The organism is Clostridium sp. AF17-21AC (genome assembly GCF_003461365.1).
GTDB lineage: Bacteria > Bacillota > Clostridia > Lachnospirales > Lachnospiraceae > Coprococcus > Coprococcus ammoniilyticus.
The window spans coordinates 1-57,671 of sequence record NZ_QTWY01000002.1 but is presented as its reverse complement, the minus strand read 5'-3'; the positions used below and the strand labels follow the sequence as shown (position 1 = coordinate 57,671).

At 40.0% G+C, this 57,671-nt stretch carries 55 protein-coding genes, 1 tRNA gene and 2 pseudogenes; 7 read left to right on the top strand and 51 right to left on the bottom strand.

What is annotated here, in order from left to right; translation table 11 throughout:
• Window positions 1-24 precede the first annotated feature (24 nt).
• Window positions 25-894, bottom strand: coding sequence for a methionyl aminopeptidase (locus DWW85_RS03125; protein WP_008400640.1), 870 nt, complete (start codon window positions 892-894; stop codon window positions 25-27).
• 17 nt (window positions 895-911) lie between these two features.
• Window positions 912-1,586: an orotate phosphoribosyltransferase gene (gene pyrE / locus DWW85_RS03120; protein ID WP_044944879.1), complete on the bottom strand. Its 675-nt coding sequence runs from the start codon at window positions 1,584-1,586 to the stop codon at window positions 912-914.
• Between the two features lie 239 nt (window positions 1,587-1,825).
• On the opposite strand from pyrE, the gene DWW85_RS03115 reads away from it, so the two are divergent.
• The 3 genes from DWW85_RS03115 to DWW85_RS03105 are packed head-to-tail and all read left to right on the top strand — an operon-like array spanning window position 1,826 to window position 4,223.
• On the top strand, window positions 1,826-2,791 hold the full coding sequence (locus DWW85_RS03115) for a TAXI family TRAP transporter solute-binding subunit (RefSeq protein ID WP_117807488.1): 966 nt from the start codon (window positions 1,826-1,828) through the stop codon (window positions 2,789-2,791).
• A gap of 25 nt (window positions 2,792-2,816) precedes the next feature.
• The gene (gene gltS / locus DWW85_RS03110) at window positions 2,817-4,004 is read left to right on the top strand and encodes a sodium/glutamate symporter (RefSeq protein WP_008400636.1); all 1,188 of its coding nucleotides are present in this window, start codon (window positions 2,817-2,819) and stop codon (window positions 4,002-4,004) included.
• 15 nt (window positions 4,005-4,019) lie between these two features.
• Window positions 4,020-4,223, top strand: coding sequence for a hypothetical protein (locus DWW85_RS03105; protein ID WP_117807487.1), 204 nt, complete (start codon window positions 4,020-4,022; stop codon window positions 4,221-4,223).
• Between the two features lie 41 nt (window positions 4,224-4,264).
• Here the strand turns inward: DWW85_RS03105 and DWW85_RS03100 are convergent, their stop codons facing one another.
• From DWW85_RS03100 to DWW85_RS03075, 6 genes are all read right to left on the bottom strand, one after another.
• Window positions 4,265-8,086: an EAL domain-containing protein gene (locus DWW85_RS03100; RefSeq protein WP_118662769.1), complete on the bottom strand. Its 3,822-nt coding sequence runs from the start codon at window positions 8,084-8,086 to the stop codon at window positions 4,265-4,267.
• Window positions 8,087-8,140: 54 nt separating this feature from the next.
• A complete protein-coding gene (locus DWW85_RS03095) occupies window positions 8,141-9,052 on the bottom strand; it encodes a dihydroorotate dehydrogenase (protein WP_117807485.1) in 912 nt (303 codons plus the stop codon).
• Entirely contained in the window at window positions 9,052-9,816 is a 765-nt protein-coding gene (locus tag DWW85_RS03090) for a dihydroorotate dehydrogenase electron transfer subunit (protein WP_117807484.1), read from the bottom strand. Before DWW85_RS03090 ends, DWW85_RS03095 begins: the two co-directional genes overlap by 1 nt.
• 99 nt (window positions 9,817-9,915) lie before the next feature.
• Window positions 9,916-10,836 carry an orotidine-5'-phosphate decarboxylase gene (gene pyrF, locus DWW85_RS03085; protein ID WP_008400628.1) on the bottom strand — a complete coding sequence of 307 codons (921 nt, stop codon included), beginning with the start codon at window positions 10,834-10,836 and terminating at the stop codon, window positions 9,916-9,918.
• Between the two features lie 26 nt (window positions 10,837-10,862).
• Window positions 10,863-11,738: a chorismate mutase gene (locus DWW85_RS03080; protein ID WP_242996009.1), complete on the bottom strand. Its 876-nt coding sequence runs from the start codon at window positions 11,736-11,738 to the stop codon at window positions 10,863-10,865.
• Window positions 11,739-11,821: 83 nt separating this feature from the next.
• The gene (locus DWW85_RS03075; protein WP_117807482.1) at window positions 11,822-12,514 is read right to left on the bottom strand and encodes a VanZ family protein; all 693 of its coding nucleotides are present in this window, start codon (window positions 12,512-12,514) and stop codon (window positions 11,822-11,824) included.
• Window positions 12,515-12,816: 302 nt separating this feature from the next.
• Between DWW85_RS03075 and DWW85_RS03070 the strand changes: the two genes are divergently transcribed.
• Window positions 12,817-13,692, top strand: a complete 876-nt coding sequence (locus DWW85_RS03070) for a DUF6709 family protein (RefSeq protein WP_117807481.1) — start codon at window positions 12,817-12,819, stop codon at window positions 13,690-13,692.
• Between the two features lie 115 nt (window positions 13,693-13,807).
• Here the strand turns inward: DWW85_RS03070 and DWW85_RS03065 are convergent, their stop codons facing one another.
• From DWW85_RS03065 to DWW85_RS03005, 13 genes are all read right to left on the bottom strand, one after another.
• Window positions 13,808-14,350: an NADH peroxidase gene (locus DWW85_RS03065; RefSeq protein ID WP_117807480.1), complete on the bottom strand. Its 543-nt coding sequence runs from the start codon at window positions 14,348-14,350 to the stop codon at window positions 13,808-13,810.
• Between the two features lie 177 nt (window positions 14,351-14,527).
• Window positions 14,528-15,391, bottom strand: coding sequence for a DegV family protein (locus tag DWW85_RS03060; RefSeq protein WP_117807479.1), 864 nt, complete (start codon window positions 15,389-15,391; stop codon window positions 14,528-14,530).
• 178 nt (window positions 15,392-15,569) lie between these two features.
• Window positions 15,570-16,241: a hypothetical protein gene (locus tag DWW85_RS03055; protein ID WP_117807478.1), complete on the bottom strand. Its 672-nt coding sequence runs from the start codon at window positions 16,239-16,241 to the stop codon at window positions 15,570-15,572.
• A gap of 143 nt (window positions 16,242-16,384) precedes the next feature.
• A complete protein-coding gene (locus DWW85_RS03050) occupies window positions 16,385-18,256 on the bottom strand; it encodes a DUF4173 domain-containing protein (protein ID WP_181986489.1) in 1,872 nt (623 codons plus the stop codon).
• A 209-nt stretch (window positions 18,257-18,465) separates the two neighbouring features.
• Window positions 18,466-19,188: a hypothetical protein gene (locus tag DWW85_RS03045; protein WP_117807476.1), complete on the bottom strand. Its 723-nt coding sequence runs from the start codon at window positions 19,186-19,188 to the stop codon at window positions 18,466-18,468.
• Between the two features lie 3 nt (window positions 19,189-19,191).
• A complete protein-coding gene (locus DWW85_RS03040) occupies window positions 19,192-20,568 on the bottom strand; it encodes a Mur ligase family protein (RefSeq protein ID WP_021944162.1) in 1,377 nt (458 codons plus the stop codon).
• A 202-nt stretch (window positions 20,569-20,770) separates the two neighbouring features.
• Window positions 20,771-21,847, bottom strand: a complete 1,077-nt coding sequence (gene prfA / locus DWW85_RS03035) for a peptide chain release factor 1 (protein ID WP_008400612.1) — start codon at window positions 21,845-21,847, stop codon at window positions 20,771-20,773.
• Window positions 21,848-21,912: 65 nt separating this feature from the next.
• The gene (gene prmC / locus DWW85_RS03030) at window positions 21,913-22,791 is read right to left on the bottom strand and encodes a peptide chain release factor N(5)-glutamine methyltransferase (RefSeq protein ID WP_117807475.1); all 879 of its coding nucleotides are present in this window, start codon (window positions 22,789-22,791) and stop codon (window positions 21,913-21,915) included.
• 9 nt (window positions 22,792-22,800) lie between these two features.
• Window positions 22,801-23,805 carry a DUF1385 domain-containing protein gene (locus DWW85_RS03025; protein WP_021944160.1) on the bottom strand — a complete coding sequence of 335 codons (1,005 nt, stop codon included), beginning with the start codon at window positions 23,803-23,805 and terminating at the stop codon, window positions 22,801-22,803.
• An 82-nt stretch (window positions 23,806-23,887) separates the two neighbouring features.
• Entirely contained in the window at window positions 23,888-24,097 is a 210-nt protein-coding gene (gene rpmE, locus DWW85_RS03020; RefSeq protein WP_008400609.1) for a 50S ribosomal protein L31, read from the bottom strand.
• A 118-nt stretch (window positions 24,098-24,215) separates the two neighbouring features.
• Window positions 24,216-26,120 carry a transcription termination factor Rho gene (gene rho, locus DWW85_RS03015; protein ID WP_117807474.1) on the bottom strand — a complete coding sequence of 635 codons (1,905 nt, stop codon included), beginning with the start codon at window positions 26,118-26,120 and terminating at the stop codon, window positions 24,216-24,218.
• Window positions 26,121-26,594: 474 nt separating this feature from the next.
• A complete protein-coding gene (locus DWW85_RS03010) occupies window positions 26,595-27,293 on the bottom strand; it encodes a hypothetical protein (protein WP_117807473.1) in 699 nt (232 codons plus the stop codon).
• Window positions 27,294-27,309: 16 nt separating this feature from the next.
• Window positions 27,310-27,615, bottom strand: a complete 306-nt coding sequence (locus tag DWW85_RS03005; protein WP_117807472.1) for a hypothetical protein — start codon at window positions 27,613-27,615, stop codon at window positions 27,310-27,312.
• Between the two features lie 508 nt (window positions 27,616-28,123).
• Here DWW85_RS03005 and DWW85_RS03000 point away from each other — a divergent pair.
• Window positions 28,124-28,672 carry a DUF4364 family protein gene (locus tag DWW85_RS03000; RefSeq protein ID WP_021944158.1) on the top strand — a complete coding sequence of 183 codons (549 nt, stop codon included), beginning with the start codon at window positions 28,124-28,126 and terminating at the stop codon, window positions 28,670-28,672.
• 4 nt (window positions 28,673-28,676) lie between these two features.
• On the opposite strand, the gene yihA is transcribed toward DWW85_RS03000, so the two are convergent.
• The 25 genes and pseudogenes from yihA to DWW85_RS02875 all read right to left on the bottom strand — a co-directional run bounded on the left by yihA (window position 28,677) and on the right by DWW85_RS02875 (window position 52,931).
• Entirely contained in the window at window positions 28,677-29,270 is a 594-nt protein-coding gene (gene yihA, locus DWW85_RS02995) for a ribosome biogenesis GTP-binding protein YihA/YsxC (protein WP_021944157.1), read from the bottom strand.
• Window positions 29,267-31,597: an endopeptidase La gene (gene lon / locus DWW85_RS02990; protein ID WP_117807471.1), complete on the bottom strand. Its 2,331-nt coding sequence runs from the start codon at window positions 31,595-31,597 to the stop codon at window positions 29,267-29,269. Before lon ends, yihA begins: the two co-directional genes overlap by 4 nt.
• Before the next feature lie 55 nt (window positions 31,598-31,652).
• Window positions 31,653-32,945: an ATP-dependent Clp protease ATP-binding subunit ClpX gene (gene clpX, locus DWW85_RS02985; protein WP_117807470.1), complete on the bottom strand. Its 1,293-nt coding sequence runs from the start codon at window positions 32,943-32,945 to the stop codon at window positions 31,653-31,655.
• 17 nt (window positions 32,946-32,962) lie between these two features.
• Window positions 32,963-33,544, bottom strand: coding sequence for an ATP-dependent Clp endopeptidase proteolytic subunit ClpP (gene clpP / locus DWW85_RS02980; RefSeq protein ID WP_008400599.1), 582 nt, complete (start codon window positions 33,542-33,544; stop codon window positions 32,963-32,965).
• 38 nt (window positions 33,545-33,582) lie between these two features.
• The gene (gene tig / locus DWW85_RS02975; protein ID WP_117807469.1) at window positions 33,583-34,869 is read right to left on the bottom strand and encodes a trigger factor; all 1,287 of its coding nucleotides are present in this window, start codon (window positions 34,867-34,869) and stop codon (window positions 33,583-33,585) included.
• A gap of 263 nt (window positions 34,870-35,132) precedes the next feature.
• On the bottom strand, window positions 35,133-35,348 hold the full coding sequence (locus DWW85_RS02970) for an alpha/beta-type small acid-soluble spore protein (RefSeq protein WP_021944153.1): 216 nt from the start codon (window positions 35,346-35,348) through the stop codon (window positions 35,133-35,135).
• 127 nt (window positions 35,349-35,475) lie between these two features.
• Window positions 35,476-36,543 carry a butyrate kinase gene (gene buk, locus DWW85_RS02965; RefSeq protein ID WP_008400594.1) on the bottom strand — a complete coding sequence of 356 codons (1,068 nt, stop codon included), beginning with the start codon at window positions 36,541-36,543 and terminating at the stop codon, window positions 35,476-35,478.
• Window positions 36,544-36,594: 51 nt separating this feature from the next.
• Window positions 36,595-37,515 carry a phosphate butyryltransferase gene (ptb, locus tag DWW85_RS02960; RefSeq protein ID WP_117807468.1) on the bottom strand — a complete coding sequence of 307 codons (921 nt, stop codon included), beginning with the start codon at window positions 37,513-37,515 and terminating at the stop codon, window positions 36,595-36,597.
• 116 nt (window positions 37,516-37,631) lie between these two features.
• A complete protein-coding gene (locus tag DWW85_RS02955; protein WP_021944150.1) occupies window positions 37,632-38,114 on the bottom strand; it encodes an S-ribosylhomocysteine lyase in 483 nt (160 codons plus the stop codon).
• A gap of 87 nt (window positions 38,115-38,201) precedes the next feature.
• Window positions 38,202-38,900 (bottom strand): 5'-methylthioadenosine/adenosylhomocysteine nucleosidase, encoded by a 699-nt coding sequence (locus DWW85_RS02950; RefSeq protein ID WP_117807467.1) that lies wholly within the window; start codon window positions 38,898-38,900, stop codon window positions 38,202-38,204.
• 42 nt (window positions 38,901-38,942) lie between these two features.
• Window positions 38,943-39,464, bottom strand: a complete 522-nt coding sequence (locus DWW85_RS02945) for an isochorismatase family cysteine hydrolase (protein WP_242996007.1) — start codon at window positions 39,462-39,464, stop codon at window positions 38,943-38,945.
• A complete protein-coding gene (locus tag DWW85_RS02940; protein WP_117807465.1) occupies window positions 39,427-40,563 on the bottom strand; it encodes a hypothetical protein in 1,137 nt (378 codons plus the stop codon). The genes DWW85_RS02945 and DWW85_RS02940 overlap by 38 nt, the downstream gene beginning before the upstream one ends.
• Before the next feature lie 121 nt (window positions 40,564-40,684).
• Window positions 40,685-41,338: a fructose-6-phosphate aldolase gene (gene fsa / locus DWW85_RS02935; RefSeq protein ID WP_117807464.1), complete on the bottom strand. Its 654-nt coding sequence runs from the start codon at window positions 41,336-41,338 to the stop codon at window positions 40,685-40,687.
• 110 nt (window positions 41,339-41,448) lie between these two features.
• On the bottom strand, window positions 41,449-42,339 hold the full coding sequence (locus DWW85_RS02930; protein ID WP_117807463.1) for a ribokinase: 891 nt from the start codon (window positions 42,337-42,339) through the stop codon (window positions 41,449-41,451).
• 39 nt (window positions 42,340-42,378) lie between these two features.
• Window positions 42,379-42,637, bottom strand: a pseudogene (locus tag DWW85_RS02925) (RbsD/FucU domain-containing protein).
• A 136-nt stretch (window positions 42,638-42,773) separates the two neighbouring features.
• Window positions 42,774-43,016, bottom strand: a pseudogene (locus DWW85_RS02920) (ABC transporter permease); the annotation flags it as partial.
• Between the two features lie 229 nt (window positions 43,017-43,245).
• Window positions 43,246-44,337 (bottom strand): DUF2974 domain-containing protein, encoded by a 1,092-nt coding sequence (locus DWW85_RS02915; RefSeq protein WP_117807462.1) that lies wholly within the window; start codon window positions 44,335-44,337, stop codon window positions 43,246-43,248.
• 19 nt (window positions 44,338-44,356) lie between these two features.
• Window positions 44,357-44,833, bottom strand: coding sequence for an acyl-CoA thioesterase (locus tag DWW85_RS02910; protein WP_008400583.1), 477 nt, complete (start codon window positions 44,831-44,833; stop codon window positions 44,357-44,359).
• A gap of 173 nt (window positions 44,834-45,006) precedes the next feature.
• The gene (locus tag DWW85_RS02905) at window positions 45,007-47,451 is read right to left on the bottom strand and encodes a 6-pyruvoyl-tetrahydropterin synthase-related protein (protein ID WP_117807461.1); all 2,445 of its coding nucleotides are present in this window, start codon (window positions 47,449-47,451) and stop codon (window positions 45,007-45,009) included.
• A 5-nt stretch (window positions 47,452-47,456) separates the two neighbouring features.
• On the bottom strand, window positions 47,457-47,900 hold the full coding sequence (locus tag DWW85_RS02900) for a 6-carboxytetrahydropterin synthase (protein ID WP_117784756.1): 444 nt from the start codon (window positions 47,898-47,900) through the stop codon (window positions 47,457-47,459).
• A gap of 4 nt (window positions 47,901-47,904) precedes the next feature.
• Window positions 47,905-49,038, bottom strand: coding sequence for a hypothetical protein (locus DWW85_RS02895; RefSeq protein WP_117807460.1), 1,134 nt, complete (start codon window positions 49,036-49,038; stop codon window positions 47,905-47,907).
• Window positions 49,031-50,404, bottom strand: a complete 1,374-nt coding sequence (locus tag DWW85_RS02890) for a TIGR03111 family XrtG-associated glycosyltransferase (RefSeq protein ID WP_117807459.1) — start codon at window positions 50,402-50,404, stop codon at window positions 49,031-49,033. Before DWW85_RS02890 ends, DWW85_RS02895 begins: the two co-directional genes overlap by 8 nt.
• Entirely contained in the window at window positions 50,391-50,981 is a 591-nt protein-coding gene (gene xrtG / locus DWW85_RS02885) for an exosortase family protein XrtG (RefSeq protein ID WP_117807458.1), read from the bottom strand. The genes DWW85_RS02890 and xrtG overlap by 14 nt, the downstream gene beginning before the upstream one ends.
• Window positions 50,982-50,984: 3 nt before the next feature.
• Window positions 50,985-52,415 (bottom strand): Firmicu-CTERM sorting domain-containing protein, encoded by a 1,431-nt coding sequence (locus DWW85_RS02880; RefSeq protein ID WP_181986488.1) that lies wholly within the window; start codon window positions 52,413-52,415, stop codon window positions 50,985-50,987.
• Window positions 52,416-52,490: 75 nt separating this feature from the next.
• On the bottom strand, window positions 52,491-52,931 hold the full coding sequence (locus DWW85_RS02875) for a 6-carboxytetrahydropterin synthase (protein ID WP_117807456.1): 441 nt from the start codon (window positions 52,929-52,931) through the stop codon (window positions 52,491-52,493).
• Window positions 52,932-53,301: 370 nt separating this feature from the next.
• Here DWW85_RS02875 and DWW85_RS02870 point away from each other — a divergent pair, with 370 nt between their 5' ends.
• Complete coding sequence (locus DWW85_RS02870; protein ID WP_117807455.1) at window positions 53,302-54,618, top strand: aspartate kinase; 1,317 nt, start codon at window positions 53,302-53,304, stop codon at window positions 54,616-54,618.
• A 147-nt stretch (window positions 54,619-54,765) separates the two neighbouring features.
• Here DWW85_RS02870 and DWW85_RS02865 read toward each other — a convergent pair whose 3' ends face one another.
• From DWW85_RS02865 to DWW85_RS02850, 4 genes are all read right to left on the bottom strand, one after another.
• Complete coding sequence (locus DWW85_RS02865; RefSeq protein ID WP_181986487.1) at window positions 54,766-55,020, bottom strand: hypothetical protein; 255 nt, start codon at window positions 55,018-55,020, stop codon at window positions 54,766-54,768.
• Window positions 55,021-55,403: 383 nt separating this feature from the next.
• Window positions 55,404-55,625 (bottom strand): ferrous iron transport protein A, encoded by a 222-nt coding sequence (locus tag DWW85_RS02860; protein WP_226801016.1) that lies wholly within the window; start codon window positions 55,623-55,625, stop codon window positions 55,404-55,406.
• A 203-nt stretch (window positions 55,626-55,828) separates the two neighbouring features.
• Window positions 55,829-56,140 (bottom strand): type II toxin-antitoxin system RelE/ParE family toxin, encoded by a 312-nt coding sequence (locus DWW85_RS02855; RefSeq protein ID WP_117807452.1) that lies wholly within the window; start codon window positions 56,138-56,140, stop codon window positions 55,829-55,831.
• Window positions 56,130-56,390 carry a type II toxin-antitoxin system Phd/YefM family antitoxin gene (locus DWW85_RS02850; protein WP_117807451.1) on the bottom strand — a complete coding sequence of 87 codons (261 nt, stop codon included), beginning with the start codon at window positions 56,388-56,390 and terminating at the stop codon, window positions 56,130-56,132. The genes DWW85_RS02855 and DWW85_RS02850 overlap by 11 nt, the downstream gene beginning before the upstream one ends.
• A 124-nt stretch (window positions 56,391-56,514) precedes the next feature.
• On the opposite strand from DWW85_RS02850, the gene DWW85_RS02845 reads away from it, so the two are divergent.
• The gene (locus DWW85_RS02845) at window positions 56,515-57,441 is read left to right on the top strand and encodes an IS3 family transposase (protein WP_117807450.1); all 927 of its coding nucleotides are present in this window, start codon (window positions 56,515-56,517) and stop codon (window positions 57,439-57,441) included.
• Between the two features lie 45 nt (window positions 57,442-57,486).
• Here DWW85_RS02845 and DWW85_RS02840 read toward each other — a convergent pair.
• Window positions 57,487-57,557 (bottom strand) — tRNA-Trp (locus DWW85_RS02840).
• Window positions 57,558-57,671 lie beyond the last annotated feature (114 nt).

Below are 57,671 nucleotides of genomic sequence, written 5' to 3'. Positions count from 1 at the left end.
GTTTTGTATAATTATGTGAAAGTATTATTTTGCTAGAATCTCAATTCCGTGCTCGGTCATAAGAAGGGTGTATTCCCACTGGGCAGATGGCTTGCCATCATCTGTACGAATCGTCCAGCCATCGTCAGCATCCTGCCATACGTCAGGCACACCTAGATTGATCATTGGCTCGATCGTAAATGTCATGCTTGGAGCAATCACATAATCCTTGCCCGGCTGTCCGATATGGCTGACATACGGATCTTCATGGATATCAAGTCCCACACCATGTCCGCCGATCTCACGGACAACAGAATAGCCCTGCTCTTTGGCAAATGTATTGATCGCATATCCGATATCACCGATCGTTGAATATGGCTTACATACTTCTACTCCAAGATCCAGTGCTTTCTTTGTATCCTCTACCAGCTTCTTCCAGACCGGATCAACATCTCCGATCATGAACATACGGGACGAATCACCAAAATATCCATTATATTTCGTTGTACAGTCAATATTGACAATATCTCCATTTTTCAGGATTGTTTTCTCATCCGGTATACCATGACAGACAACATCATTAATCGATATACAGACACTCTTCGGATATCCTTCATATCCAAGGCAGGCAGGTATTGCATTGATTGATTTCGTGTATTCATAGATTCTTCGATCAAGCTCACCTGTAGATACTCCTTCTTTTACAAATGGAGTAATGAAATCAAGCACCTCTGTATTTACCTTGGATGCCACGCGGATTCCTTCGATCTGTTCCGGTGAACGCATCATTCTTCTTGTCGGGATCTTATATCCCTTCAGCTTCATTTCTTCCAGTTTGCTGTCGATGTTCAAATGGCAGGATTTGTATTTCTTTCCACTTCCGCACCAGCAGATATCATTTCTTCCTAGTTTCATTTTTCTACCAACCGTTTCTACTTTACGCCATAAATATCATAATAAGCATCAATCGCAGCCTTTAACTTATCATCAATTATGACTTTACCCTTATATTCTTTATTATATAAATGCTCTACAACCTCTGCCATTGTAACAATAGCAGTTGTCTGGATACCATATTCTTCCTGAATCTCTGTCAGTGCACTCTTCTTGCCCTGTCCACGCTCCATACGGTCAACAGAAACGACAAGTCCCATAACATCTACATCTCCCTGTGCCTTAATGATCGGCATAGTTTCCTGGATCGATGTTCCGGCTGTTGTTACATCTTCAATGATAACAACCTTATCACCATCTGAGATCGGGCTTCCGAGTAAGATTCCCTTATCTCCGTGATCCTTGATCTCTTTTCTATTTGAGCAATATTTGATGTCTTCATCATACATTTCTGCAATTGACATGGTAGTTGCTACTGAAAGCGGAATTCCCTTGTATGCAGGTCCAAACAATACATCAAAATCAAGACCAAACGCACTGTTGATTGCTTCCGCATAGAACTCACCCAGTCTCTTTAACTGTGCCCCTGTTCTGTAAAATCCGGTATTTACAAAGAAAGGTGTTTTTCTTCCACTCTTTGTTGTAAAATCTCCAAATTTTAATACATTACAATCGATCATAAATTCAATGAATTCCTGTTTGTACTGTTCCATTTTTCTTTCATTCCTCCTTGATTTCAGACCATTTATGTACCCTTTAGTTAGGCATTTCGAACTCATTCTAGCACAAATGGTTTCGAAACACAAATGGTTAATTTTTCTGTTCCATTTTGTATCTAATTGTTGTACAATAGCCAAAGGTCTATATTTTTCGACATACCTTTAGAACAATTCCGTCCTATATTACCATATTTACGAAAAAATATATACATTAGAAAGGAAATTTTATCAATATGAAGAAAAAAACAGCACTTTTTCTCTGTCTGATCCTGCTTATTTCCACTATCGGAACAGGATGCAGCAGCAAAAAAGACGCCATCCGATTCGGTGCAGCGGATATCGGCGGTATCTATTATACCTTTGCAAATGCTTATGCCGGTCTGGTCAACAACGATGCCCCTGATTACAGCATTGAAGCAAAGAAGACTGCTGGATCTGCGGCAAATCTACGACTGCTTGCCGACGGTTACATTGATCTCTGTATTGCACAAAATGATATGATTGATGACGCAGTAAATGGAACAGGCACATTTGTGGGGAAATCGATCAGTGGATATTCCGCTATCGCCTCTCTGTATCCGGAAGCCTGCCAGATCATTGTAAAAAAAGATTCAAACATCAAGTCTCTCGATGACCTGACCGGAAAAACCATAAGCATCGGAGCATCCGATTCCGGTACGGAACGAAATGCAAAACAGATCCTTGAGGTTGCCGGTCTGAATAACGATCTGGTCAAAACCACAAACCTTGACTATATCGATGCTGCCGAAAGCCTGGTTTCCGGTGAAATTGATGCTTTCTTTGTTACAGCAGGCATTCAGACCACGGTCATTGAAGAGCTGACAAGAACCTGTGATATCCGTTTGATCGGACTTAACGACAGTTGTAAAAATAAGCTATTGTCTGCTTATTCGTATTACTCCGATTTTATCATTCCCGCAAATACCTATTCCGGTCAGACCGAGGATGTATCAACGGTCTGTGTGCAGGCTGTCATGCTTGCAGATAACGACTTATCGAAGGATACTGTAGAAGATCTTACGAGGCTTCTGTTTGAACATGCAAATGATCTGCAATATTCACTTTCGATCGATATGCAGTTAAATGAACAGGCAGCAACAAAGGGCATCACGATCCCATTTCACAAAGGGGCTGCTGCTTACTACAAAGAAAAAGGGATTACCGTTGATGTACGATAATTTCTGAACATAAGAAAGGGTAATTATGAAAATTCAATTAGATATGTATCAGACACTTGCGATTGCCGTCCTTGTGTTGATGCTTGGAACATTTTTGAAAAAAAGGATCTTCTTTCTGGAAAAATTCTGTATACCTTCTCCTGTTATCGGCGGACTCTTATTTGCAATCTTCACCTGTATCTGTTACAGTACGGGATTGGCAGAATTTTCCTTTGATGATACCCTACGGGAAGTCTGTATGGTATTCTTCTTTACCTCTGTAGGTTTTCAGGCAAATCTGAAGGTCTTAAAGAGCGGTGGCAAATCACTGGCGGTCTTTCTGGGGCTTGTTATTGCTCTGATCGTACTTCAAAACCTGCTTGCTGTCGGTATGTCCAGGATCCTTGGACTTGACCCTCTGATCGGTATGTGTACCGGATCAATCCCAATGGTCGGCGGACACGGAACCGCAGGTGCCTTCGGTCCGGTTCTGGAAGACTTTGACATATCCGGTGCAACCACAATCTGTACCGCAGCTGCAACCTTTGGTTTGATCGCCGGAAGTCTGATCGGCGGTCCACTCGGAAAACGACTGATCGAGAAAAAGAATCTGTTAGAAACGGTTGTGCCTGAAGATGACAGCCTTTTGATCGAAGAAGAAAAGAAACATGAACGTCATACAAATATGTATGCAGCCGCTGTTTTTCAATTGATCCTTGCAATAGGACTCGGAACGATATTCTCATGGTTACTGACAAAAACCGGGTTAACTTTTCCAATCTACATCGGTGCTATGATCGCAGCCGCACTGATTCGAAATATCGGTGAATATTCCGGTAAATTCACGATTCATATGGGTGAGATCAACGATCTTGGCGGTATTGCTCTCTCCCTGTTCCTCGGTATTGCAATGATCACATTAAAACTATGGCAGCTTGCATCTCTCGCTCTTCCATTATTTATCCTGCTGACCAGTCAGGTTATTCTGATCTGTCTGTTCACATACTTTGTTGAATTCAACATCATGGGACGTGACTACGATGCTGCTGTTCTGGTTGCCGGAACCTGTGGTTTTGGAATGGGGGCAACACCAAATGCCATGGCAAATATGCAGGCAATCTGTGATAAATATTCGCCATCCGTAAAAGCCTATCTCCTGATTCCGCTTGTTGGCAGTTTATTTGCAGACTTTATCAACAGCCTTGTTATTACATTCTTCATCAACCTGTTATAAAAGGAGGATATTCTCATGTTCGGACATAGAAAAGATAAGAAAAAAGATTATAATCTGACTTACGACAATCTCGCAATCCCTGAAATTCATACGCAGTCAGACTCGGATTCGAATGACGCTGACACTTCGAATCCTGTACATACAGAATCTTCCAAGGAGGAAGCGAACATCTCCTATGATGTCGCCATCCCTGAAGTTCATATCCGGAAGAAAAAATAAAAAACTCCCTACAGTCGATATCACTGTAGGGAGTTTTTTATTTATTCATCACGCTTCATATAGACCTGCTCGAAGGATTCAATATTCACAGGCTTACTATACAGATAGCCCTGAATATGGTTGCATCCCATTTCCTTCAGGTATTCTGCCTGTTCCTTGGTCTCTACTCCTTCCGCTATACATTCCACTCCAAGATCTGTGCACATCTCAACCAGATGTCTTAGAATCGTTCTGCTGGCTATATTCTTGTCTATATTATAAACCATACTCCGATCCAGCTTGATCACATCAAACTTCATAGAAGAAAGAATCGATACATTGGAATATTTTGTTCCAAAGTCATCCATGGCAATCCTGAAACCTGCAGTATGCAGTTTATTTGCAATTCTGGTAACCATCTCATGTTCCATCTCACCAACAGACTCTGTAATCTCGATCTCGATCATATCCTTTGGAACTCCATAAGATTCAACAATCGCATTGATACGCTCCGGCATATCTTCTTCCAACAGAGATATTCTGGAAAAATTACAGGAGACCGGGATCAGATTATACCCTTCTTTTTTCCAACGTATAAGCATTTTACATACATTTTCAAGCACAAAGAGATCCATATACTTTATATTTCTGCTTTTTTCCAGACGATCGATCACATTTGCGAGGTTATCCGGTTTGGCATATCTCACCAGTGCTTCTGCACCATAACAACGACCATTCGAATAGTCCACCTTCGGCTGTAAATACACAAAGAACATTCCGTCTTTAATGTCTTTTTTTACAAGCTCTCTCGTTAATGTACTCCATTTATAAGAATGTTCATCCTTCTGATCGTACCACTTCTGTTTCTCCATATAGAGCATATCATACGCATGGTTTTCCATCCGCTTGATATCTTTCTCATAATCATCCCATACATATCCGATACATGCCGTAAAATCGCCAATCTTAAGCTGACCTTTCAATGCACGAACCTGATCCAGGAAATCACACTGTGAAATATTCTCACAAATTACAGCAAAATCGTCATCCCCAATCCGATAAATACAGGATTTCGGAAATACCTTATCTAACAGTCTGTAATAATCAATCATCAGATTATCAACAAAGGACTGTCCAAATTCATCAAATATATTACGCACTTCATTGATATCAATAATCACGATACCCACTGATTCCAGATTCTGTCTGCGGTTTATATAATCCATATAGCAGATACGATTATATGCTCCCGTTATACGATCATGCGTCACTTCATAATTTCGTTCTTCTGCAAGCGCCCGGCTGACAATATCATTTCCAATATACAAAGACAAAAGATTCATAAGCTTCAGGTCACCACTGTGAAGCTGCGGATTAAAGATAATGATCCTTCCAATAATCTCAGACTTATTGTCTTTGATCGGAACAGAATACATTGACCATATCCTGTTTTCCAAAAAAAACGAATACAGATCCGATGTTTTGTATGGGTAGTCCGAAATATGATTAATGATCAGTGCACCTTTTTTACTAGATATACTCTGCAGTTCTTTCCGGACAGTTTCTTTATAAAAGATCTCCAGTTTTTTCCCATACGAATTACTATTTGCTGATTTCCATTCATGACATTCATATAACTTATTGGAATCACATTCCACCAGACAAGCATGTTTTGCGCCATAATACTCTCCAAGTGTTTCTAACAGTTTGCTGTAATTTAAGGAATGCTCTACTCCTGTAGAAATCTGTGTAATACTGGATACCAACGCATCCTCAATATCATAACGGTTAGAAAGAACCTGTGTTACTTTATCGGCATCAGAAATATCAACAGCCATCTCCATACGACACTTTCTTCCATGCCAGTTTACAATCCTGTCTTTTAAAACATATTCTTTTCCGTTATTGAGATTCTTATGATGCGAGATAAAACTCTTCTCCGTTGATAACAGCTTATTCGTGCAGAAGCTGCACGGAAGATCCATACCCTGAAGCACCTTATAACAATGCTTGTCAATATAAGAAGTATCATCTTCATCCAGACCAACACCAAGCTTGGCTGCCTTATTCATATATTGCAGCTTATAAGAATTCATCTCCGTTACATATACAACATCTGAGATGTCATCCAACAGATAATCCTCTTCATCCGAATAACTGCTGAACTTGGAATTTAATACCGGTTTAGCCTCATCCATCTTCTCACAGAAAAGCATACAGCGGTCTTTGCCCTGCCGCTTGGAATAATATAACGCCTGATCTGCTTTATAATATAAAGAATCGAATTTTAATGACTTTGATATAGTATCAACTGCAATACCGATTGATGCCGAGTGCTCCGCCTTACATTTAATCGCACGAATTCCTTTATTAAGTGTCTTCGCAACCATGCATGCCGTATCTTCATCGACTATATCCGGAATAAACATAGAAAATTCATCTCCACCGAGACGACCACAAAATCCACCATATGTATTTGCAACACTCTCCAGAACAACTGCTGTGTCACACAACAAATCATCTCCGGCATAATGTCCCAATGCGTCATTTACTAATTTAAAATCATCCAGATCGATCATATAGAGTGCACACAGCGTCTCATCAAATTCCACAAGAAACCTGGATACTTTAGACACAAAGGTGCTATGATTATAAACCCCTGTAAGGGAATCACGTTCCGCACGCAGAATTAATTCCTGACTCTGCAGTTTCTCCTCATGAATCGAATACAACTTACCTACAATCTTTTTTACCACACCGTTTGTATCAGCAACACTGACAAGCATTGCACGATGCCAGAGATACATACCGTTACCGATAAAATCGACCCTGATTTCAACGGTTTCGGTATCCTTAACAGCTGTCAGTTCAGCCAATACGTCTGATACCTCTTTTTTGTCTTCCGAGTAGATCAACTGACACTGAGCAAGGTTTGCAATAAAATCTTTATCATCAAAAACCGTTACGGTTCTGCCATCCATATATTTAGATATAACCATGCTGTCATCTTCAACCGTATAGGTAAACAAGAGTTCATCACTTCCCTGCGCCACTAACTTCAACATCTCGGTCTGTGCACTCTTTTCCAGTTCTTCTTTCTTTTTATTCGTAATATCTACACAAACAGCGCATATGGAAAAAACGCTTTTTCTTGCTGCAAGGAGCGACAGGCATACCTGCACCCAATAATATGATTCCGGATTATTTTTATTAATAAAGCGATATTCACCAATTGTCATCTTATTTGACAACAAGGTCTCCTTAATCTGTCGTTTCAGTTCTTTCCGATCTTCTTCAAATGCCAGATTGATATATTCATTTCCTTCTGTACCAAGCTGACCTTTTTCCAGATTGAACATCTTATAAAAGCTCTCACTGATATATTCTACTGTAATTTTCTTATTTCCGATATCAAATACTCCGACACCACCCGCTAGATTATTGAGAATGGACTCCAGCATACGGTTCTTATCCGCTAATTCCATATTAAGTTCAGAATTAATATCAGTCAGATTTTCAAGCTGTTTCGACAGCTTCTTGGTATTTGTTATATCTGTAATAAGGATTTCTCCGCACATTTCTCCTTCTTCCGACTGAAATGCCCGCCCAAAACAGAATACATATATAACTTCACCATTTTTCTTTTTTAACCGATGTCCCAGATATGCTTCTCCCCGGCTCGTCATCTTTGTATAGATGATCTGTGTATAATCCTCCCAGTCTTCATCTAGCATAATATCCTTTACATGAAGCTGTAAGCGTTCTACATCTTCCGCAGAGTAACCTAGGATCTGTTCAAATCCCTCATCTACCTTTAGAATCCTCATATCTCTGATACGTGCCTGATATCTGGAATATATAATTTCTTCAAATTGTTTTTCCATAACCAACTAACTGCCTCCCCAATACATCCTGTAAAGCAGATAACCCAATATCTTTTATTTTACACACCCAATTAACTCATTTATATCATCAATCTGATTCTCGATCAGATATTTTTCAATTCCATCTGCAATCTCCACTGTTGCATATGGATTATTGAAGTTTGCTGTACCAACTGCGATTGCCGATGCACCTGCCAGAATCATTTCAAGAGCATCCTCAGTCGTAGCGATACCACCCATGCCTATGATCGGAAGCTTGACAGCATTTGCAACCTGATACACCATCCGTACTGCGATCGGATGGATCGCAGGACCTGATACACCGGCAGTCTTATTCTTTACAGCAAATGTACGACGCTTAACATCAATCTTCATGCCTGTAAGTGTATTAATAAGTGACAGTGCATCTGCTCCACCTGCTTCCGCAGCTCTTGCCATCTCAGTAATATCTGTAACATTCGGACTGAGCTTCATGATCACCGGCTGCTTTGCAACCTTCTTTACTGCCTGTGTTATATCATAAAGAGCTTCCGGCTTCTGACCAAATGCAATTCCTCCCTCTTTTACATTCGGGCAGGATACATTCATCTCAAGCATATCAATATCTGTATCTGCCAGCCGTTCTACGACATCTATATAATCTTCCTTTGACTTTCCGCATACATTTACGATCACTTTTGTATCATATTTTGCAAGGAACGGAAGATCTCTTTTTATAAAAGTATCAATACCCGGATTTTGAAGTCCGATGGCATTCATCATTCCGCCATATGTCTCTGCAATTCTGGGTGTCGGATTGCCCGGCCACGGAACATTTGCCACACCCTTTGTCGTAACTGCTCCCAGACGGTTCAGATCGACAAATTCCGAATACTCCATACCTGAACCAAATGTACCGGATGCAACTGTAATTGGATTCTTCCATTCTACTCCTGCGATGTTTACCGCCATATTTACTTTACTCATTACAGTTCCACCTCCTCAGCATAAAAGACAGGACCATCTGCACAAATCCTTGCATTGTGTACCTTTGAATGCTCATCCACATTCTTTGTCTGACAGACACAGGCAAGACAGGCGCCTACACCACATGCCATCTTTTCTTCCAATGAAATCTCACAACGGATATTCTGCTCTGCCGCATACTGTTTGATTCCCCGAAGCATCGGAGTCGGGCCACAGGCATATATGATATCACCGGTTACCGCACATGCTTTGATCGCATCTATTACATTTCCCTTTGTTCCATGCATTCCATCTTCGGAAGACAGATACACACTACCATATGGTTCAAATTCTTCATTTAAGAAAAGCTCATCCCGGTATCCAAGTACGATGGACTTCTCACAGTCCAGCTCTTTTGCGAGCTGCAGCATCGGTGGAATTCCGATTCCTCCACCGATCAGAATTGCTTTTCCAGACTCCTTCATAAAGCCATTTCCAAGCGGACCAAGAATATCAACCGTATCTCCTGCCTGTAATTTTGAGAACTCATTTGTTCCCTTTCCAGCGATACGATATACCAGACGAAGCGTACCTGCTTCTTTATCAATTCCACATAAACTGATCGGTCTTGGAAGCATGCGGCTTCCATCCTTTGAATATACAGAAACAAACTGACCTGCAACCGCCTGCGATACAATCTCCCCTGCTTTCAGGATCAGACTATATATATCTGTTGCTATACAGGTCTGGCTCACAACCTCTGCTGTTATCTTTACTTTTCCCATGTATCTATGTCCTCCCGTGATCTCTTGCATATGATCTGTACGCCTCCACTATCACCACGCATCGTGTACTGCATACTGTTTTTCTGATAAATCCGATATTTATAATACGCTGTTGATATCTTCGATCATATCAACAACAGCCTGACGGGAAGCATCTGCATAATTTGCTTCACCAAATGAAGCATATTTCTCCTGCTTGTATGCTGCAATGATCCCTCTGGATGAATTTACGATCGCACCAAGTCCGTCTTCATTGAAATAATGTACCAGATCAGCAGCCTTACCGCCCTGTGCTCCGTAGCCCGGAACAAGAATAAATGACTTCGGCATGATCTTACGAAGTACCTTACCCATCTCTGGATACGTTGCTCCTACAACAGCACCGACACTGCTGTAACCGCTCTCACCGATCGTATCTTTGCCCCATTCATTAACCATAGCGCCAACCAGCTCATATAACGGCTTACCATCGATCAGACGATCCTGGAATTCACCGGATGAAGGATTTGATGTCTTGACCAGTACAAAGATTCCCTTCTTCTCTTCCTTACATACATCTACAAAAGGCTTGATTCCATCGGTACCAAGATATGGATTTACAGTTGCAAAATCTTCACCAAATACGGAATATGTCTTACTTCCGACCGCAACCTTTCCAAGATGTCCGACTGCATATGCTGCAGATGTTGATCCGATATCGCCTCTTTTAATATCTGCGATCACAACCAGATCCTTTGACTTACAATAATCAACCGTCTTCTGGAATACCTTTAAGCCCTCGATACCAAACTGCTCATACATAGCAATCTGCGGCTTAACAGCAGGGATCAGATCATGAACTGCGTCCACAATACCCTTATTGTACTGCCAGATGGCTTCCGCTGCGCCCTCTAAAGTCTCACCATATTCATCAAATGCTGTCTTCTTTATATATTCCGGCACATAGGAAAGCATCGGATCCAGTCCAACAACGATCGGTGCCTTTGTCTCTTTGATTTTTTTTACTAATTTGTCTATCATGTCTTTTCTCCCTTATATATAAAAATTTATTGTTCACAATAATAGCTTCCAAGTATCTTAAATGTCTCTGTTTCATTTATCAACTGGAATACAAGTGCCTGGATCTCTTTCTGAAGCAGGTTTCCGTTTAACTCGACATAAAACCGATAATTCCATTCTCCTCCGCGGAACGGCACCGAATGGATCTCGGTCAGATTCACGCCATAATCGGATATCATCGATAATACACTCGCCAGACTTCCGCTCTTATTCTTGCATACAAATACGATCTTTAACCGGTTATGCTCCGGCAAAACTACCAGTTGTTTCCCGAATGTAACGACCTTCTTCCGGTGTCCCTCGTCCAACACCTCATCACACCTGTAAATATAGAGATCATTCATGGCAAGTGCTTCATGCAGGGAATCCGATACGCCATAGCTGATATCCTCAAATATACCCATTCCGGCATCTGCTTCATCCTTTCGGATCAGCTCCATGACCTGTTCATAATCACTGACCGTATTTACCAGATCTCTGGAATAGCCCTGACATATGTAAAGTTCATGCTTCAGCATGGCAAGCTTCTTTACCTTCGGTTCCTCCGTCACAAACGATACATTCAGACAATTACGAAGTTCTAATGTTCTCCCATACTGATACTTTCTGCTGACCTCCATAATACGCTTGATCAGTGCCGTATATTCTTTCTTGATGCTGTCGTCTACATCCCCGGTCAGCTTCGTTATGATCGCTTCTTCCCGATCCGGCTTATATATAGCATCCTCTGATTCCGCCTTTACCCTTGCGACTTGATCTGCAAGTATCATTCGTTCCTTAAACAGCGACTTGATCTGCTTATCAACCACGTCGATCTGCTTTCTAACTTCCTCTAATGTCATTTCTCCGGCTCCTTTTGGCATAACATATATTCATTAATATATCATTTTTTCAGCATGAAGTAAACCGCTGCACACGGAAATGATCGAAGTCCTGCGTCAGTTTTTCAAAACGGGACAAATAGCAGAGCGACAAATGCTGCAACCAACAGCACTCCCAAAAGTACTCCACAAATGATCTTCCATTTCGTATTCTTAGACAGAATCATACATATTAGAACAATCAACACTCCTGCCATATCGATCCCGACATCGATCATTTTTCCGCTCCTGCCCGGAACCAATAACTGATGCATCTCATCCGAACATGCATATAATAACGAAATTAAGACAGCTATGCTTCTGTTATAGAATCTGCTCTGGCTCATGGATATCTTCACCGTTGCCAGATATGAAAGTAAGAACAGGATCGCATATTCTGTCATATGTGCAGTCTTTCTTATAACAAGCTCCAGAATATCCTGTAGCTTCTGCATCTCCTGCGGTGAATCCTGCCGTACCTTTTCCAAGAGATTTGTTATAAACAAACTGATTTTCCCACTCTGTCCGGAGGATTCCTGTCCGGTCTTTCCTGACATATAGAATATAAATACCATCCATATGATAACCGGAATTATATAAAGAAACTTTTTTTTACTTTCTGCTGTATTCTGCTTTCTTTTTCCTGATGAGAACTTACTGTTTGCCGATCTGTCTGTATTTTTATTTGCTTTTCTATTTGTTGTTCTTGATCCGCCTGAAGTTTTAGCTTTATTTGCATTTGTGGATTTTTCTTTATTTGTTGAATTATTCTTCTGCATCTCTGTCTAAATCCTTTTCTGATATGTTCATTCGACTCATTCTTTATTCTTTTACCTTACTGTTCTTTCATCTTGCCATTTCTTCTCCCGTGTTTTTCTAAAATAATTTACTCTGGTCAAATTATCCAAAAAATAATATTCAAACATCCCGTATACCTTTATAATAGCTGCTTTTTTTCAGCAGATTTCACATTGTCGAAAAATGGCAGATTTGATAAAATTTCAAAAGAGCGTAACTTGTATTCTATTGTACTACAAAAAGAAGAGTTTTGCTCACAAAAACAAAAATGGGAGGACATTATATGTTTAACAAAAATAAGAGGACGAAGAAATTTTCCGATCTCCTGATTCCAGGCATTATATTGATAATCATCGGGATCGTATTTGCCTTTCAGGGAATCCGGGATTACAGCAAACTGAATGGGGATCTGCTCAATCTGAATACCGCATCTGAAAAGGATCTGGATGCCGGAAAATATGTAGAGATTGATGTTGACTATGCTTTTTATTCTTTCTGTGAGAATGTTGAAACTACAAATTATGTATTCAAAAGAACAACAGACCAGTATTATCTGATAAGTGCACTTAAAGACAACGAATACTACATTGGACTGAATATTGCTGAATCAAAAAAGTCTGAGCTTGAAGCTTTATCCGATTACACCTGGTCCCAGTCAGGTGCAGATCCGGGTACATTACACTACATCGGCAAATTATGCAAATCAGACAGTGAGATTATGGGATATATGAGAAATTATATCTACGATATGTATGAATCTGCCTATGATATCACTCTTACCTCCACAGAAAAAGCTACACTGGATTCTTATATGCTTCCATACTATATTAAGATCATGACAAAAGAGGGATGCCGTACATCTATCATTATTGGTCTTGTAGTTCTCGGTCTTGGTATCCTGCTCATTATATTAGGTATTATCCGTCACAAGAACACTGTATACGGTCCGGATATCCAGCCAGAACCATATACCGGTGCATATGGCAATCCAACAACTCCTGATATGAACACTAGCATGAATTCAGGCTATGCCGATCCCAATGCACAGGAGCCAACGACTCCATTTTCAGATAACAATACATCTGAAGCAACCACAAGCGGCTTAGATCCTGACACCTTTGATGACAATGGAACTTCATCTTTTAAATTAAAAGACTAACACAAAATCCGACTGATGGGAAATTCCTGTCAGCCGGATTTTTATTAGAGTGTATTATATATTTACTTCTTAATTATTGAGTTGTGCGGTTCTTGCACCATCATTCATAGAATGATTAACCGAAATATCTCTTTAAGAGACCTTCAAATGCCTTTCCATGTCTTGCCTCATCCCTTGCCATCTCATGAACAGTATCATGGATTGCATCCAGATTCAGTGCTTTTGCACGTTTTGCAAGATCTGTCTTACCGGCAGTTGCACCATGCTCTGCTTCTACTCTCATCTCAAGATTCTTCTTTGTTGAATCTGTAACTACTTCACCAAGAAGCTCTGCAAACTTAGCTGCATGCTCTGCTTCTTCATAAGCTGCTTTCTCCCAGTAGTTACCAATCTCAGGATAGCCTTCTCTGAATGCTACACGAGCCATTGCAAGGTACATACCAACTTCTGAACATTCGCCCTGGAAGTTTGCTCTTAAATCTTCCATGATATCTTCCGGTGCACCCTGTGCTACACCTACAACATGCTCAGATGCCCATGTCTTATCATCACCCTGTTTGATAAACTTCTCAGCAGGTGCCTTACATACAGGGCACTGTGCAGGAGCTTCTTCTCCTTCATATACATATCCACATACACTACATACAAACTTTGCCATAATTAAAATCTCCTTTGCTTTATGCTATTATTATTCTTATTGAGAAACGTTATCAATTTCTATGATTCTATTTTACACAATTTTTGATAAATGTCAATAGTTATTAGGAATGATTCTCAATTATTTTTTTATTTATTCAGCCTTTGACCTGTCTATCCTTATTCTGTAAGAAGCTATTTATCTGTGTTCTCCAAGGAAGAACAATGCCAGTGTTCCGGGACCTGAGTGTGCTCCGATCACCGGACCAACATAGGATATCGTGATCCTGTCATTTCCGAACCGCTCTTTAATAATGGAAGCAAGTTTCTCTGCATCTTCTATACAATCACCATGACTGATAAAAATATCCTGATCTTCCGGATGTACCGCCAGCTTCTCCATCCGGTTTGCAAGCTCTGTGATCGCTGCTTTTCTTCCTCTGACCTTACTTACATTGATCAGATGTCCCTCGTCATCCACATGCAGGATCGGCTTGATCGACAGCATTGTGCCAACTGTTGCTGTCACACCTGATATACGGCCTCCTCTTTTTAAGAAGAAAAGATCGTCTACTGTAAACCAATGGCATAGCTTTAACTTGATATCTTCTATATACTGTGCATTCTCCTTCAGACTTTTTCCTGCATCTTTTGCCTGACATGCCTTATATACCAGAAGTCCCTGTCCCATAGATGCCGCAAGGGTATCAACACTGATCATCTTTCGTTCCGGATACTCCTCCATCAATTCCTGACCGGCCATATACACGGTCTGATAAGTAGAACTAAGTCCGGATGAAAAGCCCAGATATAAGATATCTTTCTTCTGATTAAATAATGCTTCTATGGCCTCCGATGCCTGCGAGATATTTGCTGCAGAAGTCTTGATATTTGCCCCATTCCTTAATTTGCTATATACTTTCTCAATATCTGCCTGATCATTATGAAAACTTCCCTCGCCCTCAACAATAAAATCAAGCTGTAAGATCTCCAGTTGATATTTCTTCACGATATCATCCGGCAGATCACAGGATGAATCTGTCAATATAACATAATCATTCATTTTAACATCCTCCATTACCATTTTATGGCAAATATGGTTTTTAAAACCACATGATATATTTTACCAAATCGCTATGTAAAGTATACCACACCTTATAAACAGGCACAACAAAAAGGTGCTGACATATAATCTGTTCTGATATATATATCAACACCTTTTCATTAATTCTATGTTTTAATTATCTGTATGTTACCATTAAAGACTCTGTAAGTCCTGTACTCTTCTGGTACATAACAACGATCACATCTGAATATTTCTTACTTAATGTAATCTTCTTGGAATAACTGGATTTATTTACATTATAATATTTGCTTCCACCATTATATACGCTGACTGACTTAATGGTCCATCCCTTTTTAGCCTTTACGCTCAGTGTCTTCTTTGATACTTTCTTTGAAGTATAGGTGTAAGTATTCTTTGCAAAGCTTGATGTATAATTCTTGCTTCCAATCTTGATTGAACTTACAGGATTGGTATATTTCTTTACAGTAAATGTAGTTTTCAGCTTAACACCCTTTACTGTACATGTAATAGTTGCCTTACCAGCTTTCTTTCCATAGTCTACACGAATATATCCATCTTTGGCTGATACTTTCATGTTCTTGTTTGAACATTTTAACTTTTTGATCTGAGATGCCTTTGTACATCCCATGATACTGATAACACCGGATGCCTGAGTCACACGTCCCGGCTTATAGGAAACGACTCTGTCACTATACGGGTTAATATACACAGTCTTACTGGTTGCAGCGCTGACATCCTTCATGCTTGTTGCAGGTACTGCTAATAATGTGAATACCATTGCAAGGGCTAAAAATGCAGCTAATAATCTCTTTGTTGCTTTTTTCATTTTTCTACTACCTCCATAAAATCATCTTTTATCCGGCGGCATTCTGACCTCTCATCTGTATGCCCCAAATTTAGTTTTATTTTATACTATTTCCCATTTTTTTACAATAGGTGCAACGTATTTTAATCTTAATTTAACGCACTTTATTCTTCTTTCCCGTACCATTTAAAGAAACGTTTTGCATACTTCTCTGCCTTGTTCCTTGAAAAGTTAAATCCACGGATCGCACCTTTTTCTTTATAGGTATCCCGAATTCCATTAAAATACCATTCCATTCTGTTATACGAGAATCCCTTGATATCCTTATAATTATTATATTTGTTATAATAATCGTCGTATTGGTAGTTATCGTACTCGTAGTAATCATCATCCTGTCCCGTCATATAGTTATCTACAATGAACTCATATACTTCTTCCGCTCCATCTGCACCAAGTGACGTCACATACCGGAAATCCACATCCTTCGGATCCTGATTTTCCAGATTATATCTGGCAACCAGATAAGCCGGACGAAGGAACGATACGATGATATATACAGTAACGATCACAAACATCGAATAACGTACCAGAGGGAAATGGTCAATATAGATTCTGACGATCACTCCTGCAAGTACCACAGCAAGAACAGCCAGTGCTGCAAACACCAGTATTCTCATATAAGTAAGATCATATGCTTTGATATACATTGTCATACGAAGTGCCGAAGATGCGATCATCACGTAGGTACAGGCTGACATAATAGTCAGTACGATATTAAGCACTGTGCTTTTACGAAAGATTGCATGACAGATCAGCACCAGTATCACATTCAGCACCGATACGAACATAAGCTGGAAGAATCCCTGTCTGGCATATTCCGCATAAGTCATATCATCCGGCAGTGACATATTATTTGTAAACAGATATAGGATCTGGATCACTGAAAACAACAGATACACCAGGGTAAGCAGTCCCATTGCCGTGATCGCAATGATCGGTTCATGTGTTCCTTCTTTTGTCTGTCTGTGATATCTGCTTCCAAACGGTGCTGACACAATGATACCATATGTAAATAATAACGCCGCAAATGCAAATACAAGAAACCAGATTGCATCCCATGATAGGAAAATATTTCCAAGTAATGTTTCAACTGCATCTCCAAAGATCTGATCTGCACTGGAAAGCAGGCTGATCATTACGAACAGCAACGGAATCGCAACGACAACACCGATCAGAATATAGACAAATTTCGCACGTTTTCTTGCATTTTCATGTTCTCTGTTATATTGTCTGTAGTCTGAGAAAAAACGGTCAAAACAGGTAAACGGCTCTGCCATCTTCTCGATAACCGTAAGACCATATTCGACAAATCCCATGTTTTTAAGATCATCAAAATACCGGAGAAGCCCTGCACACACAAGGAATAAAATGCAAAGATGATCCAAAACGATCAAAAATGAATCATCGGTCCTGCAAACTGATACCCCAAGCAAAAGGATACCTGCATAATGCGGAATCAGCTTCGTCTGCTTTCCAAAAAGTTTCCCAAAAGATAACGATTCTCCGTCATTTACCGGCAGATTCTTCTCATGGCGCATGATACTGAAACTCATAAACAAAACGGTCATAACTGCCATGAATACAGCACAGATACTTGCATAATTCCGGTACATCAGCACACTGTAGATCATGGCATAACCAAACGCAAAACCGCCAAAAATCTCAAACCGTTCGGGCGATACCCCCGGTCTTGATCTTCTCGGCTTATAATCGTAATTTGACTGCCATCCAAAATTTGGCGGCACATTATTATAGTTTGATTGTCCTCCAAAATTCGGTGGTACATTATTATAGTTTGGCTGTCCTCCAAAGTTTGGTGGCACATTATTATAGTTTGGCTGTCCTCCAAAGTTTGGTGGCACATTATTATAGTTTGGCTGTCCTCCAAAGTTTGGTGGCACATTATTATAGTTTGGCGGTACATTATTATAATTCGGCTGTTCTCCAAAATTTGGCGGTGTATTATTTATATCCATATTAAGTAACCTCCCATTCCTTCCTGTAACAAAAAATCCTACATCCATAGTTTCATGTTACCTGTTTTTTGTCAAGTGAATATTTGTTAATATACTTATATAGCAAAAACGCCAACTCTCCTGATAACTTTGTAAAATAAAAACTTCCGGATAGGAACCTCTGTTTTACAATACAAGGTCATATCCGGAAGTTTTTCCTTTATATTCTCTTACTGATATTTTAATTTTTCATCTTCAAACTCTTCCAAACGCTGTCTGTATGCTTCCATAATAACGGATTCATACGCAAGAACCGGTTCTTTTATACCAAGTAATTGCATCAGATATTTCACAAACAACGGATTCATAATAAGAAATGGTCCAACTGTATATGTTGCAAAGAAATTCTTTCTCTTCAAACCTTCTTGTTTTATTCCCGGATGAAAACCATCCCCGCGAATCACATCATAGAAATAATCCTTTGAATTATCTCCATAAGAATGACTGAACTGCGCTTTAAAACCAACCAGCTTTATATCTTCATACTGTCCAAATACAAGAGAATGATATCTATGCATCATATCTCTCTTTGCATAGGTATTAAAAATACCAAGTCCTTCTATTCGACTTCCATCTTCATTCTCAATGTACTGTTCAACGATCTCGACTGCATTCCCGGTAAAGAGAAATACTGTTCCAGCCTCGATTTGCTCTTCCAGTTCTTTCTTATATGGTTTCAATGCCTGAATCGCCAATTCCTGCTGATTCTCTGTCATTGCTCCCATATATACAAGGTTTGCCCTGCCCTCTGTAAATGCCGGTTTATCATATAAGCCGGTATAAATAACTGTTGCCTCCGGCATACAGTCTTTTAAATAATTTACGTTCTGTAATTCACCGAAAAGATTGGCAAATTCTCCATATAGAACTTCTATTATAATATCTGTTCCCATTTGTTATGCCTCTCTTTCCTTCAAATATTGTTTCAGATTATCCCGAAGTACAAGCGCTGTATCATTTTCATGAATATCATGAAGAATGTATACACTGTCTGTTCCATCCAGATTCAGGGATTTATATGCACCTGCTTCATCCGTTGTCTCTTTGATCTTTTCTTCCGGAACCCCGGCCATCATTAAACGGAGCTTATAATCTTTCGTCCGCAGACCACCTATTACGATGTTCGTAATATTCGGCTGATTTAAGAACTCAAAATCCGTATCAAAGATCCATGTCATATTTTCAGATGAATTTTTCCGGTCAAATATATCTTCCAGCAAAAGAATGACCTCTTTATTTCCCGGTTCCTTAGACACATAATCAAATACACAGGAACATGCAATTGGATTCTGTCCTTTTGCCATATTGGTCACTATCGTGATCCCATCCACTGTACTTCTGGAATATCTCGATTCCACAATATTAAGATTCTGGATCGCGTTCCGGATCTGCTCACCTGTCAAACCAAATTCACGAAGAGCGGTAACTGCAGTCAACTCATTGTACAGATTAAATGTACTGTTACTGATCATCGGATACTGTTCCCTGCTCTCATTATGTGTAACTGTTATTACTTTGTTCTCATAATCAACATCTGCCTTATAATCGCCTTCCGGTGACGTATATCCACAGAACTCACAGACAGCTTTTCCAATATGATGATACCGGACATAGTTATATTTTAATTTATGATGACACTTTGGACAGATCCGCATATCATTGATCAGATTAATACATTCCTCCCGGTCAGATGGAAGTCTGTTGATTGAAAAGTATGTTTTTTCATTTTCCGATCCAAGATTTGAACTAATCAGATCATCCGCATTTAAGATCAGATGTGATTCTTTTGGCATATTATTATTGATAAAGTTAAAAATAAACTCCGGGTTTGCATTTCTCTGAATGGAATCACGGAACAGGTTCGTACATACCGCATATGTTGGCTTTACATATGGATAGATCAGCTTTGAACTTCTTTCATCGACTTCAAATACTGCATATTCTTTCTTTGCCTTTCCTGTCAGAGTACTTCCTGCGATCAATGAACTCGCTACTCCAGCATTCACATTAGAACCAGCACGGTTGTTCAAAACGTCATAGCCATTTGCCTCCAAAATATCTATGATCATATTACATACTGTTGTCTTGCCGTTGGTTCCTGTTACTGTTATGATCGTTTTCGGTTTATCTATACATCCCATGAAATCCGGACAAAGCTTGACTGCCAGCTTTCCCGGAAAATAACTTGCGTTCATCTTCAACATTCTCTGCATGGTTCTTGCCAGTTTGCCCATGAACAAAGCAAAAAAGAACCTTACATTCTTTTTATACATCTAGCTACCTCATTTCATATCTGTAAATTATCATTAGTATGTCCATTTAAGCCACATATAATATAACCACTTATTCAAAAATATGTCAATCAATTTGAACTATTTATTCGGTTTATTTCGCCAACACCCTCTTTTACTTAAAAATGGCATCTGCCGGATCAGGCAGATGCCAACTTGTTTTTTTCAATATCGAGGGTTTCTTTTATTCTTCCTCATTCACCTGAGAAAGCTTGGCTGCCTGATCTGCTGCGATCAGACTGTCGATAATCTCATTCAGATCACCGTTTAAGATCTGTTCCAGCTTATACAAGGTGAGTTTGATTCTGTGATCGGTTACACGGCCTTCCGGAAAGTTATAAGTACGAATCTTCTCTGAACGATCTCCGGTTCCGATCTGGCTCTTACGGTCTGCAGCTTCTGCATCATGCTGCTTCTGAAGCTCCATATCATACAGCTTGGAACGGAGCAGCGCAAATGCCTTCGCCTTATTCTGAAGCTGGGACTTCTCGGTCTGGCTGTAAATTACGATACCGGTTGGTATATGTGTCAGACGAACGGCTGAATCTGTTGTATTGACACACTGACCACCATTACCAGATGCTCGCATGACATCGATACGGATATCATTTTCATTGATCTCTACATCAACTTCCTCTGCTTCTGGCATAACTGCAACTGTTACAGTTGAGGTATGGATTCTTCCGCCAGACTCTGTCTTCGGGATTCTCTGTACACGGTGAACTCCACTCTCATATTTCATCTTGGAATATGCACCATCACCTGTGATCATGAATACCGCTTCCTTGAAACCACCGATTCCATTCTCATTCACGCTCATCAGTTCTACTTTCCATTTGAACTGATCAACGTATTTCTGATACATTCTGTAGATCTCATATGCAAATAATGCGGCTTCATCTCCGCCTGCACCTGCACGGATCTCGACGATAACATTCTTGGAATCGTTCGGATCTTTTGGAAGAAGCAGAATCTTTAATTCATTTTCCGTCTTTTCTACAGTTGCCTTTGCTTCATTCAGTTCTTCCTTTGCCATCTCCCGAAGTTCTTCATCATTTTCTTCTTCTAACATAAGCAGACTGTCTTCGATCGTCTGTTTTGCATCTTTATATTCTTTGTACTTTTCTACGATAGGAGTCAGTTCACTCTGCTCCTTCATTAATTTGCGGAATTTGTTCTGATCAGATACGATATCCGGATCTGTCAACTGGTTATTTAATGTATCAAGTCTGTCTACTAAATCTTCTAATTTATCAAACATAATAATCCTCCTGCAGCACATGCTCATTTCCTGTTCATGTGTCTGTTAATATATCCAGCCTTTTTTCAGGCTTTTCTTCCAATTACAACCCTGTCATTTTCTGCGAGGTCTTTCACTACGCGTACATCTTCAAAATGCTTATCTACAAGGAGCTGCTGCACATCATGTGCCTGATGATTACCAATTTCAAATAAAATATATCCTTTTTCATTTAAATAACTCTCCGCATTTTCTATAATTGCTCTGTAAAACTTCAATCCGTCCGCATCGCCGTCCAATGCCAGCCTCGGCTCATAATCCCGAACCTCCGGCATCAATCCGTCAATCACTTTGCTCTCTATATATGGTGGGTTGGACAGGATCATATCATATCTTTTATCTATCTTATCAAATAAATCTGATTTTATAACAGTATAATCAGATACTTCTAATCGTTTCGCATTTTTTGTCGTAAGTGCGATCGCGGAATCTGAGATATCACACAGATCTATATGAATATTCTGATTCATAAGTGCTACCGACAATCCAATGCACCCGGAACCACAGCACATATCCAGCACAGACATCTTATCAGAATGTATGTCCTGAATCAAGCGGTTTGCCTGTTCCACCAGAACTTCTGTGTCAAATCTTGGAATCAGTACATCCGGTGCAGTCTCAAAATCATACCCCATAAAGCACTGTATGCCTGTTATATATTGTAACGGAATACGTTTTGACCTTTTATCGATCAACGCTTCATAGGAAGAACGAATCGTTTCGGTAACATCTTCCTGCCGGTTCATAATATATGCCATCTTATCCTGCTTTGATACATAGAGCCATAATAACTCTGCATCGATATCTGCATCCGGCACATTATGTTCGTTCAGTTTTTCTTTTCCTGCTGTTACAAGCTGATACTGAGTCATACGTCTATTTCCTTTTACATTCACTGGCATCATTTCAACTTCTTAATCTTCGATCTCTCCACGCTTCATAGCGTCCTGATAAGCACGCCAGTCGATCACCGCTTCTACCGAACGAATTGCCACCTCACACATCTCAAGATCCGGTTCCTTCGTCGTAAGACGCTGTACCCACATACCGGGTACACTTAATATATTCGCAAGCTTTGAGTCACTTCTGCCTGCAAACATGATAAATTCATACGAGATTCCCGCAATAATCGGAACCAGAAGTACACGCGACAGCAATCGCAGCCACATAGACTTCACATTTATAAACATAAATACAATAATGCTTATGATCATAACGACTACCAAAAAACTGGTTCCACAGCGTTTATGGTATCTGGAATGTTTCTTTACATTTTCCGGAGTCAGCGGATCGCCTGCTTCAAAACAGTTGATCGTCTTATGCTCTGCACCATGATACATAAATACACGTTTGATATCCTTCATCAATGATATTAATACTACATATGCAAGAAAGATCACCAACCGAAGCACACCTTCCGCTACCGCTATCAATACATTGCTTTTTGTCACATGCTCAAGCAGTCCTGCAATAAATGCCGGAAGCAGCATGAATAATGCGATCGCAATGGCAAGTGATACAATAACGGTTCCGATCATCATCAGATCATCTCCTGTACTGCTTTCTTTTTTATTGTTTTTACTGCCGTTCTCACCTGAACCGCTTCCATTATTACTTTCTGTATCTGACAACCTGGAATCATCTTTATTTTCACTCTTTCCAGTCGGTTCTTCCTCTTCATAAAAATCGGCTGAATATGTCAGCGTTTTAACTCCAATTACCAGCGACTCAAAGAAATTAACCACTCCACGAAGAATCGGCAATTTCAGGATTTTATATTTTTCACCTATCGGTGTATAGCTTTCTACTTTAACTTCAATTTCCTGATCCGGCTTTCTGACTGCTACTGCGTACTGATCCTCGTATTTCATCATTACGCCTTCGATCACCGCCTGACCACCTATTCTGGCTCTTTTCAAATTCTATACCTCGTTAAATTGTTTCCTAAAACAAAAATAGGCTGAGATTAAAAGCTTTAACCTCAACCTATCATCCTTTTTATTAGTTTGACTGTGAAACACCGTACTTACGGTTGAACATATCAATTCTACCACGAGCCTTAGCTGCCTTCTGCTGGCCTGTATAGAATGAATGACACTTTGAGCAAATTTCTACATGAATTTCTTCTTTTGTAGAACCTGTAACAAATTCGTTTCCGCAGTTACATACAACCTTTGCCTGATAATAATTTGGATGTATTCCTTCTCTCATTTAATCTCACCTCTTTATTATATTATTGATATATGAGAATAGGCCATCAGCCTCACTTCTTCATAAAACACAGCTTTTGTATTCTAACACAAACCGGCATAGAAATGCAAGTGTTTTTTTATTTTCTTAATAATGATTTTTTAACATAATAGATAAACTCTTTATTATTCTTGGTTCGGACGAATAATTTCAGTACATCCTCCAGCATATCCTCTGCCTTATTACCGGATAATATCTTGTGAAGTGCGTATACAACTTCCTGTTCTTCCGGTGATAATAACAGATCATCCCGTCTGGTACTGGATTTTGCAATGTCGATTGCAGGGAAGATTCTCTTTTCTGCGAGCTTCCGGTCAAGCACCAGTTCCATATTACCGGTTCCTTTGAATTCCTCGAATACGACATCATCCATCTTGCTTCCTGTCTCAACCAGCGCTGTCGCAAGGATCGTAAGACTTCCACCCTCACGCATATTACGGGCAGCACCAAAGAATTTCTTCGGCATATGTAACGCCGCAGGATCAAGACCACCGGATAAGGTTCTTCCACTTGGTGGAACTGTAAGGTTGTACGCTCTTGCAAGTCTTGTAATACTGTCAAGTAAGATCACGACATCTTTCTTCTGCTCTACCAATCGTTTTGCACGTTCGATCACCATTTCCGATACACGCTTATGATGCTCCGGCAGCTCATCAAATGTCGAATAAATAACTTCTACATTTGGTCCCTCTATGGATTCCCTGATATCCGTTACTTCCTCCGGTCTTTCATCAATCAGAAGCACCAGCAAATGAATCTCACTGTATCTGGTACTGATACATTTTGCGATCTGTTTCAGCAAGGTTGTCTTACCTGTCTTTGGAGGGGAAACGATCATACCACGCTGTCCTTTACCGATCGGTGACAGCAGATCGATCATACGGATCGGAATCGGGCTGTCCTCCCCATCCATATTGATCCGTTCATTCGGGAAAATCGGCGTCAGATCTTCAAATGCTTTTCTTCCTGCAATGCTTGCAGGACTTTCTCCATTGACAGAAGCTACATATAATAATGCGCCAAACTTTTCTCCCTGCGTCTTTACGCGGATATTTCCCATTATGATATCTCCGGTCTTAAGTCCAAATCTACGGATCTGCGCCGGTGATACATAGATATCCTGATCTCCCGGCAGATAATTGGCACTTCTTATAAATCCATATCCTTCCTGCATTACTTCCAGGATTCCATGTGCCATCTTACCGCTGTCAAGCTCCGGTCCATTTGGTTCCTGCTGAGCAGATGATCCTTCCTGCCTGTTCTCAAGCTTCGTCTCCATTCTTACCTCTGCTTTTATCTCTGTATCTGCAGCCGTATTTTTTTCTTCTATAACTGATTTTTCATATGCTGCTTTCTTTTCTGATACTACAGAACTTTCAACAGCTACTTTTTTCTCTTCCATTGCAGACTTTTCAAGAACTGCTTTTTCCATATTCATTTCCAGCTTTGTCATCTCGGCTGCAAGCGTTTTGTTCTCCTGAACATGGTCTTTTCTTCCGTTATTTACAATTGGTGTATTGTTTCCATGATTGGAATTGTTATTTCTGTTATTATACCCCTGTGACCGATAGTCCTGTCTTTTTCCATTTCGGTTGGTCTGTCTTCCGGCAGTATTCCTATGCTGTCTTCTTCCGGATTCTCCTGATCTCTGACCATTTTCTGTCTGGTTTCTATCCACTTTTTTTACAGCATCTTCTTCGGATTTCTCCGGCTGCTCTGTGTGCTCCGTTTTTTCAGTCTGTTCTGCTTTTTCTGGCGGCTCTGCCTTTTTCGGTTTCCGTGTTCTTCCTGTCTTTTTTATTTTTTCAGCATCTTTTTTCTGTGATTTCACGTTCTGCTTTTCTTCCGCATGTCCTGCTTCATCACTATAATTTTTTTCAAGGAATTCGATCAGAGCCGGTTTACGAAGTGCTGATACACCCTTTATCTTATGCTCCTTTACGAATTGCTTCAATTCCTCTAATGATGCATTTTTGAAATCCATCTTTTACTCCTTCCAATTTTATCCGTTTTATTTAATTCACACACATTCTTATTCTTGGGGATTATCCTAATGAATTCTTTTCGAAACAGGTATATCAACTGTATGACTTACCTGTGCATCCTGCTTATCAGATCTCCGGATGCCATATGAGCGTTGTATTTAATAGCCTTAGTATAGCATAAAAAAAAGTTTTGTAAATCATTTTCTTTCACCGCAGTATTGCTTCATTGATTTTATGCTTTTGATATCTGGAAACAAAAAAAGCAGTGGAGACCGTATTGTCCGGTCTTTACCCACTGCGTATAGCAATCTTATATATACTGGAGAAACATCCCGTCCAGTCGTCACCACCCTGCTCCAGCACTCCTTATTCTATATACTAATAAGTTGTATTTTGTAGAAACTCAAGATATCAAACTGTACAGATTAGGTTAATATATCTCCTCTGCCAAATAAGCCCAACCTCTGTTTCACTTATTTAATCTTAAACTTGACAAATGAATCCGATTTTCTCTTTGTAGAATAATGTACATACAGCCTGTATGTTCCAGATGTCAGCTTTGATATATCATAATAGTCTGACAATCTATAATATCCCAATCGAGATGTGTGCGCAGGTACATAATTTATAATACCTAAATCAACATAATCCGGCAAATAATCTACATTTTTCCACTTACCATTTACATATTTTTGCAAATACCGACTAGTTGAATATCTTACTTTTTTATTCGAACCATTATACATTCTATATGTCAATATCCATGTTCTATTAGAGAAATTTATTTCAGATGCATTTACCTTTTTTCCATTATATTTCTTTTCCCTAATTCTCTTCTTAATAGTAAGATTTATTTTATATTTAACCTTTCCATTAATCTTTGCTTTAATCGTACATGTTCCTGTTATGCCATTTGTATCAATTCCAATCCTCGTTCCATCCTTTTCAATTTTGGTAACCATAACCATTTCTTTATTCGAAACAATCCACTTGGCTTTTACCAGATTTTTAGGCACTTTCATTTCGTATCCGCTATATGTATACACTATAAGTTTTTTTGTCTTAACCGTATTGCAAACAGCATCCTTCTCTTTTGCCTGGTTTATACTTGATGGTATTACTATGGACATAACAAGCACTACGCTTAAAATATAACTTATTATTTTTTTCATATATAATCCTCCCGAATTAATTGACTGCTTTTGCAGACAACACCTTTGAAAAAGGGGTATATTTATAACCACTTCCATATTTCATAGCACCCCTCACCTTATAATAATAAGTTGTTCCCGCAGTTACATTTTTGTCAGTAAATTCATTCGATTCATAATTATAAGAATCATCACTTACCTTTAAGTCTCTTGCTTCATTTCCAGATCTTTTTTCCTGCCCTGTCACATTTTCGTCCGCTTTTGAAATATTATAAAAGTTCCCTATACTAGCAAATGCCATTACCACAGCAAGAATTGTTCCCATAAATCTTCTTTTAACCATTATCGTTTTTCTCTCTCCTTTGAATATAATAAAAAATAATTACATTATTAACCTATAGAATCGATACATTTTATATTGTATAATTACTAGCTCAATATCAATCTATCTAATGGTATCACTCCTTTCATATTTATATCATCTACTTCTTCAGTTGCATTTACCTATACTTTAAACTCAAAATAGATTGTCTATAAAATTATTCAATGAAGCAACATATCAAATTAAAATATTCTGTGGATTTCTGTACGAATATCACATTCATGTTTATGAATGTCCTGTTGTACCATATGAATGATATATTCCCCGCCCCATTTAGATAAATTATATAGAATTAATATTATATATTAAATTAACATATCATTATATATTTGTCAATTCAGAGGTTTAAAGTATATCCTTTGTCAGTGTAGAATTACAATACATTTTCTTTCACCGCAGCATTGCTTCATTGATTTTATGCTTTTCTTGTGATACATTTATTCTTACAAAACATACAAAGGATATTATTATGAATACTGAATCGATCGTCTTATACAAATTAATTATATTATACATGCTGGATCGTGTGGATTTCACACTGACCAATTCCCAGATTTCCGATTTTGTTCTGACAAAGGGATATACGAACTACTTCACGCTTCAGGAAGCCATTAATGGACTGATCGAGTGTGATTTTGTCTATGTCTCCATGATACGGTCTTCTTCCCATTATAAGATCACTGACAAGGGTGAAGAAGCCTTAAGCATGTTTGAAAACCGTATTCCATATGCTATTAAACAGGATATCCTGGACTATTTCGATAATCAGAAAATTAATCTGAAAAACGAATCTGAGATCTATGCCGATTATGCCTTAAATGATTATGGCGAATATGTCGTTACCTGTGTGATCAAGGATCGGAAAGAAACTCTGGTCGATCTGAAATTTAACGTACCAACAAAAACGCACGCCGTTGCTATCTGTGATAACTGGCGTGCGAAAAGTGCCGAAGTATATGACTATCTCGTCAATACTCTCTGGCTGTATTCTGATGATAAGGGCGAAAAACAGTCCTGATCATTTATTCTGATTCTGCGATCCGGTCTTCGATCAATTGCAGGATCTCTTCTTTTCCCTGCTTGGTCTGTGCCGAGAACGGAATTATGATCGTTCCCTCTACCGGCTGGATCTTCTGTCTGATGATCTTCAGATTCTTCTGAATCTGACTTCTCTTGATCTTATCAAGCTTTGTTGCAATAATTACCGGTTCATATCCGTTTTTTACAATCCAGTCATACATGATGCAATCATTCTCTGATGGCTCATGACGGATATCAATCAACAAAAATACAAGCCGCAACTGTTTTGAGGTATGCAGATACCGTTCTACCATCTTACCCCATTTTGCACGGATCTCTACGGATACCTGTGCATAGCCATATCCCGGAAGATCGACAAAATACAGATCATGATTAATATTATAATAATTGATCGTCTGTGTCTTGCCCGGCTGTGATGATGTTCTGGCAAGTGACTTCCGGTTTAACAATCCATTGATCAAGGAGGATTTTCCTACATTTGACTTACCGGCAAATGCGATCTCTGGCATCTCTGTCTCTGGAAGTGTACTTGTAATTCCACATACTGTTTCAAGTTCAGCACTCTTAATTATCATTTCTTTTCTCCTTTTGCAAGTGCAAGACTAAGCACCTGTTCCATTGTTTTCACACAGGTAATATCCAGTCCGTCTGTAATCTCTGTACTGATATCATTAAGGTCTCTGCGGTTCATCTCAGGGATCAGCACCTTCTTAATACCGATCGTTTTTGCTGCCAGAAGCTTTTCTTTTAAACCACCGATAGGAAGTACGCTACCCCGCAGAGTGATCTCTCCTGTCATCGCAAGATCTCCTCTTACCGGCTTATTAAATATCGCAGAATAAATGGCTGTCGCCATCGTGATTCCCGCAGAAGGTCCATCCTTTGGAACTGCTCCTTCCGGAATATGGATGTGGATATCATGCTTTTCAAAATAATCTTCACCCAGTGTCTCTGATTCCTTCATCGTACGGATATACGATAAACCTGTAACAGCAGACTCCTTCATGACATCTCCTAATTTTCCGGTAAGCTGTATACTGCCATTTCCCGGCATGATATTTACTTCTATATTAAGTGTTACACCACCTACCGCTGTCCATGCAAGGCCTCGTACAGAGCCTACTTTATTGGTCAGATCATAGCTGTCATCCATGTACTTCTCTGTTCCGAGAAGCTGCGGTATCATTTCCTTTGTTACTTTTACAGTCTCTACATGTTCTGTAAGTATCATTCTGCACGCTTTTCTGCATATTTTATCGATATTCCGCTCCAGATCACGCACACCTGCTTCTCTGGTGTAATGACGGATGATATATTTGATCGCTGATCCATTGATCTTGAACTGCTTCTTAGTCAGTCCGTTTCTTTCAATCGCTTTATTGACCAGATACAGCTTCGCAATGTTAAACTTCTCATTTTCCGTGTATCCACTGATCTCGATCATTTCCATACGATCAGCTAACGGTCCCGGAATCAGGGATGCATCATTTGCTGTTGCGATAAATAATACTTTGCTCAGATCGATTGGCACTTCAAAATAATGGTCGTAAAATTTATTATTCTGTTCGCTGTCTAAAACCTCTAACAGAGCAGAGGATACATCTCCCTTGTAGTCGCTGCTTACCTTGTCTATCTCATCAAGCAGTACCAGTGGATTCTCAGTCTTTGTCTTTGCGATCGACTGTGCGATCCTGCCCGGCATAGCACCGATATAAGTTCTTCTGTGTCCACGGATCTCTGCTTCATCCCGAACGCCACCAAGCGACATACGGATATATTCTTTTCCTGTCGCAGTAGCAATTGATCTCGCGATCGAGGTCTTACCGGTTCCCGGAGGTCCAACCAGACAAAGAATCGGCATATTACCTTTTTCGTTTAAAATATGGACAGCCAGATAATCTATGATACGTTCCTTTACTTCTTCTAATCCATAATGATCCCGTTCCAGAATCTTAATGGCCTTTTCGAGATTATCGTTCTCCTTTGAGGATTTACCCCAAGGATAGTCGAGCAACGTCTCAATATAGTTTGTAAGGATGCCGGATTCAGCAGCCATAGGCGGCAAAGCACGAAGTCTGGATATCTCTTTCGTAAGCTTCTCTTTGACTTCTTCCGGAACTGTCAGTTCCTGCAGGTGCTCCATATATTCATCTGCCGCTTTTTCTGTATTATCATCCTCGCCAAGTTCTTTCTTTATGACCTTCATCTGTTCCCGGAGAACATATTCTCTCTGGTGCTTATTTACACAATCCTGTAATTTCTCCTGAATCTCCTGACGGATGGCTAAAATCTCCATCTCTTCATCCATCGTCTGAAGGATCTTCATTACACGTTCTTTCACATCGAGCGTTTCCAGAATCTCCTGCTTCTTCGTATATGGCGCAGGAATGAATTCTGTCACTCCATCGGCAAATTTTGCAAGGTCATCGATCGTAAGCAGTTTTTTATATAACAGCTTATTTGTTCCCATTCCATTTGCAAATGCTTGTCTGAGCTTATCCGTAAGCATACGGATCAATGTTTTTTCCTCTACTTCATCCAGATGGTTTGTTTCTTCTGTATCTATATATTCAAAGTCTGCATTATATGCTCCGTCTTCCTTATAAAATGAAACGATCCTTGCACGTTTTTCTGCTTCAATCAGAATACGGACTGTTTTGTTCGGCATTTTCAGATATTGTTTGATCTTTGCTGTAACACCGATCGGATAAAGATCAGGAATCTTTCCATTCTCCTTTACTTCCTTTGCCGTAACCAGCAGGATGCTGCAATCACCCTTCATCGCATTGGCAACTGCTTCACAGGATTCCTTGCTGATCACATCCAGATGGGAGGAAGTATCCGGCATTATAACAATATTATTCAAAACGATCATCGGCCTGTTCCAGACGATATTATCCATACTTTTATCTCCTTTATATCAAAAAACCGGGATGCATAACATCCCGGCTTTCTGCTTAAGCTATTTCATCACTGTTTTTTACTGAACGCTTCTTCTTTATCTGCTTTTTCTCAGCCGGATTATCAGAACAAGTGATTTCTGGTTGTGCTCCATCCGTTATAACTTCTTTTGTGATCACGCATTTTGCAACTCTGTCATCCGATGGAATCTCATACATAAGATCTAGCGTTGCTTTCTCTATGATAGAACGAAGTCCTCTGGCTCCGGTCTTTCTCTCCATCGCTTCTTCTGCTATAGCGTAAAGCGCATCCTTATCAAATTCCAATTCCACGCCATCTAATTCAAATAATTTCTTATACTGCTTGCAGATTGCACTCTTTGTATCTGTCAGGATTCTTACAAGCGCATCCTTGTTCAACAGATCCAGTGTAACCGTTATCGGCAGACGTCCGACAAATTCAGGAATCAGTCCATATTTTACAAAGTCCTGAGGAGTTACCTGCTTTAACAGCTCTCCGATATCCTGTTCTGTCTTATCAACAACCTCTGCATTGAAGCCGATAGCTTTCTTGCCGATTCTGTTGTCAATGATCTTCTCCAGACCATCAAATGCACCACCGCATATAAATAAAATATTTGATGTATCGATCTGTATAAATTCCTGATGTGGATGCTTTCTGCCACCCTGTGGTGGCACTGATGCAACCGTTCCCTCCACGATCTTTAACAAAGCCTGCTGTACACCTTCACCGGATACATCTCTGGTGATGGATACATTCTCACTCTTCTTCGTGATCTTATCGATCTCATCAATATAGATAATTCCATGCTCTGCACGTTCTACATCATAATCGGCCGCCTGAATCAGCTTCAGCAGAATATTTTCTACATCTTCACCAACATATCCGGCCTCCGTCAATGCAGTTGCATCGGCAATGGCAAACGGAACATTCAAAATCTTTGCAAGTGTCTGTGCCAGATATGTCTTACCGGAACCGGTTGGTCCGACCATGAGAATATTACTCTTTTGAAGCTCTACGTCAAAATCTTTATCTGCCATGATACGCTTATAATGATTGTATACCGCAACAGATAATACCTTTTTTGCTTCTTCCTGACCGATTACATACTGATCCAGGAATTCACGGATCTCCTTGGGTTTCAGTAAATTAATGGAATCTTCAGCACCTGTTTCTTCCAGTTCTTCATCAACGATCTCTGCGCATATCTGTACACATTCATCACAAATATAAGCGTTTGGTCCTGCTATAAGTTTTCTGACCTGATCCTGCGTCTTATTGCAGAAGGAACATCTAAGTAGTTTTCTATCTTCACTACGATTTGCCATTCCAATACCTCTTTATACTATCTTTTTGCGATTACACTATCGATCAGACCATATGCACATGCTTCTTCTGCTGACATCCAGTTATCTCTCTCTGTATCAGCAGCAATCGTTTCATATGGCTTTCCGGTATTCTCGCTTAACATTCTATTTAATTTCTCTTTTGTCTTTAAAATATGCTTTGCAGCAATTTCAATCTCTGTAGCCTGACCCTGCGATCCGCCGGATGGCTGATGGATCATGATCTCGGCATTTGGAAGTGCAAATCTCTTACCTTTCGCACCACCCGCAAGCAGGAATGCACCCATACTTGCTGCCATTCCACAGCAGATTGTAGATACATCACATTTGATGTACTGCATTGTATCATAGATTCCAAGTCCTGCTGTTACAGAACCGCCCGGACTGTTGATATACAATGAGATATCCTTGGATGGATCTTCGGACTCCAGGAACAGGAGCTGTGCGATCACTATACTTGCTGATGTATCATTTACTTCTTCTCCCAGAAAGATAATTCTGTCTTTCAGAAGTCTTGAATAAATATCATATGAACGTTCACCACGGCTGGTCTGTTCAATGACATAAGGTACTAAACTCATATTTACACCTCCAAAATATCGCAATCAGAAATTATGGATTAAACTTCCTTTGCGTTATCTACAACAACCTTAACTGCCTTTTTAACAGCAAGATCCTTTTTAATGCTATCCTTTTCTGCATCACCCATGAAGCCTTCGATATCTTCTACATTCATCTGATACTGTTTTGCCATAGCTTCCAGTTCTTCATGTACTTCATCGTCTGATACCTCAATATTTTCAGCAGCAGCAATTGCTTCCAGAACAAGACGGGATTTGATTCTCTTCTCTGCATCTGGTTTGATTCTCTCCATTAATGCTTCCTCTGTAATATTGCAAATCTGCATATACTGCTCAAGGTTGATTCCCTGATACTGAAGATTCTGAGCGAACTCATCTTTGATTCTTTCCTGTACATCTGCAACCTGTGCATCTGCAACATCCATCTTTGCATTCTCGATTACTTTCTCGATCAGCTTGCTTTCTTTCTCGTTCTCAGCATCCTTCTGCTTCTTCTCAGCAGCCTTGCTCTTGATGTCTTCTTTGTATTCATCTAATGTCTCAAAATCTGAAACTTCACTTGCAAATTCATCATCTAACTCTGGTAATTCTACAGCCTTGATCTCTTTGATCTTGCATTTGAATACTGCCGGCTTACCTGCTAAATCTTCTGCCTGATAATCTTCCGGGAATGTAACATTTACTTCTACATCCTCATCGATGTTCTTGCCAACAAGCTGATCTTCAAATGTATCAATGAATGAATGAGAACCAAGAACGAGCTTGTAGTTCTCAGCCTTACCGCCTTCGAAAGGAACACCGTCAACAGATCCTTCGAAGTCAAGTGTAACTTCATCATCCATCTGTGCAGCTCTGTCTGTTACAGGGTTGTATCTTGAGTTCTCTTTCTGAACCTTTAAAAGCTCTGCCATAACTTCATCATCTGTTACTTCTACGTCAGCCTTTTCTACTTCGAGTCCCTTATAATCACCAAGTTCAACTTCAGGCTTAACAGCTACTTCTGCTGTAAAGATAAAATCCTTGCCCTTTTCGATCTGAGTTACATCGATAACCGGTCTTGATACAACATCAACATCTGATGCGCTTACTTCCTTTGGATAATACTCATTAATTAATGAATTAGCTGCCTCTTCATAAAATACTGCAGGTCCATACATTTTCTCAATAAATGCCTGTGGTACATGACCCTTTCTGAAACCAGGTACATTGAATTTACCTTTCTGCTTATTGTAGGCAGTTGTCATTGCCTTACCAAACTCCTCTGCCGGTACTGTGATTGTAAGTTTTGCCATACTGTGTTCCAGATTTTCTACTGCTAAACTCATTTTTTATTTCCTCCTTAAAATTATGCAAATGATGCCTTATGCCATCATCTTTTAATAATATATAAGGCATTATTTAGCATCCATTTATCATTTCGTTTTTATTGTGGGCATAAAAATACCCGCATCAATCATCCGATTATACCATATATACCGGATATATGTCCAGTCCATTTTCCATAATAACGCAGAAAAAGGTTATTGTCTTTTCGACAATAACCCCTTCCTGCTAAGCAAAAGCTATAAGATATCTCTTATTTTACCGCTTATCTGCCTGACATCTGTTCTTCCTGTCTCTTGATCATCTGACGAACCATCTCGCCACCGATTGATCCGCTCTGAGCAGATGTTAAGTCACCATTGTAACCATCCTTGAGGTTTACACCAATTTCCTTAGCAACCTCCATTTTGAACTTGTTCATAGCGTCCTTAGCTTCCGGAACACTCATCTTGCTTGTTCCTGTTGAATTTGAACTTGCCATAATACATTTCCTCCAATACATTTATTTAAGACTTTGTTGTCTTGATTCTATTATGTGTATTATAAGAAAAACTATTATGCCAATTTTTGTATTTTTATAATTCACAGGCAAAATATCAATCATCAAATTAATATGTCATCGGCTCTTCTTCGCCATTCATAACTCTTAATGCTCCCTGTGCAAGTGCAAGAAGTTCATCCTCACCAGGATATACTGTAAACGGAGCGATAAATCCGGCTCTCTTTTCCAGTTCTGCACATGTATGCTTGGAATATGCGATACCACCTGTTAAGATAATCTGATCTACTTTTCCGCAAAGTACGGTTGACATAGCACCGATATCCTTTGCTACCTGCTGATGGAATGCGTCCTGAACAAGCTTTGCATGCTCATCACCTTCCTGAACGAGTTTCTCGAGATCTCTTGCATCATTGCTGCCGATATATGCATTGAATCCACCGTTACCGACAAGTTTCTTTGTAACTTCCTGCTGTGTATATTTCCCTGAAAAGCACATCTTAACAAGATCACCTGATGGAACTCCACCTGCTCTCTCCGGTGAGAATGCGCCTTCACCATCTAATGCATTGTTAACATCAACGATACGTCCGTTTAAGTGAGCACCAACAGATACACCGCCGCCCATGTGTACAACGATCAGGTTCAGATCTTCATATTTCTTACCATGCTCTTTTGCATATCTCTTTGCAACTGCCTTCTGGTTTAATGCATGGAATACACTTCTTCTTGGAAGCTCAGGCACACCGGATAAACGGGAGGATGGCATCAGCTCATCTACAACAACCGGATCTACAATGTAAGATGGAATTCCCAACTCATCGCCAATCTCTCTTGCAAGGATACCACCAAGGTTGGATGCATGCTGACCCTGTTTACCGATCTTTAAATCCTCTAATAATTCATCACTAACAGGATATGTACCGCCCGGAATCGGCTTTAACATACCACCACGACCTACACATACATCTAATGTCTTGATGTCAAAATTTTTCTCTGCAAGAATATCAAGGATAACTTTCTTTCTGAAGTCCTTCTGCTCAACGATAAGGTTGAAGCCCGCAAGTTCCTCTGTTGTGTGTCTTAATGTTTCTTCAAATAATAAATTCTCGTCTTCAAATACACCTATCTTTGTAGATGTTGAACCCGGATTGATAATCAAAATTTTGTATGACATGTTCTTCCTCCAAAATTCTTATATATTTATTCCGTAACCATAACGGTCTGATTACTGCTCATTCTTGATTGCTTCTGCAACAACTGCTGCAAGAGCGATAGAGTTCATCTTTACTTCAAAGCTGTCTGATCTGGATGTCAGGATAACCGGTGCCTTTGTTCCTGTCAGGATACAACCGTTCTTGCTTGCTGTTGTATGTGTCAGGCACTTGTATACAAGGTTTCCGGCGTGGATATCCGGGAATAAGAGGATATCTGCATCACCAACGATCTTACGGTCTTCTGCTCCCTTATGTTTAGCTGCTTCCGGATCGATCGCAAGGTCAAGTGATAATGGTCCGTCAACGATACATCCTGTGATCTCGCCATTCTCGTTCATCTTTGTAAGCTCTGCTGCATCTACAGTTACAGGCATCTTAGGATTTACAACTTCAACTGCCGCAAGCGGAGCAACCTTTGGACATGGAATACCACAAGCATGAACAACTTTTACTGTATTTTCAATAATCGCTTTTTTATCCTCAAGAGATGGATATGTCATGAATGCTACGTCTGAAAGATATAATAATCTGTCAACACCCGGAACCTCAAAAACTGCTACATGTGATAATGGCTTACCGGTTCTTAAACCTACTTTCTTATCCAGAACGCTCTTTAAGAAGTTCTTTGTATCAATGATACCCTTCATATACATATCTGCTTTATTATTATGTACCAGCTCAACAGCCTTATGTGCAGCCTGAATGCTGTCCGGTTCATTTATGATCTCATACTCATCCAGATTCATATCAAGTTCAGCAGCGATCTTTCTGATCTCAGCTTCATCACCGACGAGAATCGCATCTGCAATACCTTTTTCCTTTGCCGCCTTAACGGCTTCCAGAACCGGCTTGTCCTGAGCACATGCTACAGATACTGTCTTCTTGCTGCATTTTGCAACCTTGGCTAATAAATCTTCAAAACTCTTACTCATTCGTTTACACCTCTCGCGATTTTTATTCTTTTTCCCATAACGCATGAACTTATTATGGGTTGCCGCTCTCTTCCGGCAATCTTTATCTGTTATCGTATCACTTTGAAAAAAAAAGGTCAACCCTCTGGATAGTTCAGGCGATCTTCGCCTATATTATAAAGAACCTCTTTTAAGAACTTCTCTGCAAGGTAATTTGCCATGTTCAGATTCATGTCCTGATAATTTCCACATTCTCTCGGATTTGCACCCGGAATCGGATCATGATAATGACGTATAAATTCAAACATTGAAATCATCAAATCTACGATATCCTCTGACTTATAATCACCTGCAAGGATCAGATAAAATCCGGTTCTGCATCCCATCGGTCCAAAATAGATTACTTTGTCCTTATAATCCTCATGATTTCTGAGATAAGTAGCTGCCAGATGCTCAATCGTATGAATCTCCGCCGTATTCATGACCGGTTCAAAATTTGGCTTTGTCATGCGGATATCAAAAGTCGTAAGGACCGCATCTCCAGCCTTATCCTTTCTGGATACATAGATTCCAGGATTTAATAATAAATGATTGATCTGAAAACTTTTAATCTTTTCCATAGTTTTTCAACTACCTCCTGTCTGTATCAATAAATATAATTTCTCAGTTTTTATTTTTAATGCAAGTATTCCTGTCACAATCTATTTTTAACATAACTTTACAAATTCTGTCATAAGTGCAACACTGTTATCGATCGCCATAGCCGCAAAAGACGGATAATCCATTTCTGCACTGTCATCTGCTTTATCTGAAATCGCACGGACAATCAGATATGGAATCTTGTTCAGACTTGCGACATGTCCGATCGATGCTCCCTCCATCTCTGCACAGGTTCCGTCAAATGTCTCAACCAGCCATTTTTTCTTATCTTGCCTTGATATGAACTGATCTCCGCTGACTACACGTCCGGTAAAGATGTTGACGGAAAGCTCTGCCTGCTTTGCTGCGGCAAGAGCAAGCTCCAGCATTTTGACATCTGTCTTGAAAATATTTTCATCATCTTTTAAATCCGGATTGATTCCCGGAGCATATCCAAGAGCAGAGACATCCATGTCATGCTCTAATGCATCCTTTGCCAGCACGATATCTCCGATGTTGATGTCTGCATTTAACGAGCCTGCAATTCCGGTATTTACAATTCCATCTACCGGGAATAGGTCGATCATTGCCTGTGTACACATTGCTGCATGAACCTTACCTACACCACATTTTACCACAACCACTTCATGGTCACACAAAGTACCTCTGTAAAACTGCATACCTGCTTTTTCAATAATATGCACCTGTTCCATTTTTTCTTTTAACTTTGCAACTTCTTCGTCCATTGCTCCTATAATTCCAAGCATGTCTTCTTTCCTTTCTTACTGCATTTGTTCTTTTTATCCTGCTTATTCTTCACCAACCAGCTCAATCTGGCACATCTTCATCGTTTCAAGTGCAGCCACCTTTGATTCCGGTGTCACGCCTGCCGTACATCTGACATCGACTGCCACGCGAATCTCCGGATATAACGCCTTTATGATAAGAGCATTTGAAACTACACAGATATCGGTACAAAGCCCGATCAGACAGACATCTTCAAATTCATACCGATCCCAACCTGTATACCCAAAGGATGGCTTATCTATGATCTTACAGCCATCTGCATATATTCCATCTGCGATCTTCCATCCGTTAGTTCCCTTTATACAGTGTTCCACCGGCAGATGTTTCCCCTCGTTCGTCTGCAGATAATCTGCCCCATGGGTATCTCTGGTATAAAGCACCTCATCTCCCCTGTTTTTATATTCCTGTATCAGATTTCTTACCGGATCCACGATTGCCTCTGCTTCTTTTGTACCAAGTGAACCATCAATAAAATCATTCTGCATATCAATTACGATCAGGGTTCGTCTCATTCTTTTCACCATATGACCAGTTCAGGTCACCTTTCCATACATATTTCCATGCGATTACTTTTCGCCAGTCCGTTATAAAAGTCTGATCTGAAAATTTGATCACAAACTGTCGTTTCTTTGATACATATTCTCCGATCTGCCATTGATATATCCCGTTTTTTGTCTTCCAGACATAGATACATCTGGTACCATTATCCGGATAACCGAACTTATTTACAAAATTAAAATCTGAAAAATCCAGTTGAAAATCAGTCGGATCCTCTTTTCTGACATCATCCGTCTGATTTTTAACTTCATCCTCTTCCTGCTTATGAAATGCAAGATGCAATGTCTGCGCCACCCGTGACCAGAATCCCTTTTTTTCACTTTCATTCTTTTTCTGTTCCAACATCGCTTCCCGTTCATGCACCCGATGCATGCTCCACGAATATGTTTCAATATTTTCGATAGCATATTTAATCTTTGTATTAGAAGTAAATTCGCTCTGGATATGAAAACCTTTTTCAAATTCCCTGTGTTCATCCACTATATGATAATTATTATGCAGAAGTCTGACATTTCCCGGACTGTCTAAATATACGATCTTCCATGTATCTTCTTTATGATGGATTGTAAGCGTATCCCCATTTATCCTTGTCTTCATATCACAATCAATATACATATGCCGGATCATCTCTACAGACATCATCATAAGTCGGAATAACGCATCATATTCTGCCAATTTGTCATAATCCTCTGCCCCATATCTGAGATACGCTTCTATCGCACACTTCGGGCACTGTTTCATCCACTTCGGATAATTTACCAGATACTTCAGATCATAGTCTTTAATATTCCTTGTAAGAATACAGCTTTTATCATGGATCACATCTTCATTTCTGGAACAGATAAACTTCACATTATCATCCGCCATAATCTTACGTCTGAGTTTTGAATCATTCATCTGTCTGCCGGAATTTCCCTGCTGTCTCTTATCATAATACATTTTCTGACTCAGGTTCTGTTGTCTGTTATTTCCATTTCGGTAATTTTTCTTTTTTTCATAAGTATTTCGTTCCCCATATACAGATTTGCTCTCTCTCTGGCGGTAATTATTCCTATACTCTGCCAAATCTCTCTCTCACCACCTTTCCTACAGTTTTTTACTTTATAGAACATCTTATCCTATAAAGTAAAAAATCGAGCTTATTGTAACATTTTATTCCAACATCTACAATAAATCTAAAAAACTCTTATTCGCCAAATACAGCCTTGTAATCTGCCTGGAACTTTGCAATACCCTGATCTGTTAACGGATGCTTTGTCATCTGCTCGATTACCTTGTATGGTACAGTTGCAATATGTGCGCCTGCAAGAGCACAGTCTGTAACGTGGATTGGATTTCTTACAGAGGCTGCGATGATCTCTGTATCTAAACCATAATTGTCAAATATTGTTACGATATCTTCAATCAGGTTGATACCTGTTGTGCTGATATCATCTAACCTTCCAAGAAACGGAGATACATAAGATGCACCTGCTCTTGCTGCAAGAAGCGCTTGATTTGCCGTAAAGATCAGAGTTACGTTTGTCTTGATTCCTTCTGCCGATAACACCTTGACTGCCTTTAAGCCTTCAACTGTCATAGGGATCTTAACAACCATATTTGGGTGGATCGCTGCGATCTCTCTTCCTTCTTTGATCATGCCTTCTGCATCTACAATTGTTGCCTTTACTTCTCCACTGATAGGACCATCTACAATTGTTGTGATCTCTTTGATAACTTCATTAAAATCTCTGCCTTCTTTTGCGATCAGAGATGGGTTGGTTGTTACACCACAGATTACTCCCATGTCATTTGCTTTTCTGATGTCATCTACATTTGCTGTATCAATAAAAAATTTCATATTCCTTTACCTCGCTTTATTTTCTTTTTATTTACAGGCATGTCATTCATGCTTTGCTTTTATATGCATACATGCAATTTCATGCTTTGTTTTCTCCTTTATCTGCTGTATCAGTCTGCCGACAATGCTGCCTCTACTTCTTCTCTCTTTGGAATTGACTGAACGGCTCCATTTCTGGTTACTGCTATAGAAGATGCCTTCGCACTCATTCTTAAGATATCCGGTATCTCCATGCCGCGGATCAGTCCTGCGAGGAAATATCCGGTAAAGGTATCTCCGGCTGCTGTCGTATCGACTGCTTTTACTGGAAAGATCGGCTGTTCATACTCACAGTCCTTGTCTGAATACCTTGCGCCATCTTTGCCAAGTGTCAGTACGATCTTTGCTTCCGGGAAACGCTTTCTCATGGAAGCAAGTATATCATCCGGCTCTGTCAGTCCTGTGATCTGTGCACCCTCGATCTCATTTAACAGGAAGATGCTGATCTTTGAAAGATCACAAACTTCAATCTTTTCATTATATGGAGATGGATTAAGTGCGATCACAAGCTTTCTGTCATATGCCCGGTCAATGATATAATCCAGCTTATTAACTTCGTTCTGAAGTAACAGAATATCTCCGGCTTCAAAATGTTCTAATACTTCATCTATATATTCTTCTGTCAGACTCTGATTTGCTCCTCCAAAGAGCAAAATGCAGTTCTGTGCATCCTTGTCTACCTGAATGATCGTGTGTCCGGTCTTCTCATCGATCGTACGGATGAATTCATCATGCACACCATGTTCTCTGCATGCATCCAAGAATACCTGTCCGTCTTCTCCGATCATTCCGCCATGATAGATATCTACGCCTGCCTTTGCAAGTGCAATGGACTGATTAATTCCTTTTCCTCCGAGGAATACATTCATTCCGTAGGTTGCCTGCGTCTCACCCGGTGCGATAATATGATCGACACTGTAGACATAATCAAGGTTCATGGAACCAATATTTAAAACTTTCATCATTCACCTCCAAAATCTGTATTTTTCTGTCGTTATTACTTATGCAGGAAATGCGACTCCTGCTGTAAGGATAATATTTGGATATGGTGTAAATTCACCTGTCCGAATTGCAAATTTCACGAATCTGTGTCTCATCAAGGACTGCATCCATTACCTGCTTAAATGTCGGTACACCTCCACAGAGTGCCAGATCTACAATCTCTACTCCCTTTGGAATTGGCATTCCGCCATCACCGATCATAAATGTATCCTTATGTCCAAGTCCTGCGATCAGACCTGCAAGCTGTGCATTAATGATACCTCTTTTTTTTCATATTATCTGTCCTCCATACCTATCTGACATATGTTTATCTTTTTAAGAACGTGGACATGAAGCGATTCTCCATGTCCACGTTCCTTAATATTATCTCCGTCTTTACCTGATATCTTCGATATTATTTGTTCTCATTTCTTGCCTGTAATGCCATCTTTGCCTGCATCTTTCTCTGGAACTGGTCAATGATAACCGCTACGATGATAACCAAACCTTTGATAACCATCTGCCAGAATTCAGATACACCACACATAACCATACCATCATTGATAACACCGATTACGAAAGCACCAACGATTGTTCCGCCGATCGTACCAACACCACCTGCCATGGATGTTCCACCAAGTACGGCTGCTGCGATCGCATTCCTTCCACAAGACGCTTTCGCTCTACCTTCGGCGTAGCGGTACTAAGCTCCCGCTTTCGCGGGTCGCTAAGGACCGACGCTCAGGCAGGCTTGTTGCATAATAATATGATATCTTCTATTTTTTATTTACTAATTATCTCCGCATGAATAGCTTTCTTCTAATTCAATCAAATAAAAGTGTTCTGCAAAATAAAGTTAAAACTTTCTCGCCTGTATATGGCATTTTCTAATCTTCTGATCTGTTTGATACATTCTTTCTTGTGATCTTTAATAGCGACAGGATTGTCTGGCTGACGACTTTTCGGTTGGCTTCGTCCATCTTCTTGATCGAGGTCAGAATCCTTCCGATATCCTTATGCCAGTTATTTTGCAGATCATCCGTGGTCTTCGCATCGCATTCATCCAGCAGGTCGAACAGGGAATTTACGAACTGCCTGCGCTGGTCGTAGTCCATATTGTCGATCCATTCTTTTAAGGAAGCATTTAATAAACGACATTCATCTGTGATCCCCTCCTCATGGATCAGGGATGGTCCAAGAACCTCCCAACTATATACATCATGCTGCATGAAGCCCTCCTGCATACTTCGGATCACGACATATTTCTCTCTGTGCTCAAGCAGCATTCCCACTACGGAATTCTGTGGTATGTATGTGATCATCCGTGATAGCATTCGGTTGTAACCGGCAAGCTCTAACACATTTGGTTCAAATCCCGGTCCATCCATACTGCATACCTTCAGGATCCTATCCTGTAGGGTACGTTCACAGGTTGCTGCTGCATAAATCGCAAGATTTCCGCCTTTGGAATGTCCGCATAGCAGGAATGTTCCGGCTATCTGTTCTGCTGCCTGCCGCAGATACTCGACTGCTGTCCGCTGAGACGGAACCGGTGAAAGGAATGCCATATTACAATCTTCCCGCCAACCGACAACTGTTTTATCGGTTCCTCGGTATACCACACAGCTTACATCGTCAAATAATTTTACTGTGACTGCTGAAAACTGCTTCTGTATCTCCTCATCCAACTGATTCACATAACCGCATAAGCGCAGATCACCAAATCGTCGGCTTGCTCCCATTGCAGCAAGCAGTTTCAGATCATCTTCATAAATCACCTGTGTCATGCGCTTCGCATCTCCTAAGAAACGCTCTGCCGCCTCTGCTACCGTGACTGCATGACTAAAATCATCCGGCACGATCCCCTCAAACGGTATATATGAAAATCTTGAAAATACAACTGCATCCACCTCATTAAAAGCCGATGCCTCAAACGGCAGATCACCCCGCCATTCCAGATAGTCTAATATATTTGCCATATTCACACCCCCGGCTTATCTAAAAACCTTCTTTACGTCTCTGCCCTCTGAGTTCTCTCCGTTTCTCTCCTGCCAGCCATTCTGCTTGTTCACTTTCGTTCTCAAGTGTCAGCCCCGGAACCGGTCTTGGTTTGTCATTTTCATCGACAGCCACCAATGTCAGATACGCCCGATTGATTGAGCGCCGGATTCCTCTGTGATCCTCGATATAAGTATCCACACGGACATCCATCGAGGTATGTCCGACATAGGTAATACGGCCTACTAATACGATCAGATCCTTCAGATAAGCACCTCGCATGAATTTCAGATTATCAACCGAGGCTGTGATCACATCTCCATTTGAATGGCGGATCCCAACAAGACCTGCAACTTCATCGATCCATGCCATTAACTGTCCGCCAAATAATCGTCCGGCACCATTTAAATGCTCCGGCCGTACCTGAAAGACCTGCTCTACCATTGAATCACTGACTTTTTTCGTATTTCGCTCCATATACACCGTTCCCTTTCTTTATTTTCATTCTGTTTATAATTGGAGTATTCATCCGGTATTATTCCTGTTCTGCTCATTTTATCATAACAGACGCAAATACACAATCGGCAGCCGGTCTGTCCGACAATACCCTTTTATTCCGTCTATCCTGCAATGCTCTCTTGTCCGGTCTGTTAAACAATATGCTTTCTTCTGTCGCGTACATCCATACATATGCACAGTATAAAACATATAAATCCTGATATCGTGATAATAATTCCCGGTACAAACATAGGATATACAAAGGAAATCTCTGTATGCCTCTCATGCACAACAAGAAGATTCATCTGCTCGGAAAGCTCCTGATCAGATGTAAATATGTCCTGTGCCGCAATCGACGTATTGACACCTGTTTCCTGATCAAAATCCGCATCAACATCGATCGATAGTCCATCTTCTTTATAAGCTATTGTGATTGGAACAAGTTCTCTGTCCGGAAGCTGTTCATTTGATATCCCGAGCACATCATTTAAGATGTCAACCAGTGCCGCATCCTTCCTGCTAACAGCTTCATACATCAGATTCAGTCCGAGGAAATATACATTTGGCAGATCATCTTTCATACCTAAAAACGTCAGCTTCTGATTGCCCATCTGAAACGTTCCGATCTCGGTATCGGTTCCGGTTATATAAGCTGTACTAAAATCCCTGTCTTCCTCCGCAAAGTCATCACTTCGGATCTCGCTGTTCTGATAAGAAAGAACCGGATACCGTTCATCAAAATGGATCTGCTGTGCAAATACACCGAGAAACATTTCCTGTTTATTACTCTTATTAGCCGGAACATGGGTACTGTCGATCACAACTCTGGTACCTGCTGCCGCCACGTCCGTAAGTATCGCTTCTGCCTTACTCTGATTCCTGTATTCAAATCCGGTTAAGAACAAAGTATCATACCGGCTCAGTTCTTCCACTGAATAATCCTCGATCACATCCGAGCTTCCTGCCACAAATGCCGGATAAAGCAGAGTCATTTCATTTGCATATTTTCCGATTGCAAGCCCATAGTATCCGGTGACCGTTCCAAAGTTCTCTGGTGTCTCACGTTTATAAGTATATGCAGTCGTCATTTCTTGCACCATAGAATAACCGCTGGCTGCCGCATCCTGCTCAATATCAGAGATTGTGATATCCTGCTTCTCAAGATCACTCTTCCGTATCAGAACCGTATCAGCCCCAAGCTCTACTGCCCGATCAAACAGAAAACGATAGTATTTTCGGTCAAGCGCTTCATTTAACAGAACAATATTATCCCCGGTCGCAGCACCCTGCCAAGCCCAGCCATACGTGTACATCGTATGACTGCTGCCACTGATTCCATAAGATGGATAAGAACCATAAGAACTCTTATCGATAACAGCCGTCCGCTGGTCTGTCAGTTCCGTAAGCTGCTGCATCTCCATTTTTGTTTCATCTGATGTAGCAACGCTGTAAAAATCCAGATTCATACATGATATACTGTCTACACACAGAAGTGCAGCCAGAAGCACACAATATTTTTTCTTCAGACGAACCCATTCCAGACATGCACTGAAGAAAAAACCATAGGTCATCGGCGCAAACCGAGTCATCCAGAACAACTGGCTGAACGGAAGCTTTACCAGTATCTTATATGCAGCAGGCGTTGTACAGGCAAGCATGACCAGTAAAAATACAAAACCGGCTTTCTTTCCGCCTCTTGCAAGCAGGATCCCGGCTATCGCGATAAGTACTGCTGCCAGTCCGAAATAAAAGCTGTCATTTCCTGCACTCAGACGTTTAAATGGATTTAATGACGTCGTAAGTGGATAGATCAAAGTTGACATAACACTTCCGTCTCCACTCTCCGACGTCACAAGCCCGCCTTTTAAAGAAGGAATCACCCATATACCCGCTGTCAGGATTCCACAGATCATATAGATAAGAGCAAATACTTTTCTTCTAGTATCCTTATTCCATATCTGATCGATCAGCAGATATAAAAATGCAGATACGCCCATGATCGCAGTAACCATCAGATGCGTAAAACTCATCAATGTCATACAAACAAACAATCCAACAGCTGCACAATTATTCTTCTTTCTTACATAGAGCCATAAGAACCAGATCGCATATGGTACAAGCATCGTTGTCACCATCTGCGGCAGATTTCCCGCTGTAAAATAAATTCTGATATGCTCCGGCATAAAGAACCAGAGCAGTCCGAAGAAGGTTCCAAGCACTCTGCGGTTCTCATGGATCCCCCAGAGAATCCACGGAAGTCCACCGACTACGAATATAACAAAGGCAAGCAGCCTGTAAGCCAAAAGAAGATCGCCCCCTGTAAGAAACATCAGTCCCGCCATAATATAATAAGAGAGCGGTCCCCAATATCTGAAAAGCTGGATTCCGTTATACCAGTATGGGGAGAACAACGGAAAGACATTCCCTTTTTTCAGGCTCTCATACATTTCCTGCGACTTATAGAGATGTCCCCAGATATCACCACCGGACGGCTCATATCCTGATAGCACAAGATACAGTGCAAGCCCTGCACCTGCAAGTAACAGGATGCTTATACATATGCAGTTTTTCCGGATTCTCTTGTGACTGTCTGTCATATCTCTTACTCTCCAATATGTTTTATCTCATCTAAGATCAGATCTGTAAGTGTCTGCACCGTCTGATTCTGCTCCATCTCCTGCTCATCCAGCATACTGATCACATATGTTCTTCCCGGTGTCTCACTCATCTCGATCATCAGGAAGATCCATCCCATTGCATTTAATATCTCCTGCAATTTTTCTTTAAAATACAGGCATACGTTTTCGATCGTTGGATTTAATATATCAAATGGCTTCATATCATTCAGATAATTATTCTGAAAAGGTTCCAGAAATTCCTCAACTGCCTTTTCAAGCACATGAAATGGTTCAAAGTTCTCCTTTCCCTTCACCACATGCAGAACGATCTCCCAGGTATGCGGATGTACTTCACCTAATTTTCCACCGATATAGATAGCATGTCTGGCGTCCATATAGAATTTGAATTTATACTGTTGATATCTCATTCTGCTACACCTCCTCCTGCTTTCTGGTATAAGCATCGTACACATCCACTGGTTTTTTTACCCCAACATCGATTAAGTCATATCGTATCGAGCGATATGCATTCTCGGACTTTCGGATACAGTACCGATAAATCTCATCCGCCCTGTCTTTTGCCTGCTGTTCATCCAGCCTGTAAAGCAGAATAACAAAAAATCCTTTCTTCACCTCACCCATGATCTCATTCTGATGAAGTCTGGAACGAATCTTTCTCATAAAATGAAAAATCTCCTGTCTGCTGTAATAACGATCCATCATGTCCAGATGAATGAACATATAATGGATCGGTTTTAACGCTTCATCATCCGATTTCTGAAGCATGATACGAAGAAAATTATTATCATAGAATTCATGCGAGCTGTTATATTGATTCTGCACATAGATATTCTTTGCCATCTCGTCATCTAAAGCCTTTTCAAACCCCATATTCCCGGCATTGCTCGTCACCTTTTCGAGCTTCCGGTTACGTTTGTCCAGTTCTTTTTTCGTACCCTTCAGATTTTTCTCCGCCTTGTTCCAGGATTCCAACAATGCAATCAACAGACCGAGCAGAACAACACTTACAAGTCCTGTTGCAATTACAATATAATAGCCATGCTTTATTGTAAATGTCCGTTCCAGAATACTATCCGTATCAGACACCACACTGATCGTACATTCTTCCTGTCCGACCGTCCATCTGACTGTATCCACCACAACATCCTGCTCACGTATCATCTTCCAGAATTCTGTGATCTCTGCATATTTACCTAATGTATTCGTTGTATTCTCATTCTTTGCCCACAGCACTTCCGAATCTCTTGTATATACCAAGAACCTCTCTCCGGAGGAAACAGTCTGCTCCTGTAAAAAAGCAAGAACCTCCGCATCTTTTCCTGACTTCTGAACCGACTGAATGTTGTAGGCTAATAATTGTAGATAGTCCTCCTGATCATCCTCATACGCCTGTATCACTGCTTCCCGGTTCTGTAACAGCTCATAACAGATACAGCCCATAAATATCATAATAAACAGAATCACGGTTGCGGATATCGAGAAAATCCTATGATTCGGTGATGTATATAGTTTTTTTATCCATGATTGTTTTTTCTCTTTATTCACTGGTATTTACCTCATCTCTGATCTTCTCCAGCACACGGTGTGTTCCTGCAAAATCATGCGTCACGACCTGTTTAAAGTCATTCCATTCTTCATGCAGGTCTCTTGTCCGCCATGTTCTCGTTTTTCTGGTTGAATTAATAATTCCTGCAAACCGGAACCAGAATACAATAAAATTAAACAACGGAAGTAAAAAAATCAGATACCATTTCCTTGCATAATATTTTCTCAAATACGGAAAATCCTTTAAAAACAGAATAATACAGATATACAACAGGAAGTTGGCCATACTGTATAAAAAGAATAAGAATACGAGCGATGTCACAATAAGCTTCATCGGATAATTGATAAATGCCAGACAGATAATCGCAAAATACCAGATCATCCGAGGGAACGCAAACGTGTGATCATACACAAGGATCCGCATGACGAAATCTTTAAAGAAACTCCTGCCAATGTTCATCTTATCCTTTCGGAACATATGAAGCACTTCCAGCTCACCGCTCTGCCACCGCTGCCTTTGAACATACAGTTTATTCAAGCTCTCGATCGGATCTACAAAAAAAATCGCATTCGGACAAAGTGCCACACGCTTCTTCATCTGAAACCGTACCTGAAAAGTTACATGCGTATCCTCGCACAGGGTATCCGTATTATATAACTGCGTCTTCATGATCGCAGATTTACGGAACGCCGAAAAAGCACCCGACAGAGTAAAGATACTGTTCAACTCCGACTGGAAATTACGGCCGGATAGAAATGCCTGACAATATTCACCAAACTCCATCTTCTGCAGTAACCGTAAAGCGCATCGATTCGTCTGATCGATCAACTCCGGATTCGTCAGTACTGTTCCGGTCAGGCTGTGGACTTCCGGTTCATTCTCAAACATTGTTACAATATTTCTGATAGCATCCGGTTCTAACATTCCATCACTGTCAATATGGATAATATATTTACCCTGGCAGTTAAACAATGCCAGATTAAGGGCTTTGGATTTTCCCTGCTTCGAATTCATCCAATTGATCGAGAGATTCGGGAAATCCTTCTGACATTTGCTGTATATCTCAAAGCTGTTATCCTTGCTCATATTATTGACAAGCAGAACAAATATCTTATCCTTCGGGTAATTCGATTGATAGATCGACTGCACACAGGCATACAAGGTTTCTGCCGAATTGTAGACCGGAACGATCAGAGATACCTCCGGATAATGGGATAACGGCTTATATTTCTTCTTCATGATCCTGCGTTTTAACAGGATGATAAAATTCCCGACTGTTGGGATCACTTCCATGATCAACGGAATGACGATCCATGCCACCCAGAAGATCACGGAAGACATAAGCATATTTTTAATTGTTGTCATAACGGAATGCACCTACCTTCTGTCTGACAATCTGTGGTTTCGTGAATACATAGAAATACAGGAATACTGTACATCCATAGAACAGGATTCTGGCAAATATCGTATGTGCAAAGAAATACATATCGATGCCCCATATATGAACTAACAGGCAGATAAAGAAGATTCGAAGTACATTTGCGAGGAAGATCGCCATCACTCCGATCATACTTACAACCACTTTCTCATATTTGTCATAGACCGGAAAGAACCAGAGCAGCGCAAGAAACGCCAGCATCTCGATCACACCGGAACACTCAAAATCAATATATAAGGACAGACTGGTTCCGCCATTCTGGATAAACAGAAGTCCCTGCTGAAAATAAGAATCATAGAGATGCGTCAGCCCACCGATCACACCGGCAACAGCAGAGACGGCCTTTTGAAGCGGAACTACAACATACGGTTCTATCAGTATCAGACTGAAAATAAACAATCCCACACTTCCGCAGATATAATACCAGAAATTCAATTTTGCCCGATATAATACTGTTAATATATAGATCCAACCAAGAAGACAGACAAATACCAGCCAGTTCATCCTCTACCTTTTACCCTTTCTTTTCTTTGCAACATAGCCTGCTGCCAGTAACAGAGCGATCAACACACCTACGGCCGGTCCTGTAGAAGATCCGGCAATCGACACACCCTGACCTCCGATATTCGGATTCTGGATCGTGATAGTTCCCATCTCATCCGCAGGAATACCTGTTAATTCTGCCAGACGTTTCAGACTGAGCGAGAATTCCACCTCATCTCCCGGCGTATTATCCTTATGTTCTGCATCATACACTGTATATGCTACTTTACTGTCACATTCATTATTATTTCCATATCCGATAAAAGCTTTCAAGTTAGTATGGATTCCTTCTGATCTCGGAGCCTGCGTACTCCAGTCGATATTTCCGTTCTTTTCCGGCTGGATCTGCATGGCAAATGTCTTGCCGTTGATCGTCAGATACCAGATCTGAAGCTGCATACCGGAGGTATATAATTCATTCATCTTAAAATGGCCATATAAAGTATCCCCGTCTAATGCAAGCTGACCATAATGATTACACTGTTTGTTATTACTGGAATATGTAATCTCCGTCTTCGGTCTTCCTTCCCAGTCATCATAATAGCCATCGATCTGGATATTGCCGCCTACATGGATTCCGCCCGTTGTATCTGTTGTTGCCTCATCCGTCATTTCTCCGGTAGTGGTTGCACTATTGTTATCCTCCGATGTAGTCTCAGGAGTTACTGCACTGCTGTCTTCTGATTCCGTACTGGAAATCTCTGTTGTACTCTCACCAGTACCGTCTGCAGTAGTATCTTCACTTACTGCTTCAGTAACACTCTGTTCCGTTGTCCCGGAAACTGTTGTATCATTTTTTTCAGCTTCAGTTGTATCTTCGGTCGTCAGAATTTCTTCCGTTGAGTCCTTCTCTGTAGCAGATGTAATTTCTTCCGTATTTTCTGTAGAAGCTTCTTCCGTAGTATTCTTTGTACCAATCGTAACTTCCGTGCTCTGCCCTTTATATGTTACCTTCAGCGTATCAAGATTAAAAGCCTCATAAGTATCAAGTGGAACCTGAATCTTCCATGTCATAAATTCATATCCGTAATATTGTTTTTTTCCGGTATTTGTAACCGTTCCGGAAGCCCCGCTGATTTCCGAACTCCATGCATTCTTTACTGAAAATGAACTTCCGTCTCCATTATTTTCATTATTCAATATGATCGCATTCAATCGATCCAGTGACACTCCGTCTGCCGACAGGTCAAAGCGCTCATTCAGATATCCTGACCAGCTTCCATTATACCGAATACACAAATAATCATTATCCGTATATATATCTACTGTATTCCCATTATCTTCAAACGTTGCTGCCTGACTCCTCATTCCTGTCATTGGCATACAAGAAACAGCGATCAACAATACCGCTATCCCTACAGCTATTATTTTTTTACAGATTTTCTTATGTCTCATCATACATGCCTTCTTTCTGTCTGTTTTATGACATTCCACACAAAAAAGACCCATCTTATCCGAATGAGTCCCTATCTATTTTTTCTGGTCAGGCATCTGTTTCTTATAGAACAAGATTGCCTCCAGATTTTCTCTGCTCCGTTTCTCATTAACCGTCGGTAACAAAATGTGATCACACACCTGATACACACCAAGTGGTGTATCCCCTATATCAAGCTGCATCAGCTCCGCATTCAATTCCGATAATTTTATCTTTAATTGTTCGTAAAAATAATCTCCGATTGCCTCTATACTTGCATTCCCGGCAAAACAGGAAAGTTCATTCAGATATAAGCCCTCATATCTGCCGAGAAAAATCTCAATCATTCTGTCAAGCCGTTTAAAATCCATATCTCGGCCAGAATGATTACGAATATACAGTATCATCGTAAATGTATGACTGTGCGCCTGTTCTTTATTGCCATCAAAGCTATGGCTGGCATTAAAATGATACTGACACTTATAAAAATCAATCACATTATCACCTCAATCTTCTAGCCATTTGGGCATTATGCTACCTTTTCGACTGCTATTCTAGTATAGAAAACAAGCAAATTCAAGGAAGTACAACATTTTTTCACATTTGGAGATAACGAATTTTTTCAGCTGTTTCAGTCATTTTGCACAATTTACGTGTAAAATCCATATTCTTATATTTCATCTATCAAAAATCTCAGATTATTTCTGAAAAGGTTCAACATTTTGCCTAAAACAAAACCATTATACAAGAGGTTTTTATTCGATCATTCAAAATTCAAAAAAATCACATTTTTTCCTTGTCTAATCGGCACAATAATATTAAGATAGAGATAATTTGTAAATAAAAATAAAAATGCAGGAGTTTATTATGAAGAAAGTTGTTAAATTTGGTGGAAGTTCCCTGGCAAGTGCAGAGCAGTTCAAGAAGGTCGGTAAAATCATCCATGCAGATGATAGCCGTGTATATGTTGTTCCTTCTGCTCCGGGAAAAAGATTTGATGGAGATACTAAGGTAACCGATATGTTACTTCATGCATATCAGACCGCCAGCGAAGGCAATGATGTTGACGAAGAATTAAAGGCGATCAAAGCAAGATACGATGAGATCATCACAGGTCTTGAGCTGAAGGATTTCAGTCTGGATGACGATTTTGCGGAGATCAAAAAGAACCTCGCCGAGAATCCTCAGAGCGATTATGCTGCATCCAGAGGTGAATACTTAAACGGTAAAGTCATGGCAGCTTACCTTGGTATTCCATTTATCGATTCGTCAGAAGTCATCTTCTTCAACGAAGAAGGAAATCTGAATGATTATAAGACATACAAGCGTCTGACCGAGCGTCTCGCTCAAAATGAACGCGCCGTTATCCCCGGCTTCTACGGAATGGGTAAAGATGGAAATGTTAAGACCTTCTCTCGTGGTGGTTCCGATGTAACAGGTTCTATCGTTGCAAGAGCCAGCCGTGCAGATGTATATGAGAACTGGACAGATGTATCCGGTTTCCTTGTAGCCGACCCAAGAATCGTTCCCGATCCAAAGCCGATCAAATATATCACATACCGCGAGCTTCGTGAGTTATCCTACATGGGCGCTTCCGTTCTCCACGAGGACGCTATCTTCCCTGTAAGAAGCTGTGGTATTCCTATCAATATCAAGAATACAAATGCACCGGAAGATGCAGGAACATGGATCGTTGAAAGTACCTGCCAGAAGCAGGATTATGTTGTAACAGGTATTGCCGGAAAGAAAGATTTCTGTACGATCTTCATTACAAAAGCAATGATGAATTCAGAGATCGGCTTCGGCCGTAAGGTTCTTCAGGCATTTGAAGAGAACAATATCTCCTTCGAGCATATGCCATCCGGCATTGATACTATGACCATCGTTGTTCATGCAGACGAATTCATCGATAAAGAACAGAGCGTTGTATCTGCTATCCATCGTCTGGCAGAACCAGATTCTGTTGAGATTGAATCCGGTCTTGCACTGATCGCAGTTGTTGGTCGTGGCATGAAGTCAGCCAGTGGTACAGCCGGAAAGCTCTTCACTGCTCTCGCAAACAAGGGCATCAATATCAAGATGATCGATCAGGGTTCTTCTGAGCTTAACATCATCATCGGTGTTGAAAACCGTGACTTCGAGACAGCAATCAAAGCAATCTACAGCACGTTTATTACAAAATAATATTTATATCGTGGGCAATTATCAGAGCACATTGTATAAATACAGACTTTAGCTTATTGTCCTCGCACAGGTAATACAAACGCCTGTCATTGGTTCTTATTCAATCCAATGGCAGGCGTTTGTATTCATATTAAATATATTCCCATTTTACCAGACATCATTATAATTCTGATATGTAATTTTTTTTAACTTTCCTAATGATTTTACTTTTTTCTGATAAGCTTTTTTTGTTGTTCTCTTACCATTTACATAATACTCGTTTATTGTTTTATACGTTACCGGATCCATCCGTGTGCTATATTTCGCGACCTCTGTTCCACCCGACTTTGTCTTTTTGAAATATGTCTTTATATACACACCCATACGTCCGATAAATTCATCTACAAATGCTTTATCAGACATTTTTGTTATACGTGTATATATACCATGTTGGTCACTCTTTGTACTTTCGCTTCTAAGCTTTCCTTTATAATAATATTTAAACTTTAAAGGTTTCCCATCTGTCTTATAAAAATATTTATCCAAACACTTCTTGTATGTTGCCTTTGCTTTTTAGTAAACTTAGATGCTGTCTCGCTTCCACTACATGGCAGTATGAGTGCAATGATCAATAATGCACATAATAATAAAATACTTCTTTTTCTTTCGTAAATGTCTCCCTCCAAATTATTGATATATAAATAATAATATATATTATTTATTATTTCAACCAACTCATTTTCATTTAATATTTACACAATAAAACATTTGCCCACGACTTCAAGAACAGTTATAAATTTTATCTCTTACTGTGCGTCCGGCTGGCACATCTTGATCCGCTCTGCTGTATCCTTGGTAATTGCAAGGCATCTTCCGTGTACCCGGACGATGACATTTCCGAAAAACGATGATACCACCTGAACCTCATCCCCCGTATCTAACGGACAATCTCCAAATAATGCTTTATCTGCACAGTTCCACGCGATCGTTGAACAAAATCCATCCGCTGCATTTGATAATGACATCATAATAACCACCCTTTCTTCTAACAAATATGTGTCAATCATCTGCTGATATATGCTTAGTATATCCCCGATTATATAAATTATACTTCCGCACTTCCTGTGCAAGTCAATGCTAATTATTGTTCAACAATCTAATCTTTCTTATCAGAAACTAACTATCTGGTCAACCATGCTTTAGAAACCTTTTTGTTCACAAGTTCTGCTATTTATATTTTGTGTGAATAGTTCTCAAGTCGATGAAAAAAACCTAGAACATTCACAACATTTCCATCAATACTAAATACAATCACATAATTCATCTGTGGCACAACCACCTCATGGTATCCTTTTTGATCAAGAAAGTTATCTCTGCATCGTGGAAACTGCAATGGGTTTTCTTCCAATCTTTCATATATATCATTGATACTATCCAACAAGTGTCTGGCAGCCTGTTCATTCTTAAGTCGATAAAGCAAATAATAAACAAGTCTATCTAACAGTTTCTCTGCATGTTTTGTTATTCTCAAATTATAAGCCATACTTTCCCCTTGTTTCTTGAAGCGAGATTCTTGCATCCCTTACTTGACCTTTTCTTATTTGCTGTTCTGAAATTTCTATATCATGATACATCGCTATTCGATTCATGGTATTTTCGTAATTCTCCATACTCATAATAACCATATCACCATATCCATTTTTTGTAACATAAATTGGTTCTTCAGACTTGTGACACATATCTGATATCTCTGCTGTATTCTTTAATTCCTTAATTGGTATAATCTGTGGCATAATACCCACCTCCTACTTTATAATGGTATTATTATACCATAATTGTGTTCTTTATAAAAGTAAATAACCGTAAAATAAACGGGCATGCGGACGAAAAGTTGGACTGTGTAATGTCTGACATGTTATGAGGTACACACAAGAACAAATATCGACAGCACTTGTATTGCTAAAAGCGACAGGATCCCCAGACAAAGTTGTCCAAACCTTAGGGTATCCATCTGCACCAATGCTTTATCATTGGCATAAAAAGTATCCCGAATATTACGATGTTCCAAATCAAAAGCATTGGAGACAAGCTTCAACTGAATTGAAACATGACGTAATTAAACGCTGCCTTATTAAGGGCGAGCCTGTAAAATTAGTGACAGAAGAAATCGGATACATACCTTCCTTGATATATAAATGGATTAGGGAGTATCGGGAGAAGGGATGTTTTCAACCCACGAAAAAAACTACTGCCAACATTAATGTAAATCCAAACGATATCACATCTGCGGAAGATATCAATGAGCTTAAAGCTCAGATGCTTGATATGCAGATGGAAATAGATATTCTTAAAGAAACAATCAATGTATTAAAAAAAGGCCCCGGCATCGATCAGACAGCTCTCTCAAATCGGGAGAAGGCAGTGATAATCGATGCCCTGAAAAATAGGTATTCACTGCCGGATCTTCTTAAAAAACTAAACCTTGCAAAAAGTAGCTATTATTATCAAGAAAAAACCATTTATGCAGAGGATAAATACTCCAATCTTCGCAAAAGAATCGTACAACTGTTTCATGAAAATCGTGATATATTTGGTTATCGGAGAATTCATACGCTGCTTCATCGTGAAGGTATAAAAGTTTCTGAAAAAGCGGTTCGTCGTATTATGAAGCAAGAAAAACTAATTATCAGACGAAAACGCAGACAGAAATATAACTCCTATAAAGGTGAAATAACACCTGCGGTGGAGAATGTTATAGCTAGAGATTTCCATGCTACAAAACCGAATCAGAAATGGCTTACTGATATCACAGAGTTTTCTATCTTCACAAAACAAAAAAAATAGCCTAAAAGCCAGCATTTATGCGACTTCTAAGGCTATTCCTAATAGCAGGGGATGAGAGAATCGAACTCCCACCAAAGGTTTTGGAGACCCCTATCATACCATTTGACCAATCCCCTATACTGCTTAAGTGTCCTAAATTGGGACACTTCACAGATAAATGAAATATTTACTTTTCATGTACCTTCAGAATTTCATACAGAAAGTCTTGCGACTTCATTCTCTCCAATCTC

Bases quoted from the DNA above. Each gene is read 5' to 3' on its own strand.
- DWW85_RS03125 (WP_008400640.1), bottom strand. From the start codon at position 894: ATGAAACTAGGAAGAAATGATATCTGCTGGTGCGGAAGTGGAAAGAAA.
- pyrE (WP_044944879.1), bottom strand. From the start codon at position 1,586: ATGGAACAGTACAAACAGGAATTCATTGAATTTATGATCGATTGTAAT.
- DWW85_RS03115 (WP_117807488.1), top strand. From the start codon at position 1,826: ATGAAGAAAAAAACAGCACTTTTTCTCTGTCTGATCCTGCTTATTTCC.
- gltS (WP_008400636.1), top strand. From the start codon at position 2,817: ATGAAAATTCAATTAGATATGTATCAGACACTTGCGATTGCCGTCCTT.
- DWW85_RS03105 (WP_117807487.1), top strand. From the start codon at position 4,020: ATGTTCGGACATAGAAAAGATAAGAAAAAAGATTATAATCTGACTTAC.
- DWW85_RS03100 (WP_118662769.1), bottom strand. From the start codon at position 8,086: ATGGAAAAACAATTTGAAGAAATTATATATTCCAGATATCAGGCACGT.
- DWW85_RS03095 (WP_117807485.1), bottom strand. From the start codon at position 9,052: ATGAGTAAAGTAAATATGGCGGTAAACATCGCAGGAGTAGAATGGAAG.
- DWW85_RS03090 (WP_117807484.1), bottom strand. From the start codon at position 9,816: ATGGGAAAAGTAAAGATAACAGCAGAGGTTGTGAGCCAGACCTGTATA.
- pyrF (WP_008400628.1), bottom strand. From the start codon at position 10,836: ATGATAGACAAATTAGTAAAAAAAATCAAAGAGACAAAGGCACCGATC.
- DWW85_RS03080 (WP_242996009.1), bottom strand. From the start codon at position 11,738: ATGCCAAAAGGAGCCGGAGAAATGACATTAGAGGAAGTTAGAAAGCAG.
- DWW85_RS03075 (WP_117807482.1), bottom strand. From the start codon at position 12,514: ATGCAGAAGAATAATTCAACAAATAAAGAAAAATCCACAAATGCAAAT.
- DWW85_RS03070 (WP_117807481.1), top strand. From the start codon at position 12,817: ATGTTTAACAAAAATAAGAGGACGAAGAAATTTTCCGATCTCCTGATT.
- DWW85_RS03065 (WP_117807480.1), bottom strand. From the start codon at position 14,350: ATGGCAAAGTTTGTATGTAGTGTATGTGGATATGTATATGAAGGAGAA.
- DWW85_RS03060 (WP_117807479.1), bottom strand. From the start codon at position 15,391: ATGAATGATTATGTTATATTGACAGATTCATCCTGTGATCTGCCGGAT.
- DWW85_RS03055 (WP_117807478.1), bottom strand. From the start codon at position 16,241: ATGAAAAAAGCAACAAAGAGATTATTAGCTGCATTTTTAGCCCTTGCA.
- DWW85_RS03050 (WP_181986489.1), bottom strand. From the start codon at position 18,256: ATGGATATAAATAATACACCGCCAAATTTTGGAGAACAGCCGAATTAT.
- DWW85_RS03045 (WP_117807476.1), bottom strand. From the start codon at position 19,188: ATGGGAACAGATATTATAATAGAAGTTCTATATGGAGAATTTGCCAAT.
- DWW85_RS03040 (WP_021944162.1), bottom strand. From the start codon at position 20,568: ATGTATAAAAAGAATGTAAGGTTCTTTTTTGCTTTGTTCATGGGCAAA.
- prfA (WP_008400612.1), bottom strand. From the start codon at position 21,847: ATGTTTGATAAATTAGAAGATTTAGTAGACAGACTTGATACATTAAAT.
- prmC (WP_117807475.1), bottom strand. From the start codon at position 22,791: ATGATGCCAGTGAATGTAAAAGGAAATAGACGTATGACTCAGTATCAG.
- rpmE (WP_008400609.1), bottom strand. From the start codon at position 24,097: ATGAGAGAAGGAATACATCCAAATTATTATCAGGCAAAGGTTGTATGT.
- rho (WP_117807474.1), bottom strand. From the start codon at position 26,120: ATGGATTTCAAAAATGCATCATTAGAGGAATTGAAGCAATTCGTAAAG.
- DWW85_RS03010 (WP_117807473.1), bottom strand. From the start codon at position 27,293: ATGAAAAAAATAATAAGTTATATTTTAAGCGTAGTGCTTGTTATGTCC.
- DWW85_RS03005 (WP_117807472.1), bottom strand. From the start codon at position 27,615: ATGGTTAAAAGAAGATTTATGGGAACAATTCTTGCTGTGGTAATGGCA.
- DWW85_RS03000 (WP_021944158.1), top strand. From the start codon at position 28,124: ATGAATACTGAATCGATCGTCTTATACAAATTAATTATATTATACATG.
- yihA (WP_021944157.1), bottom strand. From the start codon at position 29,270: ATGATAATTAAGAGTGCTGAACTTGAAACAGTATGTGGAATTACAAGT.
- lon (WP_117807471.1), bottom strand. From the start codon at position 31,597: ATGGATAATATCGTCTGGAACAGGCCGATGATCGTTTTGAATAATATT.
- clpX (WP_117807470.1), bottom strand. From the start codon at position 32,945: ATGGCAAATCGTAGTGAAGATAGAAAACTACTTAGATGTTCCTTCTGC.
- clpP (WP_008400599.1), bottom strand. From the start codon at position 33,544: ATGAGTTTAGTACCTTATGTCATTGAACAGACCAGCCGTGGTGAACGT.
- tig (WP_117807469.1), bottom strand. From the start codon at position 34,869: ATGAGTTTAGCAGTAGAAAATCTGGAACACAGTATGGCAAAACTTACA.
- DWW85_RS02970 (WP_021944153.1), bottom strand. From the start codon at position 35,348: ATGGCAAGTTCAAATTCAACAGGAACAAGCAAGATGAGTGTTCCGGAA.
- buk (WP_008400594.1), bottom strand. From the start codon at position 36,543: ATGTCATACAAAATTTTGATTATCAATCCGGGTTCAACATCTACAAAG.
- ptb (WP_117807468.1), bottom strand. From the start codon at position 37,515: ATGAGTAAGAGTTTTGAAGATTTATTAGCCAAGGTTGCAAAATGCAGC.
- DWW85_RS02955 (WP_021944150.1), bottom strand. From the start codon at position 38,114: ATGGAAAAGATTAAAAGTTTTCAGATCAATCATTTATTATTAAATCCT.
- DWW85_RS02950 (WP_117807467.1), bottom strand. From the start codon at position 38,900: ATGCTTGGAATTATAGGAGCAATGGACGAAGAAGTTGCAAAGTTAAAA.
- DWW85_RS02945 (WP_242996007.1), bottom strand. From the start codon at position 39,464: ATGGTGAAAAGAATGAGACGAACCCTGATCGTAATTGATATGCAGAAT.
- fsa (WP_117807464.1), bottom strand. From the start codon at position 41,338: ATGAAATTTTTTATTGATACAGCAAATGTAGATGACATCAGAAAAGCA.
- DWW85_RS02930 (WP_117807463.1), bottom strand. From the start codon at position 42,339: ATGAAAGTTTTAAATATTGGTTCCATGAACCTTGATTATGTCTACAGT.
- DWW85_RS02915 (WP_117807462.1), bottom strand. From the start codon at position 44,337: ATGGCAAATATATTAGACTATCTGGAATGGCGGGGTGATCTGCCGTTT.
- DWW85_RS02910 (WP_008400583.1), bottom strand. From the start codon at position 44,833: ATGGAGCGAAATACGAAAAAAGTCAGTGATTCAATGGTAGAGCAGGTC.
- DWW85_RS02905 (WP_117807461.1), bottom strand. From the start codon at position 47,451: ATGACAGACAGTCACAAGAGAATCCGGAAAAACTGCATATGTATAAGC.
- DWW85_RS02900 (WP_117784756.1), bottom strand. From the start codon at position 47,900: ATGAGATATCAACAGTATAAATTCAAATTCTATATGGACGCCAGACAT.
- DWW85_RS02890 (WP_117807459.1), bottom strand. From the start codon at position 50,404: ATGACAACAATTAAAAATATGCTTATGTCTTCCGTGATCTTCTGGGTG.
- xrtG (WP_117807458.1), bottom strand. From the start codon at position 50,981: ATGAACTGGCTGGTATTTGTCTGTCTTCTTGGTTGGATCTATATATTA.
- DWW85_RS02880 (WP_181986488.1), bottom strand. From the start codon at position 52,415: ATGAGACATAAGAAAATCTGTAAAAAAATAATAGCTGTAGGGATAGCG.
- DWW85_RS02870 (WP_117807455.1), top strand. From the start codon at position 53,302: ATGAAGAAAGTTGTTAAATTTGGTGGAAGTTCCCTGGCAAGTGCAGAG.
- DWW85_RS02865 (WP_181986487.1), bottom strand. From the start codon at position 55,020: ATGTCTGATAAAGCATTTGTAGATGAATTTATCGGACGTATGGGTGTG.
- DWW85_RS02860 (WP_226801016.1), bottom strand. From the start codon at position 55,625: ATGATGTCATTATCAAATGCAGCGGATGGATTTTGTTCAACGATCGCG.
- DWW85_RS02855 (WP_117807452.1), bottom strand. From the start codon at position 56,140: ATGGCTTATAATTTGAGAATAACAAAACATGCAGAGAAACTGTTAGAT.
- DWW85_RS02850 (WP_117807451.1), bottom strand. From the start codon at position 56,390: ATGCCACAGATTATACCAATTAAGGAATTAAAGAATACAGCAGAGATA.
- DWW85_RS02845 (WP_117807450.1), top strand. From the start codon at position 56,515: ATGAGGTACACACAAGAACAAATATCGACAGCACTTGTATTGCTAAAA.